We start from the raw sequence: 51778 nt of genomic DNA on the forward strand, positions 1-51778 counted from the left end.
TTTGATTGTTTCATTTTAATTTCCTCCTAATTTCATTGATTCATTTTTTTTAGCAGTAGGAGGAAATAGGGTCTTCCGAATCATCTCTAGACGCTTCTTTTCGGCGTATATATTTTGAAATCCAGTGAAGAATTGGGTTTCTTATTAACTGCCTTTTTACAAGAAGTGTCGTTTCAATAGACTGAATGTTAACATCAGTGGATTCATACAGCGAATGGAAGATCGTATATTCAACCTTCCAAACCCATAAAAACTTAACAACAAGTCCAAGAAATAACGTCATATATACAGTATAGTAATTTGTTATATCATTTGCTTCTAATAAAAATTCTAGCATTTTTTTTACACCTCAGATGATAAAATTATAATCGAATTTGAGTTAATAAGCAATTTACTTCACTTACAGTATCATTCCTATGTAGAAAGCATGAAAAAAAGAATTGTGTACATAGATTGTCAAAAAGTATATGAAATAAGAGTCTGTTCATATAATCGATCTTCATAGTTCATGCTAAAACAAAGGCCCTCAAAAATTTCCTACAAGAGACTTTAAAAAATAGATTGGAAAAATTGGTTGAAAGATGGATTTTCTTCATTTTTTATCTATAATGTAGAATAAAGGTAATCTGTGGATATTCTAAACAAAGATTTGCAAAAGACTTGGGAGGACAAAATGAACTATAGCTCCAACGATGACAGCTTAGCTTTACATACAGATTTATATCAAATAAATATGGCAGAAACATATTGGGAGGACGGTATTCAAGATCGTAAAGCTGTTTTTGAAATATACTTTCGCCATCTTCCATTTAAAAATGGATATGCTGTATTTGCAGGTTTAGAAAGAATTGTTCAATATATTCAAAACTTTTATTTTACTGAAAACGATATTGAGTATTTAAGAAAGGAAGTAGGCTTTCAAGAAGATTTTCTAGCTTACTTAAAAAATATTCGATTCACAGGCACCATTCGATCTGTGAAGGAAGGTGAATTGGTATTTGCTAATGAGCCTCTTATTCAAGTTGAAGCTCCTCTTGTTGAAGCGCAATTAATAGAGACAGCCTTATTAAATATTATTAATTATCAAACGTTAATAGCGACAAAAGCATCAAGGATAAAACAAGTAATTGGTCATGATGTTGGAATGGAATTTGGAAGCAGGAGGGCTCATGAGCTAGATGCAGCAATATGGGGAACTAGAGCTGCTTTTATTGGAGGTTTTTCTGCAACTTCCAATGTTAGAGCTGGAAAAGTATTTAATATTCCAGTCGCTGGAACACATGCACATTCCTTAATACAAGCATATCGTGATGAATATACAGCCTTTTGCAAATATGCTAAAAGACATCGAGACTGTGTTTTTTTAGTAGACACGTATGATACATTGAAATCAGGTGTTCCTAATGCTATTAAAGTAGCAAAAGAGTTAGGAAATAGGATCCATTTTAAGGGAATACGTTTAGATAGTGGCGATTTAGCTTATCTATCTAAGGAAGCTAGAATCATGTTGGATGACGCTGGTTTTCCTGAAACAAAAATAATTGCGTCAAATGATTTAGATGAATACACAATTATGAATTTAAAGTCACAAGGAGCTAAAATTGATGTTTGGGGTATTGGAACAAAATTAATTACAGCTTACGATCAAGCTGCTTTAGGGGCAGTATATAAGCTTGTTTCGATTGAAAATGAACACGGACAAATGATTGATACAATCAAAATTAGTGGAAATCCTGAAAAAGTAACAACACCAGGCTTAAAAAAAGTTTATCGAATCATTAATAGAGATAGCCAAAAAGCGGAAGGCGATTATATCGCATTAAAGGATGAAAAGCCGGCAGAAGAAGAACAATTAAAAATGTTTCATCCAATTCATACTTATTTGAGTAAAAATGTAACAAATTATGAGGCAATAAATCTTCACCATGATATTATTGTAAATGGAAAGATAAAGTATCAATTACCTAGTATTTGGGAAATTCAACATTATGCAAACGAAAGTTTACATGTTTTATGGGATGAATATAAACGTTTATTAAATCCTGCTGAATATCCTGTTGATTTAAGTCCATTATGTTGGGAAAATAAAATAAGAAACATGGAAAACGTAAAGCAACGAATAAAAAAACTTAATCATGATTAATTCATAGTTAGGGAGGGGTATACACATGAGTATACAGAAGAAAATTATGGAAGAGCTACATATTAATCCAAACATTGATCCTAAGGAAGAGATTAAAAAAAGAATCCAATTTTTAAAAGAGTATGTAAAGCTAACAAAAGCGAAAGGACTTGTTCTTGGCATTAGTGGAGGTCAGGATTCTTCATTAGCGGGACGCCTTTCACAGCTTGCTGTAGAAGAATTGAGAAGCGATGGATATGATGCTAAATTTATAGCAATACGCCTTCCGTATGGAGAGCAAAAGGATGAAGAAGATGCACAAAGAGCTTTGAATTTTATAAAAGCAGATACTGAATACACCTTTAATGTAAAAAATGCAGTAGATGCTGTTAAAGATGAATATGATGATATTGCAGATGGAGATCCGCTACGCGATTACCATAAAGGAAATGTAAAAGCAAGAATGCGAATGATTGCACAATATGCAGTTGGCGGGCAAGAAAATTTACTTGTCGTTGGTACGGATCATGCGGCTGAAGCTGTCACAGGATTTTTTACAAAATACGGAGATGGCGGGGCAGATATCTTGCCGCTAACAGGTTTAACAAAAAGACAAGGTAAAGCTTTATTAATAGAGCTTGATGCAGATGAAAGAATTTATTTAAAAGTTCCAACTGCAGATTTATTAGATCATAACCCAGGACAAGCAGATGAAACAGAGCTTGGTATTACATATGACGAACTTGATGACTATCTTGAAGGCAAAACAGTTTCAGACACAATTGCAGCTAAGATTGAAGCAAGATACATACAAACAGAACATAAAAGACAAGTACCAGCAACTATGTTTGATACGTGGTGGAAATAAGAAAAGCGGCGACTAAGAACGCCACGTCCTGTGGCAATGTCGGCACTAGTACGTCCTGTACGTCGGAAGCACCTAGATCAGTTCTGATGAAATGTATGAAAAAACAGGCATCCTTGTTTAGAGGGTGCCTGTAACCATTTTATAAGCTAAATTCACATCTTGTTCAGTAGGGGGATTAATATCCTTTAAGGGATATTCAAGATCTAAAGCTTCCCATTTGTAAATACCAAGTTTATGATAAGGAAGAATCTCAAATTTTTCAACATTATCAAGTGTCCGAATAAATGCCCCAAGTGCAAGCAAATCTTCCTTGTAATCAGTGATGGAGGGTACTAAAACATGCCTTATCCATACAGGCATGTGGTGTTCTGAAAGAAAGTGGGCAAAATCTAAAATGTGGTCATTCGTCATACCAGTTAACGATAAATGTTTTTTTCGATCAATATGCTTAATATCTAACAAAATTAAATCTGTCCATTTTAAAAGCTCTAATAATTGTTCTTGAAAAAGGGGTGAGGAGGAATAGCAGCCACCTGAAGAATCTATTGTAGTATGAACTCCTATTTTTTTACATTCTTTAAATAATTCAATTAAAAAAGGGATTTGTAAAAGTGGTTCTCCTCCACTTACTGTTACACCTCCGCCAGAAGATTCTATAAATGGAAGATAGGTTTGAATATCCTTCACAATGTCAGCAACATTCATTTCTTTCCCAGTCCCTATTTCCCATGTATCAGCATTATGGCAATACTTACAACGTAGTAGGCATCCTTGTGTAAATAATACATATCTTATTCCTGGACCATCAACCGTTCCAAACGTTTCAATTGAATGTACATATCCTTTCAATTTATGAGCCTCCCAATAGTGTAAAAGAACTCACATGAGACGTGTGAGTTCTTTCACAAGCATTTGTATTCAATATTAGTTGGTTTGCTTACATAGATTCATGAAATGTTCTGTTGATTACATCACTTTGTTGTTCTCTCGTTAATTTAATAAAATTTACAGCGTATCCAGATACTCGAATTGTTAATTGAGGATATTTTTCTGGATGCTCCATCGCGTCTAATAAAGTATCTCGATTAAATACATTCACATTTAAATGATGTCCATGTTTATTAGCATAACCGTCTAAAATTGATGAAAGGTTGCGAGTCTGTATATCTTCCTCTTTTCCTAATGCTTTCGGGACAATTGAAAACGTATTTGATATCCCATCAAGTGAGTAATCATAAGGAAGCTTTGCTACAGATGATAGCGAAGCAAGTGTCCCTTTTGTATCTCGTCCATGCATTGGATTTGCACCGGGTGCAAATGGTTCACCGGCACGTCTTCCATCTGGAGTATGCCCAGTCTTTTTCCCGTATACTACATTTGAAGTGATGGTTAAAACAGACATAGTATGAATAGATTGTCGATAAGTTGGATGCTTACGAAGTTTTTTCATAAATCGTTCCACAATATCGACTGCAAGCTGATCGACACGATCATCGTTATTTCCGTATTTAGGAAAGTCTCCCTCGCATTTAAAGTCAATTGCGAGTCCGTTTTCATCTCGAATGACATTAACATTGGCAAATTTGATTGCGCTTAATGAATCAGCAACAACGCTCAACCCAGCTATTCCAGTTGCCATTGTTCTCAATATTTCCGTATCATGAAGAGCCATTTCAATTCTCTCATAGCTATACTTATCATGCATAAAGTGAATGACGTTTAGTGTATTAATATATAGCCCTGCAAGCCATTCCATCATAAGATCAAATTTTTCCATAACCTCATCGTATTGAAGGACATCACTGATTACAGGGGCGTATTTTGGCCCAACTTGTATTTTAAGTTTTTCATCAATTCCACCATTAATAGCGTAAAGAAGTGCTTTTGCTAAATTAGCACGGGCTCCGAAAAATTGCATTTGTTTTCCTATTTCCATGGCTGATACACAGCAGGCAATACCATAATCATCACCAAATTTAGGCCGCATAATGTCATCGTTTTCATATTGGATCGAGCTAGTTTCTATGGACATTTTTGCACAATATTTTTTAAAATGATCTGGCAGGTTAACTGACCATAAAACGGTTAAATTTGGCTCAGGCGCTGGCCCTAAGTTGTCTAGTGTATGAAGAAAACGATAGGAGGTTTTCGTAACAAGAGAACGGCCATCAATCGCCATGCCACCGATCGATTCTGTTACCCAAGTTGGATCACCGCTAAAAAGCTCATTATAATCGGGTGTGCGAGCAAATTTTACTAATCTAAGTTTCATAACAAAATGATCCACTAACTCCTGTACCTGCTGCTCTGTTAGACGTCCGTTTTGCAAATCTCTTTCAATATAAATGTCAAGGAAGGTTGAAACACGCCCAAGACTCATCGCTGCACCATTTTGTTCCTTTATTGCTGCCAGATAAGCAAAATACAACCATTGAAAGGCCTCTTGAGCAGAAATAGCTGGTCTTGAAATATCGTAACCATATCGATTCGCTAACTGCTTTAATTCTTGAAGAGAACGAATTTGTTCTGATAGTTCTTCTCTCAAACGAATATTTTCTTCACTCATAACATTACTAGTTAATGCTTTATCTTTTTTCTTTTCCTGTATGAGAAAATCAACGCCGTATAATGCGACTCGGCGATAATCACCTATGATCCTTCCTCGTCCATATGCGTCAGGTAATCCTGTAATTATGCCAGCTTTTCTAGCCAATTTCATTTCATCAGTATAAGCGTCAAATACACCTTGATTGTGAGTTTTTCGATAATCTGTAAAAATTCTCTCTAATTCTTTACTTGCTTCAAATCCATATGATTCGCAAGCCTGAACGGCCATTCGAATTCCACCAAACGGCTGGAAGGAACGTTTAAAAGGTTCGTCTGTTTGAAGACCAACAATCTTTTCAGTATCTTTATTTAAGTAGCCTGGTCCATGAGAACAAATGGTTGAAACAATCGACGTATCCATGTCTAAAACTCCGCCATTTTCTCTTTCAAGCTTTGATAAGTTTAACACTTGATTCCATAGCTCTTTTGTAGCTTCCGTTGGACCTTGAAGGAAGGAATCATTCCCTTCATAAGGTGAAAAATTAAGCCGAATAAAATCTCTGACATTTACCTCATTATTCCATATTCCTTCTGTAAATCCTTTCCATTCTTCCATGAATAATCACCTCAAATTTGGATTTACTAAGTAATCATGATGTGTAATAACTATCTCAAATTAAGTATAACAGAGGTTTTATATATTATTTTACACAAATATGTTAAACTAGCGAAAATTCTGTGAATATTTTGTGAAATCTTAATTTAATAACAAAGAAAGCGTATAACATTTTTGGGGAGGGAATTAATAAAGGGAAATTTAGATGGAAAAATATTATCTAAATTATCACACTCTATTATATATTGATAAGTGCAAGATTACAGATTGTTTTACATCGTTTAATGAATTACGAAGGTGGAATGGCTCTATCGAATAACAAGCTAATTTAGAATCATTTTGAAATTGGTTAATATTGTTGTATGATAAGGTTTGGGTCCAGATGTATCATCATAAGATTATTACATAATTAAGCAGGTGAGGGAATGTCTTTAATCAGTAAAGAAAAAATATTATTGATTGGAAAAATGTTATTTCCAATTATATTATTAGTGCTTATTTCATTTGAATTAAAACATGTCATCATGAGCATAAATAAACCACTATTGCTTACATATATAAAAAGCTTAAGCCTTTGGAATTTTGTTATCATCATCCTTGGCGGCTTCTTTGCTATAGCTCCAATGTTTTTTTATGATAGAATCTTACTTAAATATTTGCAGCTAAAAATCCCTATGAGAAATCTTTGCCGCTATTCCTTAATATCAAATTCATTTTCTAATTTACTAGGGTTTGGAGGATTAATAGGAATTTCATTACGAAATTATTTTTATCAAACCTATGAGAATGATAAAAAAAGGCTTTTTAAAGGAATTGCAACTGTCTCATTATTTTATTTATCAGGAATTTCGTTTTTAGCTTTATTTATATTATTTGGAAATGTGCATATCCCTTTATTACAAAATCATAAATGGCTCTTTTTTGCGGTATGGATTGTTGGCCTTTATTTTCCAGTCTTACTCCTATATTTGTTTCTTAAAAAACCAAAAGGGAAAGATCTAACAATGTCAAAACAAGTTGGATTCTCTCTTTTTTTCGCCTCGCTATTTGAATGGCTTTTTATTTTTTTCTATCTATTAACTCTTACAAAAATATTATCCATAAACGTATCATTTATTGAATTTTTTCATATTTTTATTATTGCATGCTGTGCAGGAATTATTAGTATGATTCCTGGAGGGCTTGGCTCTTTTGATTTAGTCTTTATATGGGGATTTCATGAGATAGGGTCATCAGACGAAAAAATCCTGATCTTATTAATCTTGTATAGAATCGGTTACCTTATGATTCCATTCATCATCGGCTTTTTTTCATTTCTTCATCAATATTGGAGTAAGTGGAATGATAGCTGGAGCCATATTCCGAATATGGTCATTGAAAAAATAAGTCATTTAATCTTAACCATTCTTGTGTTTTTGTCTGGTCTTGTCCTACTAATATCAGCTGCACTACCTGGAATATTGGAAAGACTCAAATTTACAGAAGAAATTCTATCGATGCATGTGATGAATTTATCTCATCAAGTTTCAGTTGGAACAGGCTTTGTATTATTGGGACTTTCTAGAGGGATTGAGAACAAAGAAAAACGAGCTTACCATTTAACCATCATTATTCTTTTATTTGCAGCAATCTCTACCTTTTTAAAGGGGATGGACTATGAAGAAGCTCTTTTTATATTGATCGTTGCGTTTTTATTAAGATTAGCAAAAAATCGATTTTACAGAAAAAGCTTTGTCATTACATGGGGGAAGGCTTTGTTTGATACTTCGTTAATTTTAATAATTACCTCTGCCTATCTTATTATAGGTTATGTAAGCTTGCCTACTTCGAAGTTAAATGTTCCAACTGTGCTGCTGCCGTATATTATTTTAGATCCAGATGATTTGTTTTTTAGTGCGGCAATTGGACTAATAATTGCTTTTCTGATTTTTTTATTCGGATATATTTTAGGAAAGCCTAAATCCATTCCAACGATCCCTTCTGATGAACAAGAATTAGAAATCAAAGAATTTCTCAAAAAATATCGTGGCTCTTCTTTATCTCACTTGATCTTTTTACATGATAAGTCTATTTTCTGGAATCATCATAAAAATGTCCTGTGTACATACAAAACTTATGCTAATAAAATGGTTATTTTGGGTGATCCAATTGGTGAAGAACAAGAAATCTTCAATTCTATTGAAGAAATCTTAATTAAGGCAGACCAATATGGGTATACACCAATTTATTATCAAGTAAGTAAAGAAATGCTTCCTTTTTTACATGCAAATGGATTTGACTTTTTTAAGCTGGGGGAAGAAGCATACGTTTACTTAGAAGAATTTTCATTGAACGGAAAGAAAAAGAAAAACTCAAGAGCCATGAAAAATAAATTTGAACGCGAAGGCTATACGTTTTCAATATCTTCCCCACCACATTCATCTGAATTATTTTCTCGTTTGAAATTCATATCTACTGAATGGCTGCAGGGGAGAAGTGAAAAAGGTTTTTCTTTAGGCTTTTATAGTAAAGCTTATTTAAATCAAAGCCCGATCGCACTCGTAAAAGATGGAGCGGGTGATATTATTGCGTTTGCAAGTGTAATGCCAATGTATGATCAAGATCAGATGATCTCAGTAGACTTAATGAGGCGTTTGCCAAGTACACCATCAGGGACAATGGACTTTCTGTTTTTAAACTTGTTTGAGGCATCGAAAGAAAAAGGGTATAAATATTTTAATTTAGGAATGGCGCCACTGTCTAATGTAGGTACATCGAAATTCTCTTTTTTAAGTGAAAAAATTGCTGCCCAAATCTATTTACGAGGATATTCTTTTTATCATTTTCAAGGAATAAGACTTTTTAAAGAAAAATACGCTGATCACTGGGAGCCAAAATATTTAGCTTTTAGAAAAAAATCTTCTTTGCCATTTACGATGGCACAGGTTTCAATGATGATTTCGAAACGAAAGTAAATTTATTAATCATATAAAATAGAAACTAAGCTGGAAATTTACTATAGCTGATTAAAAAGTTCCGTTATCTTCCCGAATAGTAGTTAAATACTATTTCTAATTAAATAGATAGAGTGATTTTAGTAGTGATTGTGCAGCAAATAATCACTACTTTTTTATTAGGTCTAATGGCATAATCATCCAAATATTTATCATTTTTGTAACAATTTTTATAAGATTATTTTTATTTAATGATAATTTGATAAAATAAAACATGTATTTTAAATCATTTTGTCGAAAATTGTTTATAAATTAGAAATATATGGAATAAATAATAAAAAATTTGGATGTGTGATAATGAAAAAAATAATTACCACTATCATTATGATTAGTTCTTTTTTACTGTTACAAAAGCACTCATTTGCGGCAGACAGTTTGGATTTGAGTATTGCCAGCCAAGCTGCTATTTTGATGGATTCACAAACAGGAGCAGTTTTGTATGAAAAAAATGCAAACACAAAAATGTACCCTGCAAGCTTAACCAAAATTGCAACGGCCATTTATGCGATCGAACATGGAAATCTTAATGATCGTATAATTGTAAGTAAAAAAGCGACAGAAGTTGAGGGAACAAAGGTATATCTTAATGAAGGTGAAGAGGTTTCACTGGAGCATTTAATACAGGGGATGCTCATTAATTCAGGAAATGATGCTGCTGAAGCTATTGCGGAGCATTTAAATGGAAATGTCGATCAATTTTCTGCAGAATTAAATCGTTATTTAAAAAATGTAGTAAAAGTAAAAAACACCCACTTTACAAATCCTCATGGACTTTTTAATGAAGACCACTATACAACTGCCTATGATATGGCTTTGATTACAAACTATGCCCTCCAAAATGATACTTTCAGTAAAATATTTGGGACAAAGGAATTACTTTGGGATGGTCAAACATGGGATACCACCTTATATACACACCATCGTATGTTAAAAGGAGAAGTAGTCTATAAAGGAGTAACAGGTGGGAAGACGGGGTATGTTGATGAATCTAAGCAAACCTTAGCTACAACTGCTGAAAATGATCAAATTAAATTAACTTCTATCTTATTAAAGGCTGATACTAAGCAAAGTATTTACACAGATACCATTCAACTATTAGACTACGGTTTCCAGAACTTTAAAACGACTATGATTCCAAAAAATAAAATATATGAATTCAATAATAAGGAATTCATCACAAAAAAAGAGGAATGGGTTACAATTCCGTTGCAAAATGCAATAGAAGAGGTTACAACGGCTGGGTTGATGGAGATTAAAAACCAGGATGGAGAATTAATCCAATCTATCGAGCTTGATGAAAAAGAAAACAAACCGGCCGCTCAAATTGTTCAACATAAAAATGATTTGCCTTTGGATAAGAAAAGCATCGGCCTTCATTATTACATTCCCTTATTTTTCATACTTGCAGCTGTTATCTTCGCGAGAAATAAAAGATTAAGTGTGAAAAGATCCTCTCAAGAAGGGAAGTATACCTCCTGAGAGGAAAGTCGTTACCATTTTTTAAATAATGGAACTTGTTTTTTAGTGGAGTTTATCTTCAACTTTTTGACATACTTCTTCAGCTGAAAGGCCATGGGCTGCAACTACAGATGCAGTTGTATATGTATCTTGCATTCCCATTATATTTGAGTCCATACCTGAAATAACACAACAGGAACAGTCTTTTGCATCTGTGTCTTTTTGTAAATCAACAACTTCGTGACCTCTTTCTCTTAAAGCACTTGAGATGTCTGTAAGTGATTTTTCAACACCGATTTTTGCCAATTAGAACACCTCCTTCTATACCATATGATCTCAAACAAATTAAATTCTATTCCTTAGAATAAAACACGTGATCGGTAAGATAATAAAAAAGAGGTGCTGCAAATGTCAAAGATAAAAAATGACCGATCAAAGTCACAACTTGGTTCTCCAGAAGTAGAAGGGCAAGGTACAACGAATACGGAAACAAAAGGTGAGGAAATATCATCTTCACGCAAAAAACAAAAGAGATCATAGTAAAGAGGGAAGGCTTTTCGCTTTCCCTCCTTCATTAACCTTATTTATACATTTCAGAAATTTGCTTTTGTAGTTGAGTATCTTCTAAATATTCATCATATTTAAGTACCTTATCTACTAATCCAGCCGGTGTAATTTCAATGATTCTATTTGAAATGGTTTGAATAAACTGATGATCATGTGATGAAAAAATCATAGATCCTTTAAAATTTATAAGCCCATTATTTAATGAAGTAATAGATTCTAAATCAAGATGATTAGTTGGTTCATCTAACAGAAGTACATTTGCACCGCTTAACATCATTTTAGAAAGCATACAACGTACTTTTTCTCCTCCTGAAAGTACACTAGCTTTTTTAAGTACTTCCTCACCTGAAAAAAGCATTCTACCAAGAAATCCTCTTAAAAAACTTTCACTCTGGTCTTTTGGCGAAAATTGGCGTAACCAATCAACAAGATTCATATCGCTCTGTTCAAAATACATGGAGTTATCTTTTGGAAAGTAGCTTTGTGAGGTTGTAATTCCCCATTTAAAACTTCCGCTATCCGGCTCAAGTTCACCTGCAAGAATTTTAAATAAGGTAGTTTTTGCTAGTTCATTTGAACCAACAAGAGCAATTTTATCATCTTTATTCATAATAAAACTAATATTATCGAGAATCTTTTCACCATCAATTGTTTTCGAAATCCCTTCAACTCGCAGCAGGTCGTTTCCAATTTCTCGTTCAGGAGTAAAAGAAACATATGGATAGCGGCGAGAAGATGGCTTTATATCATCTAGCGTGATTTTATCCAATAGTTTTTTACGTGAAGTTGCCTGCTTAGATTTAGAAGCATTGGCACTAAATCTCGCAATAAAGTTTTGAAGCTCCTTAATTTTTTCTTCTTTTTTCTTATTCGCATCTTGTGACATCTTTAATGCTAGTTGACTTGATTCATACCAAAAATCATAATTTCCTACATAGATTTGAATTTTTCCAAAGTCAAGATCTGCGATATTTGTACATACCTTATTTAAAAAATGACGGTCATGGGAAACAACAATGACTGTGTTTTCAAATTGGATTAAAAATTCCTCTAACCATTGAATAGCTTTAAGGTCTAAATGGTTTGTTGGCTCATCAAGTAATAAAACATCAGGTTTACCAAATAACGCCTGAGCTAAAAGTACCTTCACCTTTTCTGAGCCTGTTAATTCAGACATCATTTTTGAGTGTAGATTCTCATCTATCCCTAATCCTTTTAAAAGAATGGCTGCCTCAGATTCTGCTTCCCAACCATTTAATTCCGCGAACTCTCCTTCTAATTCTGCTGCTTTCATGCCATCTTCATCCGTAAAATCGGCTTTCATATAAATGGCATCTTTTTCTTGCATAACCTCATACAGTCTTGTATGGCCCATGATAACTACTTTTAGCACTTCAAATTCTTCATACTCAAAATGATTTTGCTTTAATACAGCTAAGCGCTCTCCTGGCCCTAAATGAACACTACCAGTCTGTGATTCTAATTCACCAGATAATATTTTCAAAAAGGTTGATTTACCTGCGCCGTTTGCTCCGATAAGACCATAGCAATTACCAGGTGTAAATTTAATATTAACATCTTCAAATAGTTTTCTTTCACCAAATCGAAGACTTACATTGCTTACTGTTATCATTTATTTATATTCCTCCAATAAAAAGATCAATGAAATTATATCATTTAATGTAAGGAAGGGCGAATGGTTAAATGATTTAATTCAATTTCTTGAAAAAATCATGGGAATTAAAGAGGAAGAAACAGACTTTGAGCGAATATAATATGAAGAGAACGTTTTCAAATTGATTTATATTAGTCAAAAAAGATCATTTTCAAAAAGATTAATAATATTCATATTTTATTCATATTTATCATGTACAATAAAAATATTCAGAAACATAAAAGGGGTTATTAATATGACTAAAAAACACCTTGTTGAATTAGTAAATCGTCTGAAGCAATCAGGGATAAAAGCCAGCTTTACGAAGCCAAGATCAAAATTTATCGTTTCTTTACAGCAAAGCAGCAATCTAACTTCGACTACAAATTAGTTTGAATCTTGATAAAAACAAAAAGTTGACTTAAAGAATGAACATATCCATTAAATACTATGGAGTATGTAATACTGCCTGAAGATGAAGGAAACATCCTTCATCTTCAATAATTCATTTTTTTATTTTAGCTGTTTTCATATAGATTTTTGCTTTTAAACGTGCAGCCTGCATACACTTCGCTTTCCGTGGGCGAGCGTCAAGCCTCCTCGTCGCATACGCTCCTGCGGGGTCTCGCCTTTCTCGCATTCCCACAGGAGTCTACGTGTATGCAGGCTGCTCCAAAATGTTTCTCCCAATGTTTTTTATGTCAAAAGCAACAAACTTTGAGAAAACAGCCTTTATTTTAGTTCTATATACATATTATTATTGTATTGATATATCAAATTTTGAAAACGCTTAATAAATTGTCAAATTTCGTACAAACCTATCCTATTAACAAAATGATAAAACAGGTATATGATTAATTTATCACCAAATGTGAAGTCGTTCACATTGAAATGAAAGGAAAATGCTAAATGGAGATTCAACCTTTGGATCAAGCGGTAAATTATGCATTAAAAAAGAAAGCAATACTAGATGGATCTAAACTTCAATACTTGACAAGAGCGGCTTTATCAGGGGTATACATTGGATTTGGAATCATGATTTCATATCGTATTGCTGAACCTTTTTTTGAAGTACATTCACCAGCTACTTATCTAATGACTGGTTTATTCTTTGGGATTGCATTACTATTGATAATGTATGGCGGAGGAGAGCTATTTACTGGAAACACAATGGCTTTTACAATTAGTACACTAAAAGGTGCAACAACTTGGAAAGATACATTTCGAAATTGGATTGCTTGTTATTCTGGAAATTTTATTGGCGCAATATTCTTTGCTACGATGATCATGCTCACTGGATTATACGGTTCACCTGAGAAAACAAAGTGGTTAATGGAAAGTGCAAGCTTGAAAATGAATGCACCTACTTATCAAGTTTTCTTCAGAGCCATTTTATGTAACTGGTTAGTTTGTTTGGCAATTTGGATTCCTATGAATGTCAAAGGGGATGGATCTAAAATTGCATCTATGATGCTTCTAGTGTTTGGTTTTGTCGTATCAGGATATGAACATAGTATAGCGAATTTAGTGTTATTCTCATTAGCTTTAGTCGTACCACATCCAGAAACGATTTCTGTTACTCAAGCAATTGCAAATATCATTCCAGTAACATTTGGAAATATCATAGGTGGGGCCGTTTTTGTTGGTGTGATCAATGTATTTTTAGCTTCTAAACCAAAAACAAAACAAACTATAGAGGCTGTTGAAGCGGAAGAAGCTAAAGTGAATCAAATTTCAAAAGTTAAAGCATATTAGGCAAATACCTAGTATGCTTTTTTGATATTACTCCTATGATGAAATTACTTTCTATTGTTAAAAGTGGCAAATGACTAGTTTACTTAGTTTAGCTCTCAACCATTTTGTTTATGTTATAATATGTATGAAGCATTAACGGATTGTATAGGGAAATTATCAGTAAAAAAGTCCTTTGGTTTTACCTCAGGAGGTTGTTTTGTGAAGAAAAGCATATTAACAATGCAAGGGTTTTACTTATTTACATTTTTTGGAGTAGGAAGCTTGTATCCTTTATTAAGTGTTTATTTACAAAATAGTATTGGTTTAAATGGGTATCAAATTGGGATCATTATGTCAATCGGACCGATTATTTTTATCTTTTTCCAGCCAATTTGGGGCTTTATATCAGATAGTACAAATCGTCCCATTCTAATTTTACAATTTACAACGCTATTAGCTGGAGTTATTGCATTAGGCTATATTTTTTTTGAAGACTTCTATTTGCTTTTATTAGTAGCAATCTTTCTAGCTATATTCCAAAGTGCTATTATCCCTATTTCTGATAGTATTACTTTGAAATATACAAGCAGATTTCATTTAAACTATGGAAATATTCGATTGTTTGGCTCGCTCGGTTTTGGTATAGCCGTTTTTGTGATGGGGAAACTCTCGGAATTTAAACCTACTTTAATTTTTATCGCTTTTTTTCTATCATTGGCTCTTTCCTCTATTTTATCAAGTAATATGCCTAAAGAAAAATCGGGTAGAAAACTAAATATTCTTAAGGGATTAAAGGAAATCCTCACAATTAAAAGATTAATTCTATTTCTTATCATTTCTTTTTTAATTTTCGGGCCAAATTTAGCAAACAATACATTCTTTGGATTATTTGTTCAAAATAGTGGAGGAACGTATGCAGGTATAGGAATTGCCTTTTTAATAGCAGTATTGTCCGAAATTCCTTTTATGAAAGCCTCGAATAGATGGATACAAAAAATAGGTTTACTAAATATTACGTTATTGGCAGGGGGTGTCTCCCTCATTAGATGGTTATTTTATTATACAGAACCAAGCTTATGGTTAATTTATGGAACTGCCGCATTACAAGGGGTTTCAATCGGTCTATTTGTTCCAGCAGCCCTACAATATATTAGAGAAGTCACACCTGATCATCTAACAGCAACAGCCATAACTTTATATTCTGCTATTGGAAATGGACTTGGGTCATGGTTTAACACTTTTACAGGTGGATACATATATGAAAAAAGCAGTATATATATGGTTTATTTGTTTTTTACATTCTTGTCTTTAGTAGGAATCTTGTTAAATTACTGGCTAGTAAAAGAGGAAAAAGAACATTCCTTATTAGAAAAAGCAACCTTAAAAAGGTAATATTTAGTAGAAAACAGTTATTTTTAGGTAAAGTTGCATCTTTACCTAAATCTCCTTTTTTGTATCCTCCTGAAATAAGTTTTCTATTTTTAACTTATTTCTAAAAACTTCTTAAACTTCAAACTCTTTCTACTCCCAATTTCCCAATTCAAAAATAAATAAAACTTATATGGTGGAGGGTATTCAATGAATATGTTGAAAGCAAAAGCCTATTTGGAAAAATATTTTGGCTATACATCATTCAGAATCGGACAAGAACAAACGATTTCTCATATATGTAATACAGAAAATGTGGCCTGTATTATGCCAACGGGTGGAGGAAAATCAATTTGTTATCAAATCCCAGCTTTATTATTTGAGGGTACTACTGTTGTTATTTCTCCACTTATTTCTTTAATGAAGGATCAGGTGGATACTTTACTAGAAGCTGGAATTTCGGCCACATATATAAATAGTACGTTGTCTAATGCAGAGGTCAATGAAAGATTAACAAATTTAAAAGCTGGCAAATACAAGCTTCTTTATGTTGCCCCAGAAAGATTAGAAACTGCTACATTTATCGCTTTTTTAAAAGAAGTTTCCATTCCATTTATTGCGGTAGATGAAGCTCACTGCATTTCTCAGTGGGGTCATGATTTTCGCCCAAGCTATTTAAAAATTAACGAAATGATCAATCAATTAGAACAGAAGCCTATTGTTGCTGCACTTACAGCAACGGCAACTCCTCAAGTTCAAGAAGATATTTGTACGCTTTTACATATCCCAAGCCAAAATAAAGTTATTACTGGCTTTGAAAGGGAAAATTTATCTTTTTCTGTAGTGAAAGGACAGGGTCGAATAGAATACATCGATCGTTATGTGAATAAAAATATTCAGGAATCAGGAATTATCTATGCAGCGACAAGGAATGATGTCGAACAATTATATAGTAGATTGAAAAAAAATCAGTTTGCTGTTGCAAAATATCACGCAGGAATGAACCCTGAAGATCGTAAGGTAGAACAAGAAAAATTTCTTAAGGATGATGCAACGCTCATGATTGCAACTTCAGCATTTGGGATGGGAATTGATAAATCCAATATACGATATGTTCTTCATTTTCAGATTCCTAAAAACATGGAAAGTTACTATCAAGAAGCAGGAAGGGCAGGAAGAGATGGACTTCCTAGTGAGTGTATTGTTTTATACTCTCCACAGGATCTTCGAGTTCAGAGATTTTTAATCGAGCAAAACAATGTAGATCCTATTAAAAAAAGGCAAGATTTAGAAAAGCTTCAAGTAATGGTCAATTACTGTCATACAGAAGATTGTTTACAATCGTATATTCTACAATATTTTGAAAAATCTCCTTATAAAAGGTGTGAAAGATGTGGAAATTGTACTGATAGACGAGAGTCCATCGATGTGACCATAGACACACAAAAAGTATTATCTTGTATTATCCGCATGGGTGAAAAATTTGGTAAATCAATTGTTGCACAAGTATTGACAGGATCAAAGAGCAAAAAAGTTCTTCAATTTCGATTGAATCAACTCTCTACATATGGAATTATGATAGATAAGACTTCTAAAGATGTAAGTGACTTTATTGAGTTTCTTATATCTGAGCAATTTATTGAAGTATGTATGGGGTCTTATCCAATTTTAAAAGTTTCAAATAAAGGGAAAAACGTCTTAATTGGACTTCAAAATGTGATGAGAAAAGAACAAATTCAGATCAAAGAAATCATACAAGATGATGAGTTATTTCAACATTTACGTAATTTAAGAAAACAATTAGCTGATCATGAAAAAGTTCCTCCATTTGTTATTTTTTCTGATGAAACGCTGAAGGAAATGAGTGCAAAACTACCAGGTTCATTAGATGAATTCTCACATATTAAAGGAATTGGGGAGCATAAGTTAAATAAATACGGTGACTTATTCGTACGAGAAATCGCTAAGTTTTGTGAAATGCATCCTGAAAGAGAAAGAAAAATAGCCGAAGATGAAGTAAAGAAGAATAAAAGAGTGAAGACAAGAGGAAAGGAAATCAATGAAACATCACATTTCCTTACTTATAAACTTATAGAAAATGGATATACAATTGAAAAAGCTGCTCAAGAAAGAGAATTAAGTAACATGACCATTGAAAATCACTTAATTCGTTGTAGTCAGGAAGGTATGCAAATAGATTGGGGTAAATTTTTATCGAAAGAGAATCAAATGTTGATTAACAAAGCAATAGAAAAAGCAGGGACTGACCGTTTAAAGCCGATAAAAGAGTTATTACCAGAAGAAATTTCTTATTTTATGATAAAGGTCGCTTTATTGCAAAAAGAATAGAGATGAATAAAATGCAGCCCAATGTCGCATATTAAAAGAAAAGCGTAAGGAACAAAAGCGCAAGAGCCCTGTTTAGCCCCGACAAGCTTAAGGCGAATCACGCAGGAAATATTGATTTCTGGAGTGATTTGACTTATGACTCGAGGGGCTGGGCGCTGGCCGATTAAGAACGCCACGTCCTGTGGCAACATAGGCACTCGTACATCCTGTACATCGAAGCTGGACGTTGATTGATAACTTTCAAAGTTATCAACCATCAACAATTTTTATAATTTCATAAATGAATATAACGGGGGGCGATGGGTATTTTTTTCAATAAAAGAGCACAGGAAGATCTAGAAGAGCCACGGTTGATGAATATCGAGGTATATTCCTGTAATGATAATAATTGCAATGGCTGGATGCGTAAGGATTTTGCTTCTACTGATTTAAAATGTCCTTTCTGCGGACAAGATATGACCTCTGAATTTCGAGAATTGCCAGTGATATGATCCTACGAATTAGTAAAATGAATGATTCAAAAACAAGCGAAAATAGGAAAAGACAAAAGCGTATTCACCTTGATCAGCTCTGAAGAAAAATGTTCCTTTGGCTTCAAAAACGCTTTTTGCTTTTTGAGCTAAAGGGTTATTTTTCACAAGGGCTAGGTGCCGGCCGATTAAATACGCCACATGCTGTGGCACCATCGGCACTAGTACGTCCTGTACGTCGGAGCTGGTAGTCGATATGTTGCTTTCAAAGTTATCGACAACCAACTATTATAAATTTCCCTATACAACAAGAAAAAAGTGGTGAAAGATTCATCACTTTTTTCTTGTTCAAAATTTATTCTATTTATATGTTTGAGCCATGAAATGATCCTCGGATATTGTTACTCAAAATTTTTAAGGCTATCCTATCATTTATTACTTTCAACTAGCTACAGTTTCCATTACAATCATAGGTGAAACTTAATAAAAGGGGATGATTGAAACGCATGAATACTACTTTAAACATTTCCTTTATAAGCTTAGCAGCGATAATGATGTTATTATTCCTGATTGCTTTACTAAGAATGGGATATAATAGTGGATTTCTTTGGAAAAGGTCGAGTGATAAGAGTTTAAATGATATGAAAAACGCTCTAGATGAGTCGGCCATTGTCGCTTTTACAGATACAAAAGGAACAATCACATATGTGAATAAGAAGTTCATTGAAATATCAAAATACGATCAGAAAGAATTAATTGGACAAAATCATCGTATATTAAATTCTGGTACACATTCAAAAGATTTCTTCAATAATTTATGGGATACGATTAGAAAAGGAGAAACTTGGCGAGGTGAAATATGTAATAAAACGAAAGATGGCCAATATTACTGGGTTGATACAACGATTGTCCCTTTTCTTGATAAAAAAGGTAAACCATATCAATATGTATCGATTAGAACTGATATTTCAGACCGTAAAAAAACAGAATACCAATTAATAAAGGCGCTAAAGGAATTAAAAGATATTCAGTTTGCTCTAGATCAATCGTCCATTATTGCTTTCACAGATAAAAAAGGAATTATCACAAGTGTTAATGAAAAGTTTTGTGAAATTTCTGGATTTTCAAGAGAAGAATTAATTGGTGCAGATCATCGAATTGTTAATTCTGGCTATCATTCAAAGGATTTTTTCCGTGATTTGTGGAAAACAATCGGAAATGGAATAGTGTGGAAGGGTGAAATTTGCAATAAAGCTAAAAGTGGTCATTACTATTGGGTTGATACAACGATTGTTCCTTTTGTTAACAAAGATAAAAAGCCATATCAATACTTAGCTATTAGAAATGATATTACAGAAAAAAAGAAAACAGAGGAAGCTCTTCACAAGCAAGACAAGCTAGCTGTTATAGGACAACTATCAGCTGGTGTAGCACATGAAATCCGTAATCCATTAACATTAATAAAAGGATATGCGGAGTTTCTTCTCCTAGATGAAGAGAATCAAGAGAGGGAAGAATTTTTACATATAATTCTTGAAGAAATTGAACGAGTGAACCTTATTGTTGAGGAGTTTTTGGTATTAGCCAGACCAAAAGCAATCGAGTTGAAAGAAAAAAATATTATTCCAATCATTAAAAATGTACTTAGTTATCTTGAATTTGAAGCAAAAAAGAGAAAGGTTCGGCTAGTCTTTCATCACGAAGAAAGTATTATACAAATTGAGTGTGATGAAAATAGACTTAAGCAAGTTTTTATTAATTTTATTAAAAACGGGATGGAAGCCATGCCTAATGGAGGAGATCTAACAATTCATACCAATATTATTGATAACAATCTTCAAATTTCTATTCAAGATTCAGGTATTGGTATGTCAGCTGAAGTACTTTCTAAATTAGGAGAACCCTTTTATACAACAAAGAAAAATGGAAATGGGCTTGGACTTATGGTTAGCTTTAAGATTATTGAAAGTCACCATGGAAAGGTTTTTATAGAAAGTGAAATGAATAAAGGTACAACTTTTAATATTGTCTTACCAGTGAATATAGCTTAAACACGTTTAATGAAAAAAGTGAGGTGACCCGGAAAATCTGGGTCACCTATTATATTTTTATTGCAATTTTGAATTTTTCTTGTTTTTATCATGTTTCATCATCAATTTCTGAGTAGATAGAGAATGAGAATTCTTATTATTTTTTTGTTCAGCATAGCCGCCAAAAACATTGTAGATAAATGCTTTAAGATTCAATAACTCTCTAATGATTTTATAGGTAATTCCCTCTTGTTTTTCGATCCTTTCTTGAATGGATTTTTTACTTTCTTCATATGATTGTAAAGATTCTGAGAATTCATTATTAATATCATTTTGCTTCATAATTCTCTCAGAAAGATCATGATCAATGTGTTCTAACTCAATCATGTGCTGTAGATTGTTTTCAAGTGAATGCTCATGTTTTGAAAGTTGGTCAAACACGATTTGTTGATCCTGTTCATAGCTTTTAATCATTTGAAGGAGGTTCATGTTTCTTTCAACAAGTTTTTCAATTTGCTCTTTTAATGTGAGGATCTCTTTTTCTGCAGCTGATAGGTTCGATAATAGCAGAAATGTTTCTTTTTCCTTTTCCTTCATTTTGAGAGAAACGAAATCGAATGTTTTTTCATGTACATCCTTTGTTTCTTGTATGGTTTGGTTAAGTTCAATTAGAGATCCTTTTAATTGTTTGTTTTGTTCTGAATGTGATTCGATTATTTTTTTCAAATGATTATGATGGAATATTTGTTGATTTGATGTTGTGCTACTTTCAGAAACTATCTCAGTAATCCGTGGCTGCGAAGCTCCATTTGTTAATGAAACCATTATTTTACTCCTTCCCTAAATCATATTTCATTATTGGTATATCATATGGGGATATTTCAAATATGGTTGCAGCGGTGAGGTGATTTTAATTTCTGTTAAAATCACCTCGATGCTTAGGGCACAGTAGAATATGAAAAAACGCAGTGAAAGATAATCATAATAACCTATTTACTTACTTTCTTTGTTATTTAAATCAGAGTATATTATAAGTAACCAATAAATCCAATATGAAAGGTAGGTTATTTTTATGAGTGCTCAAATAAAATCTATACCCCGTCCCTTAGTACGATTGAATCAGTCGATTATCACTTTAAGTGTGTTGCTTACATGGGTCTTTGATCTCGAATGGATATTAGCCATTCCTATAGTAGCAGGATTGTTAGGACTTTTATTTAAATTTAATCCAATTATTCAAATGGGAAGGCTTTTATTAAAAAAGAAATCTTCTGAATACATTCAAGAAGATTGGGAGCAGCAGCAATTTAATCAAAAGATAGCTGTTTTTTGTTTATCTGCTGGCCTAATTAGCTTTCTATTCAACTGGAAAGTAGCTGGTTTTATTTTTACAGCAATGGTAGGTCTTACTTCGCTAATTGCGATTCTTGGTTTTTGTGTAGGGTGCTTTATTCGTTTTCAAATACAACAATATAAATTCCGTAGATCTCTAAAAAATTAATGAAAAAGAAAATGGATAGCGGGGATAGTTAGTGTCTCGTTCTCTAAAGTAGGCGGTAAATCACGTTGTAATCATGATTTACCGTCTATTTTTACATGTATATATTTCATACTTTAAAAATATAGAATGTGAGAAAGAAGGAAGTCTAAAAAAAATAGAAAATTAGGAGGCGATTTGTTCAATATGATTTCTAAAAAATTAACAATTAAAAATGAGGTGAAGGGAGGAAAATGTTTCTTATTTACATAAATGGGGGCAATCCCTTACTAAATTCAGATACAAGGGAGGTTATAGATTGAATATCCTGATCATCTAAATTAAAAGCGTTTTTTACTTTTTTTTCCAGATCGGATGAAACTTTACGTTTCCCTACTTCAACCAGGGCAATCAATGCAAAACTACAATTGACTAATTTTGCAAAATCTCTTTGGGTCATACTGTAGCTTTGTCTTAGAAATTTTATAATTTCTTTGTTCAAAACCTTCCACCTCCAAATCTTTGTAATATACACTTGAAAAGAAACAAATATAAGTTTAAACAATATATCTACTATAATTGTATTATTTACCTATCTATTTATCTTTCATATTAAAAAAAGAAAACAAAATATTCAACAAAAATTTTCTAAATCAATGATTAACCAATATCTTTCGAAGATAAGGATTGTCTCTATACATAATGGTATATTAATATATAAAAAACCACATTATGTATAATGTATCATTTCTTTCCTATTAGCTTCAGAATTCATATTTATAGAGGTTGTGCTACTATTATTATTCTTTATTTCTTAAGCTCATACTTGATTGGAAGTTTGATGACAGGTTTCATAGTAAGTAAAATGTATCGGAATGAAGATATTCGATATCAAGGAAGCGGCAATGTTGGAGCTAGAAACGCTGGTAGAATTTATGGGAAAATGGCATTTTTCATTACATTTATGGGAGATGCTTGTAAAGGCGCGCTTGTTGTTTGGCTTGCTTCCTATCTTCACTTATCTTCTGAACTGCAATTATTGTGTTTGTTATTTGCGGTAATCGGTCATATGAAACCAATTACTTTAATATTTAAAGGCGGTAAAGGCGTTTCCACTTTCATAGGAGGCGCACTACTATTTGAACCTTTCCTTTTTTTTGTGATTCTTATTGGTTTTCTTTTTACATACTTATTTTCCCGGAGTTTTACCATTGCTGGATTAATTTCGTTAATTATTACACCGATTTATATTTATTTAGATCATGCTCCTCAATTTGATTGGTTCGTATTTTTAGCAATCGTTTTTACAATCTTGCTTGCACACTCTACAAAATTTCGAAAAGAGGAATAAATACATATGAATAAAAATAGTAAGTATTTATATAAAATTGCTACATATGAGCATGAGTTAAAGCAAATCCATCAGCTAAACTATCAAACTTTTGTCGAAGAAATCCCTCAACATGAAGAAAATGACCAAAAAGAGCTGATCGATTCCTTTCATGATGATAATACATATTTAATTTGTTTAGATGAGGATACACTTGTTGGCATGATTGCCATTAGAGACAAAAGACCATTTTCTCTCGATAAAAAAATTGGAAAAGTAGAAGCTTCATTGCCAATTCAAGTAAATAAGTTATGTGAAATTAGATTGCTTTCTGTAAGAAAAGAGTATAGAAATGGGAGAGTATTTCTCGGATTAACACAATTTCTCACGAGATACTGTCTAGAGAAAGGTTACAATGTAACTGTGATATCTGGAACTGTAAGGCAATTAAAACTATATCGGCAGATGGGTTTTATTCCCTTCGCCCACCTTGTTGGAACGAAAGAAGCACAGTATCAACCAATGTATTTAACAAAAGAATCGTTTGAACAATCCGTTGCTGGAAGACAAATGCAGAGGATGATCAAATTTTTACCTGGACCTGTCCATATGAATGATGATATGTATCATGCACTTGCGCAAGAAACCATTTCACACAGGAATGATTTGTATCAACTTAAATGGGATATGGTGAAAAAACGTCTATGTAAAATGGTCAATGCAAAAGAATTACAAATATTGCTAGGATCAGGAACATTAGCAAATGATTGTATTGCTGCTCAGCTCTCGCTATTGCAAGAAAAGGGATTAATCTTATGCAATGGAGAATTTGGCAAGAGGCTGATTGATCATGCGAAACGTTGGAAACTAAGCTTTGAAATCATCGAAAAGAATTATGGTGAACCCTTTACTAATGAGGATTTTAAGAGAATGATCCAACCTGATACAAAATGGATATGGGGTGTCCACTGTGAAACATCTACAGGTATGGTAAACGACATAGAGCTGTTAAAAAGAATATGTGGAGATAAGCAAATAAAGCTTTGTTTAGATGGAATAAGCTCCATTGGTGCAATTCCAGTCAACCTTGAAGGTGTCACATTTGCTTCAGGTGTAAGCGGAAAGGCAATTGGTGGTTTTACAGGTCTTTCATTTGTATTCCATCACCATCCTATTATTCCTTCCGATCAACTCCCAAGGTATATGGATTTAGGCTTTTATATGAAGAAAGGGGGAATTCCTTTCTCACAATCTTCAAACTTGTTGGAAGCCCTTATTTTCGCCTTAGAGGAGGAAGATGAACACAGATATAAGAGAATAAATGAAATCCATCACTATATTAGGAACTTTCTTGAAAATCATGATTATTCAATCGTAACTTCTCTTGCCAATACAGCTCCTACAATTTTAACGATTGCAATTAAAGAACACATTCATTCATCCATGATTGGAGAAGTGGTGTGTTTACAAGGGTATCAATTGCATTATTCAAGTGAATATCTCAAAAAAAATAATTGGATTCAAGTATCATGTCTTGGCAAGCACCAACTAAATGACATTCAACGGATGCTTCATATTTTTCATCAAGTGCATCAATATGAAAGCAAATGGAGCTTGCTAGAAAATAAGCAATAAATTCGTACATATCATATAACTATTAATTAACTATTTGTTTACTTTGTTATATAATCTGACATATATTTCGAGTATCATCTATAAAATGAAAATAAATTCTTAAATATTGAAAAAAATTATTAAATTTAACCAACTAATCTTAAATGCTTTGTTTATAATAAACAATGACAATCATGATAGAACCCATTAATATAATATTTGATGACGTTAATTGTTATTTTTTATCACGAAAGAGATTTTTTATGGCGTACATCCAAGGTAATTTTTGAAGTGTGACATTAACTTCATTAAAGGGGAGATTGCTAGTGAAAATATTAATCAAAAATGCAGAAATAATTACTATGAATGAACATAACGAGATTTTCACTGGCGATATGCTGATCGAACATGATCGAATTACTGCAATTGGTCCGAATCTCGAAGATGCGAATATAGATAAAACGATTGATGCAAAAGGGAAAACGGTTATTCCAGGATTTATTCATACTCATATTCACCTATGTCAAACTTTATTTCGAGGGCAGGCAGATGATTTAGAATTACTTGACTGGCTAGCAAAGAAAATTTGGCCACTTGAAGCAGCACATGATGAAGAATCGATCTATTATTCTGCATTACTTGGAATAGGGGAACTAATTCAAAGTGGGACTACTTCTATTATTGATATGGAAACCGTTCACCATACTGAGTTTGCTTTCCAAGCGATGGCGAAAAGTGGGATAAGAGTCTTTTCAGGGAAAGTAATGATGGATAAAGGTGAAGGAGTACCTAAAAGACTTTTAGAAAATACTAATAATTCTTTACAGCAAAGTGTTGACTTATTAGAAAAATGGCATCAATACGACAATGGGCGTATTCAATATGCATTTTGTCCTCGATTTGTTGTTTCTTGTACAGAGGAACTTCTAACAGAGGTTCGTGATTTATCAAATAAATATCAAACAATGGTACATACCCATGCTTCTGAAAATTTAGGAGAAATTCAGTTGGTTGAACATGAAAGAGGCATGCGTAACATTGTGTACCTAGACCATATAGGTTTAGCTAATTCAAGGTTAATTCTTGCACACTGCGTTTGGTTAAATGAAGAAGAAAAACGCATTATTAAAGAACGTGGTGTAAAAGTTAGTCATTGCCCAGGATCTAATTTAAAACTGGCTTCTGGAGTAGCTGAAATCCCAGATTTATTAAATCGTGATGTTTTTGTAAGTTTAGGGGCTGATGGTGCTCCTTGTAACAACAATTTAGACATGTTTAATGAGATGAGATTAGCAGCTTTGATCCAAAAACCATCTCATGGCCCTACAGCTATGCATGCTCACGCTGTTTTTAAAATGGCAACAATTGGCGGAGCGAAAGCGATGGGGCTAGATCATGAAATTGGTAGTTTAGAGGTGGGGAAAAAAGCCGATATTGTCATTCTTAATTTGAATGATTTCCATGTATATCCTTCTTTTGATGTGGATCCTATATCAAGAATTGTTTACTCTGCAACAAGAGCTGATGTAGAAACGACTATTATTAACGGGAAAGTCGTGATGGAAAATCGTATCATAAAAACAATGGACAAAACTGAAGTTTTATTTGAAACGAATAAATCTATTAAAAGACTTTTAACTCGCATTAGATCCAATCATTCTATTTCATAAAATAAATTTTCGTGGACAACCGTCTGGAATGATGGCTTCATTAGGCGTAGCGTATGTACGTGAAGAAAGATACTAAACGAGGTGTGAATTTGATTGAGTTTGCCGCTCGATTAATTTCGAGCGGCAAAGATAGTTACTATAATATAAAAGATCGAATAAGGAGGGCTATTCGAAGTCTTAACGTTTCATCTGGTTCTTTTAGTGAAACTCCTAATAACTCTTCGCATTTTTCAAGACGATAAATGACTGTATTTCGATGGACATACAGCTGTTTTGCAGTATCCGCAATCTGACAATGATTTTCAAGGTATACTGTTAAAGTTTGGATCAAGCTTAGATTATCCTTATTCGTGGAATAAGCGATCCCTTTTAAAGAGCTCTCATAAAATTCTTTTAAGTTTTGCATTGGAATCATTTTCAGAAGCTCGGTAATATCTTTTGCTCGGTAACGTTGAATAAAATTTGTTTTTCCAGAACGATACCCAGTTTCTAGAGCATCGTATGAATGACGATAAGCAGTAGGTATAGCTGATATATTATCTGCGTAGCTTCCAATGCCAAATGATAAAGAAATATTCAAATAGGAATCCATTTCTTTTTGTACATCAAATAAGAGCTTTTTCAAACGTTGTTCAACCTGTTTTTCATATATATCAACAGAAAAGATAATGATATAAAGATCTCTTTTCGTAAAAATCGTATATTTGAACTTTTTATTTAATAATTTAGCATTTAAATGTTCATAAATAGTTTGCTTGTAGCTTTCAGATTGAGTTGTGTTATTAAATAGTGAGCGTCTTTCGCCTATTGGATTTTGATCAATTTGGCATGTGACAACTATATATTGATGATCTTTTTCAAGTCCGTAATCCTTTCCTCTTTTTAATATTTCTTCTTGAGGGATTTCTCCATCCAAAAATGCATTTAAATAATCACTTTTCATGTGAAGCATATGTTCGGATATGGCCTGCTGCTTTAAAAGCTCAAAAGAGATGACGTTGGCGACTTGTTCAATGTTCAGCAAAGTATAAGCATCGAAAGGAAATTCAAGTCCAAATATAACGAGGTAATTCTTTTTTACATACGTTTCGATTGGTAATAATTGAACAATGCTTTTCCTCAAACTCTCTGGATAATAGACGGAGAAATATACTGGATTAGAAGAATGAATAGGTCTATTTTCCTTTAAGATCTGTAAAATATGTTCAACTGATTCTTTCATATTCTTATTTCGAAAATGATGAGTTTGCACAGTTATATTATGAAGATGATCAATTAATAACACCGGTTTATTTAGTAATGATGAGAGAGATTCGATAATTTTAGAAAGTTGTTCCCCCTTATGGACTAGCTTTGTGAATTTCCGATGAGTATTGAGTGCATATTCTAATTCGTTTGTCTTTTTTTCAAGAATAACATTTAGTGATTCGTTAACAATTTCACCTAATGAATAGTCAAAAGGAAGCTCAATAATGGGGAAATTCTCCTCTTTAGATGCTAGAATCACATTTTCAGGAATTTCTTTTAGAAATCTTCTTGTTTTAATGGCTAAGCCTGAACATTCTTTTTTTGACATTTGTTTTACTAGCCTTACCATCTCGTCTGGGTTATCATGAAAATAATAGGCAGTAGTTAACAATAATTCATGAGGTTTTAAAAAATCTATGATATCGGGAGCATCCATCATGTTGACCGATTGAACCTTACGATCCAAACCTTCCTCACCTGATACTATTTTTGCTTCTTTAAAGATAGGGGTCTCTAATAGCTCTTTCATTTTCATGTATGTTTCCTCCTAAAAGCGCTAATCTATCAAATTATTCATATTTATGAATTTATTTGTTTATTTTAACCAACATTACTTATAATTATTATCTATAATACACAATGAAAATTCAAGTAGAAAACGTTATTATGTTATTAAATATAACATATGATGATGTTATTATTGACAGCAGGAAGGTGATGGAACATGTTATCGATTAAGGATATTAATGAAATGCCAAAAGAAGAGTTTGTTCAAAAAATAGGTTGGGTATTTGAAAATACACCGTGGATTTCTGAAATTGCATGGGATTGCAGGCCATTTCAATCTGTTCATGGACTACATAATGAAATGGTGCAAATTGTGAAGAAATCAAAAAAAAACCTCCAACTTGAGTTAATTAGAGCTCATCCAGATCTAGGTGCACGGATTAAAATGCATCCATCATCTGTCAATGAACAAAAGGGAGCTGGCTTAGATCAGCTTACTGAGGAAGAATATCGTCAGTTTCAGGATTTAAATCAGACATACGTAGATACCTTTGGCTTTCCATTTATTTTGGCGGTTAAAGGTCATAATAAGGAAACCATTTATGCAGCTATGAAAGATCGAATTGATCATTCGCAGGCAGAAGAATTTGAGACGGCATTGCAAGAAATCTATAAAATTTCATTATTTAGATTACAAGATGCAATTAATGAAGTGGAGTAAGATAGGCGCTGGCCGATTAAGTACGCCACGGCTTTATGTCTTCATCGGCACTAGTACGTCCAGTACGTCGGAGCTAGACAGTAATCTAACTTCAGATAAAAATTCTGGTGTTATAAAATTAAGGAAAAAGGAATGAGGTAAGTACATATGACAAAAGGCTTATCGACCCATGTGCTTGATTTAACTCACGGTATTCCAGCTGCAAATTTAAAAATTGAACTTTGGAAATTAAATCAATCCGGAAACGAAAAAGAGCATGTACAAACGGTATTAACAAATGAACAAGGTAGGGTTGAAACGAACTTGCTTTCTAAATTTGAATCTGGGACATATGAGCTATTATTTTATGTTGGTGATTATTTTAAAGAGAAAGGCATTCAGCTAAAAGAACCACTGTTTCTTAATCAAGTACCTTTACGTTTTGGAATATGTAAGGAAAGTGGACATTACCATGTTCCATTACTGATTTCTCCTTGGGGATATCAAACATATCGGGGCAGTTAAGAGAAAGACAAGCATTATTACATTAATAAATAAATAAAAAAGGACTGATTTCAATGAACAATTATGATTTACTCATTAAAAATGGATTAATCGTAAATGAAAATTCAATAACGAAAGCAGATCTTGCCATTGCAAATGGAAAAATCATAGAAGTATCCTTACCTATATCTACAGATAAAAAAGCTAATAAAGTGGTAGATGCTGATGGTCTTTACATTTTCCCAGGTTTAATTGATACACATGTGCATATAAATGAACCAGGACGGACGAACTGGGAAGGCTATGCTACTGGTACGAAAAGCTTAGCAGCAGGAGGAGTCACAACATTTTTCGATATGCCTTTAAATAGCAATCCCCCTACAATTACACCTTTAGACTTTGAAAAGAAAAAGCAACTAGCTGAAGAAAAAGCGATCATTAACTTTAAGTTGTGGGGAGGGTTAGTCCCAACAAACATCAATGAACTGTCTGCTTTAAAAGAATGTGGTGTCATTGGTTTTAAAGCCTTTATGTCAGCAAGTGGAATTGATGAATTTCAGTTTTCAAATGATGTTGCTTTGTTTAATGGCATGAAGGAAATCGCAAAACTAAACTCCCTTTTAGCAGTCCATGCTGAATCCAATGTTGTTACACAACAGTTAACGAAGGAATGTGTTGAAAAGGGGGATACGACAGCAAAGGCTTTTTCGAATGCTAGACCAATAGATTCTGAAATTGAAGCTGTGAATCGTATCCTTTCTTACGCGAAAATAATTGGCTGCAAGGTGCATATCGTCCATGCTAGCAGTAGTAAGGTCGTTCAAGTGATACAAGAATGGAAGAAAAAAGGTGTGGATGTATCAGTAGAAACATGCCCGCATTACTTGAGCTTATCAATTGACGATTTGGAACAAATTGGTGCAGTAGCTAAATGTGCTCCTCCATTAAGAGAAAAGCAAGAAATCGAATCTCTATGGGAATCTGTAGCAAATGGAGAGATAGATGTAATTGGATCAGATCATTCACCTTGCCCAACTGAGATGAAAAAAGGAAATTTATTCGAAGCTTGGGGAGGTATTTCAGGTGCTCAATCAACCTTAAATATACTGCTTGAAGAAGGATATTGGGAGAGAAATGTTCCCCTTACAACGATAGCTAAAATATCATCATCCAATCCTGCTAGAAGATTTGGCTTATTCCCTCAAAAAGGAATTATTTCGGTTGGGAGCGATGCTGATTTAACAATCGTGGATATAAATCAGTCTTTTACATTAAATAAAGAAGATTTATATTACAAACATCCTCATAGTCCATATATAGGGAAGAAGTTCCGTGGTAAAATCATGGAGACCTACGTGAACGGTGAATTGGTATTTCAACAAAAACAAGCTGAAGAGGCGAAATAAATACTACCCCCATAAAAACACACATGACAACGAACACTTTGTTAGCTGAAAGAATCAAAAAATAGATAGTACAGCTAACAAAGGAGGTTCAAAATGAGATTCGTTAAAACTGATATCGATCAATTATTAGAATCTACCATTGACTTAGCACAAGACAAGCATCATTTATCAATCGTTCATATTGAAATTGACCTGATCCTAGATGAAACACAAAATGCAAAATAAGGATCGATTATACGTATAAAAAGGGTTTGAGGAGCTGAATTTATTCGGCTTCTTTTTTATTTTAAAGTATCTTTTTCTACCTCCGTACCCAAATGGGTGATGACAACTCTTTGTTCAATGCTTAAAGGAATTTTCTTTCGTTTGTCGAAATAAGGAACTAAGAAAATGAAAGGAGAATGCACATTGAGTCAAGAACTGCTTCAAAAATTAATAAACAATACAAAAGAAATCCTTCCTCAATCATTGGAACTATTAAAAGATTATTTAACATTTCCTACAGTTTCAGCTCAAAAAAGGGCTATTCCTGAAACTGTCCAATTTTTATCACAAATAATCAAGGAGACTGGAGGGGAAGTAAAAATATTAGATGATTTAGGTGGAAATCCTGTTATATATGCTTATTTTTCAGCTGGATCAAAAGGAAATTCACAAAAAACGCTGCTGTTTTATAATCACTATGATGTACAACCACCTGAACCTTTTGAAGAATGGGAATCCGAACCTTTTCATCCAACCATTAAAGATGGAAAGTTATATGCAAGAGGAGCAGCAGATAATAAAGGTGATTTAATTGTACGGTTAACCGCTATTAAAGTGCTTCAAAATGTGATGGGCGGTCTTCCTTGTAATATAAAATTTATGATTGAAGGAGAGGAGGAAATTGGCAGTCCAAATTTAACTCCATATTTAAGTAAATATAAGGAGTTATTTTCAGCAGATGCGTGTATTTGGGAATTTGGGAATAAAGACGATCAAGAACGAGTTCAGATGGTTGCAGGAATTAAAGGTATGGCCTATATGGAGCTGACATGCGTTGGTGCAGATATCGATATGCATTCTTCTGTTGGAGCATATGTGGATAATGCTGCTTGGAGATTGGTTCATGCATTAGCGACCATGAGAAATGATCAACATGATATTTTAGTAGAAGGGTTTTTTGATGGGATAATTGATCCTACTGAAGCTGAAATAGAAGCTGTTCATATGCTTCCTTTTGATGAAGAGGCTATTCAAAGCCTATATGGTTTAAAAAGACCTCTTATAACCAAAGAAAAAGGGGAGGATCCTCGAGAAGCAATGGTGTTTAAACCAACGATGACCATTTGTGGCTTAGAGAGTGGTTATACTGGTGAAGGAGCGAAAACAGTGTTGCCGAAAAGGGCAAAAGCAAAGCTCGACTGCCGTCTTGTTCCAGGACAAGATCCAGAACATATTTTCAAATGTATTCAAACTCATTTAATAAAAAATGGATTTAATGATATTGATGTTGAGTTAATAAATGGACAAAAGGCCTATCGTTCTGATTACCATCATCCTTTTATTCACCACGTTTATCAATCAGCGAAAACAGCTTATCAAAAAGAGGTGGTTATCGCTCCAAATTCAGCTGGTACCGGACCAATGTTTGATTTTGGAGAATTGCTAGAGCTTCCTATTGTAAGTACAGGTGTTGGTTGGATAGGTTCAAAAGTACATGCACCAAATGAATCCATTAGACTGAAGGATTTCGAAGAAGGGATCTATTATATAGCATACATGTTAACCGGTTTCCCTGATTCATTAAATGATATGGACTAAAGATTCGTAAGAATGGAAAATTAGATGAATAGTTAATGAATTTTATTGAATAAAGGTTTTTTAAAGTTATTTATTCATTTCTGAAAATTTGAGTTATAATACGTTATAGACATATTAACTTCAATGAACAGTTTGAAATCACTTGTGGAAGAGAGGTTGTTCTTCGATTTCAAATGATGTATTCTTTATTTTTGCATAAATCTTTTCACAAGGTGATAGATCCAAACTGCATGGATTAATATTCGTAGAAAACTGTATATACTTTAATAAGGAGACTTTTTTATGGAATCAACTATTAATATTACCTTGAGTACGACAAAAAAAGAAAAACCTGCTTCAGATCAATTAGAGTTTGGGAAAATATTTACTGATCATATGTTTGTGATGGATTATCAAGAAGGAAAAGGTTGGATTAATCCGCAAATTATTCCATATCAACCAATTTCTTTAGATCCTTCATCTGTTGTTTTTCACTATGGACAAACTGTTTTTGAAGGAATGAAAGCTTATTTAACAAAAGAAGGTAAGGTCCTCTTATTTAGACCAGAAAGAAATTTTAGAAGATTAAACTTATCTAATGAGAGAATATGCATACCGCAAATTGATGAGGAGTTTGCATTAGAAGCGCTAAAAAAATTGGTTTCAATTGATAAAGATTGGATTCCAACTGCGCCAGGAACATCTCTATACATACGTCCTTTCGTTATTGCTACACAGCCATATCTTGGTGTTGCTGCATCTACTAGCTATAAATTCATGATCATCTTGTCGCCTGTTGGATCATACTATAAAGAAGGTATTCGCCCAGTTAAGATTTTCGTTGAAAATGAATTCGTACGTGCGGTTAAAGGTGGTACCGGAACAGCTAAAACTGGTGGGAACTATGCTGCAAGCTTAAAGGCGCAAGAAATTTCAGGAGAAAAAGGCTATTCGCAAGTTCTTTGGTTAGATGGAGTTGAAAAAAAATACATTGAAGAAGTTGGTGCTATGAACATCTTCTTTAAAGTAAATGGAGAAGTCATTACGCCGGCATTAAACGGAAGTATTTTAGAAGGAGTAACGAGAGATTCGATTATTCAGCTTCTTAAGCATTGGGGTGTCCCTGTAAGTGAAAGAAAAATTTCTATTGATGAGATATACGATGCTTACTCAAAAGGATTACTAGAAGAGGCATTTGGAGCAGGGACAGCTGCTGTTATTTCTCCAGTAGGTGAATTATTATGGAAAGATCAAAAAATTGTATTAAACAACGGAGAAACAGGTGAGCTTTCTCAAAAGCTATATAATACATTAACTGGTATTCAAACTGGTTTAGAGCAAGATATACTAGGCTGGACAGTAGAAGTAAAATAATTTTTTATCTAATAAAAAGGTGTTCCAAAGAATAAAATCTTCGGAACACTTTTTTATTTGTCTTTGATCATACTGAGGCTGGCTCTAGTACAAATTTTTCAACAACCTTTGCAACTCCATCATTCATGTTTGTGTCTGTGATAAAGTCGGCCTTTTCTTTAATGTCATCAGGTGCATTGCCCATTGCGACACCTAACCCGGCAAATTCTATCATCGCTAGATCATTGTAGCTATCTCCCATAGCGATTACTTCGTCTCTTTTGATCCCTAATCTTTGAATTAATAGATTTAAGCTAGTCCCTTTTGTTACTCCTACTTCCGTAAATTCTAGAAAGTATGGCTTTGAACGCATAACACTTAGCTCACCATCTAATTCTTGCTGCAATTTTTTTTCTACCTCAACTAAACGATCTGCTTCTTTTAGCATCAATACTTTTACAGCCGGCACATTTACAGTATCTTTAAAACTATCAACTTCTTTTATTGGCAGTCCCGTTATCTGCTGTTCAATCTGAGTAAAAGGATTGTTTTCTTCCGTAATAATTTCATCTTCAACATACGTATGAATCCATATTTGTTCTCTTTTACTAATGTCATATAGACGATGAATCGTTTTTGGAGATAAAGTACTGCTAAAAATTTCTTCCTTTGTTTTGAAATTTATTATCTTAGCCCCATTAAAAGATAAAATAAAGCTTCCGAAATCTTCTAAGCGAAGCTCTTTTGCTGCTTCTAGCATAGCATATGTAGGGCGTCCTGAAGCTAATACAACTTTTACTCCCATTTTTTGAGCATTCATTAAGGCTTGCTTCGTTCTTGTAGAAATCGTATGGTCATCCATTAGTAATGTGTCATCCATATCTAGCACAATCATCTTATAGGTCATAGATTTTTTTCCTCTCTTTGCATCGATCTTATATCTATTTTACTATAAATCAATTTTGATAGAAATAGAGGCTTTATGCAAAAAAAGAGCCCTTCGATCGACCAGAATCGAAAAAAGAAATTGTGGATATTTTATGTCTATTAAATAAATTTATAAAAAAAAATAAAAATATTATTAAAATATAATTGAATAATCAGAAAATTTTTGATATATTGAAAAAAAGAAAGGTGTTGATTATGTTGGAAAAATATTTGCTAAATTCTCCTCAGAAACAAGAAGAAAATATCATTGATTCTTTATTCGCTGAAATAGTGTTAGACGAAGCACTTAAGAATTTTCGCATTACACAAGTTTTAAAACAAATCGACCAATCTTTACAATCAAAAAACAAAGAAGAGTTCCTATCATTAACTGAAGAATTAAATCAACTTTCAAAGTCGTAGGTAGAATGTGGAATACATAATAATGCCACTATTCTAGATCAATCTTGTTTAATATTAGTTATATAAATCGTATAAAGAGGCTGACTTAAAAAAGGGAAGACATCCATTTTTGGAGTTTTACCCATAAATATAGGTTAGCCTTTTATTTTGCCTATATATTGGGTTTTTAATAGGTATTTGTAAAGCTAGAGATACTAATCCTTTTTTTACATTCGTTCATTATTGAATAATAAGTTGTCATCATACGAACCATTCTCTATAATTTCTATTGTTACATCGATACATAGAAAGGATGATAGGATATGCAATCGTTAAAAGGGAAAACAGCTCTCATCACTGGTGCTGGAAGAGGGATCGGTCGTGCAACAGCCATTGCATTCGCCAAGGAAGGCATTAATGTAGGTCTTATCGGATTAACAGAAGCAAACTTAGAAAAGGTGGCCAATGAACTCCAAGAATATGATGTAAAAATCTCAATCTCTAGTGCAGATGTTAAAGACTTAGCTTCAGTTGAGACTGCAATTGAAAAAATTAAAGGTGAGCTAGGGAATATTGATATCTTAATCAATAATGCAGGCATCGGGAAGTTTGGTAAATTCTTAGAATTAAGTCCTGAAGAATGGGAAAATATTATTCAAGTAAATGTAATGGGTGTGTACAATGTTACAAGGAGCATTCTTCCTGAAATGATCGAAAGAAATGCAGGGGACATAATAAATATATCTTCGACTGCAGGACAACGTGGAGCTGCTATCACTAGTGCATACAGTGCATCAAAATTTGCTATACTAGGATTAACTGAATCCTTAATGCAAGAAGTTAGAAAACACAATATTCGCGTTAGTGCTTTAACACCAAGTACCGTAGCAACAGATTTGGCTTTTCAAGAGAATCTTACGGATGGAAATCCGGAAAAAGTAATGCAGCCTGAAGATCTTGCAGAATTTATGGTAGCTCAGCTAAAGCTTAACCCACGAGTTTTTATCAAAACAGCTGGTTTATGGTCTACAAATCCATAGAATGATGTCATATCCAAAAGCTGACAGCTAAAATTTTCTTTTTAGACGTCAGCTTTTCCTTTTTTAAAAAGGCTGTTTTCTCAAAGTTTGTTGCTTTTGACATAAAAAACATTGGGAGAAACGTTTCGGAGCAGCCTGCATACACGTAGACTCCTGTGTGAATGCGAGAAAGGAGAGACCCCGCAGGAGCGTATGCGACGAAGAGGCTTGACGCTCGCCCGCGGAAAGCGAAGTGTATGCAGGCTGCGCGTTTAAAAGCAACAACCTATACGAAAACAGCCTTTAATAAACATGTAAGATTAAATTTTAAATAAAATGAAGAAATTTCTTTTTCTATTTCGTATAGTTCAATATAGAATGAATGTTACTACTGACATTGCTATCCTCTAATGATTTATAACATTCGAAGGGAGTTTCTTACTTGAATAGGTATCGAGATCTTGCAGTAAGTGTTAAAATAAAATATAAAAGAAAACGAGCGATTCTAATCGATGCTTCCGATCAACTCCAATATATTGGAGAAGGAAGAAGTGCTTATGTTTTTCGAATAAAATATACTAAGAAAGCATTAAAGGTTTTTTTTCCTCCTTTCACAAGGCTTGCTAAAATAGAAGCGGGTATTTATCAAATGTTAAAGGGAATAAATTATTTTCCAGCAGTATATGAATCCGGCGGCAATTATATAGTAATGGACGTTATTGAAGGGAAAACTTTATTTGAATGCTTATCCGAAGGAATTCCCATTCCTGAAAATCGAATTGCTGAAATTGATAACGCTTTAAAAATGGCAAAAGATCGTGGATTAAATCCATCAGATATTCATCTTCGAAATATTTTTCTTACTTCAAGTGGAGAGATAAAAGTAGTTGATGTTGCACGCTTTACACAAAAGAAAAAAGATACTCAATGGCAGGATTTAAAAAAAGCTTATTACAAGACTTATGTTAAACCTTATTTTCCGAAAAAAATACCCGTCCCTGTACTCAATACAATTGCGTTTATATATAAAAGAATTAAAGCGTGACAGGCAAATTTCTATTTTTGCCTGTCATGTATCCATTTCCTATTGATATGCTTCTAATGTAGAAAAAAATTCTTTAACAAATTGATAGAAGAGTCTTTCAGACGGAGCAAGCTCTCTATTTTTGGGTGTAATGATTCCTACGCTTCGCTTGATTTGCGGGTTTTCGATTGGGATTTTCACAGTAAAACGCGGGATTGTTTCATGAAAAGTGCTTTCCGGAAGTAGTGTTACCCCCATACCCGCAGATACAAGACCTTTAATCGCATCTAGATCTTCACCTTCAGATGAAACATTCGGTAAGAAGCCTTCTTGTTTACATGCATCAATTACAATTTTTTGAAGTATATATCCCTGCGGAAATAGCACAAACGTATCATTTTGAAGATCCTTTAATCGTATAACTTTCCTTTCGGCTAGTGGGTGTTTTGATGGTAATAAAGCAGAAATATTTTCTGTAAATAATATTTGTCCATTTATATTTATATTATTTAAAGGTACAGGTCCAAGAAACGCTAGATCAATTTCTCTATTTTCTACAGATTCGATTAAAAAATTATATGAGCCTTGCCGTAAATGAAAAGCTACATTAGGCTGCTGAGTTTTAAAAGCAGAAATAACGGTAGGAAGTAAATGATTTGCTAAACTAGTTGGGAATCCAATTTTGATTGTTCCTCTTTCAGGATTTAAATATTCATTGACTTGCTCTTTCGCATAATCAATTGCTTTTAAAGCTGATTTTGTGTGATTTAAAAATATTTTACCAATAGGGGTTAATTTTACATTTCTTCCTTCACGAACAAATAATTCGACGCCGAGCTCTGATTCAAGATTAGCGATTTGTCTACTAATGGCAGACTGAGCAACATGCAAATAATCTGCCGCAGCTGATACATGCTCTCTTTCAGCTACTTCAATAAAATATCTTAACTGCCTTAATTCCACAGTACATACTCCTATCTATATCAAAATGAGATTGTTTCTATCCAAATTATATATTGTTAATATAAATATTTAAAGCTATAATAAGTTCATCTGATCAAAAAATATTGTAAGAAAATCTGACAGGGGGGAATTATTAATGACGTACAATCAAATCCCAAAAGCACAAGGACTTTACCGCCCTGAATTTGAACGAGATGCCTGTGGAATAGGCTTATACGCTCATATTAAAGGACATGCAACACATGAAATCGTAACAAAAGCACTTCAAATGCTATGCCATTTGGATCATAGAGGCGGGCAAGGCAGTGACCCATTTACTGGAGATGGAGCAGGTATAATGGTACAAATACCTGATGCATTTTTCCGTAAAAAATGTACTGAAATGGACTTGCCTAATAAAGGCAGATACGGAGTTGGAATGATATTCTTCTCAAATGATGATAGCGAGAGAGAAGAAATTGAAGCATATTTTAACAAAATGATCGAACAAGAGGATCAATTATTACTTGGCTGGAGAACTGTGCCTGTAAATGTCGGAAAAATCGGAAAAATTGCACAAAAAAGCTGTCCAGTCATTCGTCAGGTCTTTGTCGGTGCTAACCAAAACATTACAGATGATTTAGCTTTTGAACGAAAGCTATTTGTTATACGTAAATTAGTAGAAAACTGGGTTCATGCTAAAAAAGCTCGTATGTATTTTGCAAGTCTTTCAAGCAGAACGATCGTTTATAAAGGATTATTAACTTCGGAGCAAGTGGAGTCCTTCTACGCAGACTTACAAGATCGTGATTTTGTTTCAGCTTTTGCTTTAGTGCATTCCCGCTTTAGCACGAACACGTTCCCGAGCTGGGAAAGAGCTCATCCAAATCGTTATATTATCCATAATGGTGAAATTAACACACTTAGAGGTAACTTAAATTGGATGAAAGCGCGCGAACAACAGTTTGTGACAGAAGCATTCGGTGACGATCTACAAAAACTGTATCCTATTTTAGATGAAAACGGCAGTGATTCTTCTGTATTTGACAATGCGTTTGAATTCTTCGTTTTAGCTGGACGTAAACCAGCTCATGCTGCCATGATGCTAATCCCAGAGCCGTGGTCAGAAAATCCATATTTATCTGAAGAGAAAAGAGCTTTTTACGAGTATCATAGTAGCTTAATGGAGCCATGGGACGGTCCAATGGCGATTTCCTTTACAAATGGAAAGCAAATTGGTGCTATTCTTGATCGTAATGGACTTCGACCAGCACGTTATTATGTAACAAAGGACGATTATATCATCTTCTCATCTGAAGTAGGAGTAATTGATGTTGATCAAGAAAATGTCCTTTACAAAGAGCGCTTAAGTCCTGGTAAAATGCTGCTAATCGATTTAGAAGAAGGACGCATTATTTCAGATGAAGAAATAAAATCAGAAATTTCAAAAGAAAAACCTTACAAACAATGGCTTGAAGAGCAAACGGTTAAAATTAATGTTGATGACTCCATAAAGGATGAAGAAACGATAACCGATTTATTGTCTCGCCAAAAAGCTTTTGGCTATACGTATGAAAATATACAAAAGTATTTAATTCCTGTTATTACAGAGGGGAAGGATCCTCTAGGATCAATGGGGACGGATTCACCACTTGCTGTTTTATCTGATCGCTCTCAATCTTTATTTAGCTATTTTAAACAATTGTTTGCACAAGTAACAAATCCTCCAATTGATGCACTACGTGAGCAAATTGTTACTTCAACCATATCGTGGTTAGGATCAGAAGGGAATTTACTTCAACCAAGTGAGGCCAATTGCCATCGTATCCAGCTTGAAACGCCGCTCTTATCAAATGCCGAATTAGCTCAATTAAAGGCGAATAAATTGGATAAGTTTTCAAGTGTAACGATTGATATGTTGTTTACTGGCGAACTAGAAAAAAGTTTAAGCGAGCTGTTTGCAAAGGCTGAAGAGGCGATCTTAAATGGCACTAATCTTCTCATTTTATCTGATCGTAAAATGAATGAAAAGCTTGCCCCAATTCCTGTGCTACTAGCAGCTAGTGGTTTAAATCAGTATTTAATTCGTAAAGGAATTCGTTCAAAGGCAAGTATTATCGTTGAATCTGGTGAAGCAAGAGAAGTACATCACTTTGCAGCGTTAATTGGATATGGAGTTGATGCTATTAATCCATACCTAGCTTTTGCTTCTTACAAGCAAGTCATTGAAGAAGGGAAATTATCCTATAGCTATGATGAGGTAGTGAATAAATACCTAAAAGCGATGACAAAAGGCGTTGTAAAAATCATGTCGAAAATGGGGATATCCACTGTTCAAAGCTACAGAGGAGCTCAAATTTTTGAAGCTGTTGGTATTAGTCAAAAAGTAATTGATCAATATTTTACAGGAACAGCTACTCAAATTGATGGTATAGATTTAGAAATCATTGCACAAGAAGCTTTAAGCCGTCATAAAGATGGATATGCTTTCTCTATTGATCAAACCTTAGATTCAGGTAGTGAATTCCAATGGAGAAAAGATGGAGAACATCATGCCTTTAATCCAACAACTATCCATACTTTACAATGGGCTTGCCGTAAAAATGATTATCAATTATTTAAAAAATATACAGATTCTGCAAATGAAGAACGAATTAGTTTCTTAAGAAATTTATTCTCATTTAACCAATCACAAAAGTCGATTTCAATTGATGAGGTTGAATCAATTGAATCCATTATTAAACGCTTTAAAACAGGTGCTATGTCCTTTGGATCTATTAGCCAAGAAGCACATGAAGCTTTAGCGATTGCGATGAATCGTCTAGGTGGAAAAAGCAATAGTGGTGAAGGTGGAGAACATCCGAATCGCTTTGCTATAGATGAAAATGGTGATAATCGTCGAAGTGCGATTAAACAAATAGCATCAGCACGTTTTGGAGTAAAAAGCCATTATTTAGTTAATGCAGATGAGCTTCAAATTAAGATTGCGCAAGGTGCGAAACCAGGTGAAGGCGGACAGCTTCCAGGTAAAAAGGTATATCCATGGGTAGCAGAGGTTCGTGGATCTACACCAGGTGTTGGTTTAATTTCTCCACCACCTCACCATGATATTTATTCCATTGAGGATTTAGCACAGCTTATTCATGATTTAAAAAATGCAAATAGAAATGCACGTATTAGTGTAAAGCTCGTTGCAAAAGCGGGTGTTGGAACCATTGCAGCAGGTGTTGCGAAAGGTGTAGCAGACGTAATTGTAATCAGTGGCTATGACGGTGGTACAGGAGCTTCGCCAAAAACAAGTATTACACATACTGGTTTGCCTTGGGAGCTTGGTTTAGCTGAAGCACATCAAACGTTAATGTTAAACGGCTTACGTGATCGAGTAGTTTTAGAAACAGATGGTAAGTTAATGACAGGAAAAGATGTTGTGTTAGCTGCATTACTAGGAGCTGAAGAGTATGGTTTTGCAACGGCGCCGCTTGTTGTACTTGGCTGTGTAATGATGAGAGCGTGTCACTTAGATACTTGCCCAGTCGGTGTTGCGACACAAAATCCTGAATTACGTTATAAATTTACTGGTGATCCAGATCATGTTGTTAATTTCATGACTTTTATTGCACAGGAAGTAAGAGAAATCATGGCTGAGCTTGGATTCAGAACAATGGAGGAAATGGTTGGCCGTACAGATGTATTAACAATTGGCGAACGTGCAAAATCGCATTGGAAGGCTAAGCATTTAGATTTATCAAAAATCCTTCATCAAGTTGAAGGTAACAGAACGTTTAAACAGCCACAAAATCATAAAATAGAAGAATCGCTTGATTACCGTGAAATTCTTCCTCAAGTGAAGGATGCAATTGAAGCGAAAGAAGCAGTTGATTTAAGCTTCTCTGTTAAAAATATTAATCGTGTAATCGGTACAATTGTAAGTAGTGAAATTTCTAAATTATATGGTGAAGAAGGCTTGCCAGCTGATACGATTAATCTTCGTTTTAACGGTTCTGCAGGTCAAAGCTTTGGCGCATTTGCTTCAAAAGGAATGTCTCTATACCTTACAGGAGATGCAAATGACTATGTAGGTAAAGGTTTATCTGGAGGAAAGCTAGTTGTATCTGCTCCTAAAAATGAAACACTAGTACCAAGTGATAATGTTATCATTGGAAATGTTGCCTTCTATGGAGCAACAAGTGGAGAAGCCTATATTAACGGGCGTGCGGGCGAACGATTTGCTGTACGTAACAGTGGAGTGAATGTAGTCGTTGAAGGAATTGGCGACCACGGCTGTGAATATATGACAGGTGGAAAAGTTATCGTTTTAGGTGAAGTTGGTAAAAACTTTGCAGCTGGGATGTCTGGCGGGATTGCTTATGTATACTCTAGTAACCCAGATCACTTTAAATCATTATGCAATAAAGAAATGATTGAATTTGAAGAACTCGAGCAGGAGCAAGAAATTGCTGAGGTAAAAGAAATGATTTTCAGTCATCTTGTGAATACAGATAGTTCAAAAGCATCATTTGTTTTGAATGATTGGGATGAAGCTGTAACCAAATTCGTTAAAGTTATTCCTAAGGATTACAAACGTATGATCAAAAGTATTGAAGAACAAAAAGAAGCTGGTTTACCAGAAGAAGAAGCGATTATGAGTGCATTTTATGCGAATGTAAGTCAAGGAGAGAAAAAATTATCAACTACTGAACAGGAAGTAGTTGCACAGTAAGGAGGGGGACAATAAATGGGAAAAGCAACTGGATTTATTGAATATCAACGTGAAGAAGCAGTGGAAAGAGATCCTAAAACTCGCTTAGATGATTGGAAAAAATATTCTACTCGCTTCTCAGATGAAGTATTGATGAGACAAGGTGCAAGATGTATGGATTGTGGAACTCCTTTCTGTCATATCGGAATGGAAATCAATGGATCAGCAGCGGGCTGTCCGATTAATAATTTAATTCCTGAATGGAATGACCTTGTTTATCGTGGAAGATGGAAAGAGGCATTAGACCGTCTTTTAAAAACAAATAATTTCCCTGAGTTCACAGGAAGTGTTTGTCCTGCACCTTGTGAAGGATCCTGTACTGTCGCTATTTCTGATCCAGCAGTAGCTATTAAAAATATTGAACGTGCGATTATTGATAAAGGATTTGAAAATGGTTGGATTCAGCCAAGAATTCCATCAAAACGCACGGGTAAAAAAATTGCGATTATTGGATCTGGTCCCGCTGGTTTAGCGAGCGCGGACCAGCTTAATCAAGCTGGTCACACAGTTACAGTATATGAACGTTCTGATCGTCCTGGTGGATTACTTACTTATGGAATCCCTAATATGAAGCTAGATAAAGGAGACGTTGAACGCCGCGTTAACTTATTAAAAGCTGAAGGGATCGAATTCATCACCAATACAGAGGTTGGGAAGGATATTACGGATCAAGAACTAAGAGCAGAATTTGACGCAGTTATTTTATGTACGGGATCACAAAAGCAGCGTGATTTACAGATCGAAGGTCGTGAAGCAAAAGGTGTTTACCTTGCGATGGACTATTTAACAACAACAACAAAAAGCTTATTAGATTCAAATTTTGAGGATGGAAAGTTTATAAATGCAGAAGGCAAGGACGTTATTGTTATAGGTGGAGGAGATACCGGAGCTGACTGTGTGGCAACTGCACTTAGACAAAAATGCAATAGTGTCGTTCAATTTGGTAAGCATCCAATTCTTCCAGCTCAGCGTACGGATGATAATATGTGGCCTGCATTTCCACATGTGTTTACGATGGAGTATGCATATGAAGAAGCAGAAGCAAAATTTGGTCAAGATCCACGTCAATATTCTATTAAAACAACTAAGTTTGTAAAAGATGAAAATGGTAACCTTAAAGAACTTCATACCATTCAAATGGAGAAGGTTAGAAATGACCATGGCCAGTTTGTTTTTAACGAACTTCCTGGAACTGAAAAGGTTTGGCCAGCACAATTAGTTTTCATTGCCATTGGTTTTGAAGGTCCTGAACAGCCATTATTACAACAATTTGGTGTTCAAACAGATAGTCGTACGAGAGTAGATGCAAAATACGGCGAGTATAAAACAAACATTGAAGGTGTGTTCGCCGCTGGAGATGTTAGAAGAGGGCAAAGCTTAATCGTTTGGGCAATCAATGAAGGCCGTGAAGTAGCGCGTGAGGTTGACCGTTACTTAATGGGAAGCTCAAATTTGCCATAAACTTTCATATCATGTTAAAAAACAAAACACCGTTATTTACTGAACGGTGTTTTGTTTTGACTAAATAAGCCAAACAATTTCATAACAAAAAACGAAAAAGTGAATATACTATCTATAATTTAAATTGGAAAAAACACTCTCTTAAAATTTTAGCAATGGTCACTTTCTTACTTAATCTATAGACAAAAAATGATTGAAGAATTAAAATATACTATTAAAAATAGTTTTTTTCAAAGGAAGTGTTTTTATCAAATAAGATCATCTTTTTGTTAAAGGAAGTGACCATCTATGAGAGATGTTAAACTAACAGAGCTATTTCAACACCATATTGCACAAAAGTACGTTACTCGATCAGGCCTAGTTCACGCTATAGCTGTTGCCTATCATGCTTTTCATTTTGCCGTTGAACGGAATGTCGATGTAGATGTGGCTGCAAAAGCTGGATTTTTACATGATATTGGGCATTATACTTGGTATAAGGATGGAAAATGGGATTATGAGCTATATCGGCAAAATGATATACATGCGATAAAAGGAGCCGAGCGGGCTCATAAGCTGCTCATTCGATTAGGTGAAAATCCGATTAAAGCAAAAGAAATTGCTTTAGCGATACTATTTCATACGGATTCGTTTCTGCCTGGTGGTGAAGTCATTCGGACACCAATACAAGCGATCATTAAGCTTGCAGATGAAAAGGATGAAGAGCCAGGAGGTCTGCATCATTATCGTACGATCGATCATGAAAGAGCTCTATATAGTTTGAAACAACTTGATGATCAAATTGACTCATACTTACTACAATTAGAAAATAAAATTGAACAATAATTATGGAAACATGCTATAGTAACAATGAAGTATTGAACACATGGAGGAGCTTTAATAATGACTTTAAATGAAATTTTGCAAAAACATATTCCTAATGGTGAAGAGCTAGCTGCTGCTTTAAAAAGTCAAGATGAAAATGGATATGTCACATTAAAAACAAAAGAATCATTCGATACAGTTATGATTGCACTAGAAGAAAATGATTTTTACGTTTATGATGATCAATTCCTAGATGGAGAATATCGCATTTATATTGAATTATAAAAAATTTCTTTTCTTGAAAGGAGAAAGGATAGATGTATGTATTCTATCCTTGCTTTTTTAACTATGAAAATCAAGTAAAGCTTAAAACTGGCTTTATTTTCCTCTTTCATTTTGAGCATTTTCTTCATTTAAAGAATTCGTTTTTAATTAATTCCCATTTAATTTAACATTTCAAAATGGTGTTATTAGTTTACTCTTAAGAATATGACTTGAAGGAAATTTCTAACTATTTATCGAAATATTTTGATAGATTATTATTTGTTGCAAAGGAGTAAAAAATGACGGTAAATTATAATGCGTATATGGATCAAGATTTAACGATTGAGTCTACAAAAAAAGGAAAGTTATCAGATTTAATATTTTCTGTAAAAGATGTATTTAGTATCAAAGGATATACTTGTAGTGCAGGAAACCCTGACTGGTTAAGGACTCATTCTTCAGATCATATGTATGCTTCCTCGATTGTACGATTATTAGAGAATGGTGCAACGTTAAAAGGGACAACAATTACAGATGAAATAATGTATAGTTTGAACGGTGTAAATTTTCATTATGGGACACCTATCAATCCAAAAGATCCAGAACGAATTCCCGGAGGCTCTTCCAGTGGATCTGGTGTAGCTGTTTCTGCAGAAATCGTTGACTTTGCTTTAGGGACAGATACAGGTGGGTCTGTTCGTATTCCTTCTTCTTATTGCGGCATATATGGTATTCGCCCTACACATGGCTTTGTGCCTATTGATGGGGTTGTTCCATTAGCCCAAAGCTTTGATACGGTAGGGTGGATGGCCCGTGACCCAAAGCTATTACTTGAAGTTGGAGAAGTCCTGCTTCCGTTACATAACCTAGTTCAAAAAGATTTTAGTCGTTTAATCATTGCTGAGGATGCGTGGAATTTGGCTGAATCGGAAACTAAGGAAGCTTTACTGCCTTTTATTGAAAAAGTAAAAAATCTTTTTCAAACAACAGAAGAGGTAACGTTATCTACTCATGGACTTCAAGAATGGCAAACGACATTTAGAATGATACAAGGTCTAGAAATTTGGAAAACTCATGGTGAATGGATCAATGAGGTAAATCCTACATTTGGTCAAGATATTGGAGAAAGATTTCAATGGGCAAGTACATTAACAGATGAAGAGGTAGCCCCTTATTTACAAAAAAGAGAACAAATTTGCAATAAAATGTATGATTTAGTACAAGAGGATACTTTAATAATCATTCCTACTGCACCGGGAGCAGCTCCGCTTCTTAACATGTCCGGAGAAGAAAGTGAACGAAAAAGAGCGCAAACGATGCAGCTATCTTGTATTGCTGGACTATCTGGTTTGCCTCAGGTAACTATACCTGTTGCTGAAATTAATGGAGCGCCTATTGGGTTATCATTTATCGCTGCTTCTAAACAAGATCTTCGATTATTAAAATGGGTGAACAACTATAAGGAATTGTGGAAGTAAATATTAAAAAAAATCGATTCGGGCATCTTCGGTTGAATAGAAGATGCCCATCATTTTCTTTTGAGCACTAATTGATTAAACTATTTTCCCCCTCATTTCTTAATTTTTATTTATGGTATTTTATGGATATAGTTATGTAAATATTCATTCAAAAATGGTTGCTTTATTTTGTTGAAGCTCATTTGCACTTATTCTCTTATAAAAATTTGGCAGCATAATTCAGTGCTAACATGCGAAAATTAGTATTGGAAGGGTGAAAAGCTATTCTTCTCAAAAGGAAGTGATGACATTGAATAATTGGGTTGCTAATCTTTTATCGGGAAGAAGACCATCTATATTACAATTATTTGGTAGAAGAAGACGTAATAGAGGAATGTTTTGGTGGTCTTTATTAGGTATAGGTGTAAGTGCAGCTGCATATAGAATGAGAAGAACTCAATCTAGAGCTCAGATCATGAATGCTGTTCAAAGTATGTTAAGAAATAAGAATACTAAGACAAAACCCTTCCGTACACCACATGAAGCAGCAATCACTGAATTTTCAAATGAAATATCACCTAATAAGAAACCATATTCAAATCATTAACACTTGAAAAGTGCCTTATTATTAGGCACTTTTTTTACATTGAAATGAAATCATTTATTAAATATGAACCTTGACACAACAAAACAGTTTGACTAAACTTAACTTACTAGTTTAGTTATAAACTGATGATTATTAGTGAAAATAGGTGAATTATAATGGGAAATAAGACAGATAACTTTTTTTCTAAGCAGCAATTACGTTTAAATTTAATGCTCTGGTTTCGTTTATCAAGATTTTATAATCAAAGTATTCGCGAATCAAATATTCATTTAAAAGAATGGAATTTAACTGGATCACAATTTGATATTTTAGCCCAAATTGGTACAAATGAACGTCTATCCCAACAAGAGCTTGCTGATAAACTCTTTGTAACTAAAGGGAATATTACCCAGTTGATAAGTAAAATGGAGAAAAATGGTCTTGTAAAGCGTGAACAGGAGTGGAAGACCAAATATCTTTCTCTTACAGATAAAGGGTTGACTCTTTATCATCAAGTAGTTCCATTACAAGAGCAGTTTCAAGCAGCACAATTTGAAAGCTTAAATCAACAAGAGAAAAAAGTGCTCCTCGAACTGTTGAGAAAAATTCAAAGGAACTCACCACGTTCTAAAGAATAATGTAACGTTCAAAGGGAAAGCTTCCAAATTATTTCAATCATCCATTTCCTTTTGTTTTCGATAGTGAATGGGAGATACTCCAACTATTTTTTTAAACATCCTTGAGAAAAGTAATTGATCTTTATAGCCGACAGATATTCCAACTTGTCTAATGGAGAGGTCATGTACTTGAAGCAGCTCACATGCTTTCTTCATCCTAATCCTAAGCAAATACTCCTGAGGAGAATAGCCAATCGTTTTTTTTTATATGTGGCCAGGACCATATGGTGAATGGGGCTCCAAAAAAAACTTACTTGCAAGCTTAGACCAAAGCTTAACAAGAATGGGGTTAGAATATGTTGATATTTTTTATTCTCATCGACCAGACCCTGAAACACCATTAGAAGAAACGATGGCTGCACTCGATCAAGCTGTTCGACAAGGAAAAGCGCTTTATGTAGGTATATCCAATTATCAACCAGCAGAAGCAAAAAAAGCGATTCAGATTTTAAAACAATTAGGGACACCTTGTTTAATTCATCAACCATCCTATTCAATGCTTGAACGCTGGGTAGAGGATGAGCTTCAAGGCTTATTAGAGGATGAAGGAGTCGGTTCAATTGCCTATAAACCTTTAGCTGGAGGGTTATTAACAAAAAAATATTTAAAAGGTATTCCAGAAAATTCACGTGCAGCAAGTTCTAGTGTATTTTTAAAGCCTGATGATATTACGGAGACTTTGATAAGCAAAGTCAAAGATCTAAACGAGCTAGCGAATGAACGAGGGCAAACCTTAGCACAAATGGCACTTGCTTGGGTATTGCGAGAAGGAAAAGTGACCTCCGCTTTAATTGGAGCCAGTCGACCTGAGCAAGTTGATGAAAATGTCCAAGCACTTCAAAATCTTTCTTTCACAAAAGAGGAGCTTTCGAAAATTGATCTTCTTTTAGAAGGGCTATGAACCAATCAATAAATTGAAAAATGTTAATTGTATTTGTTTATGTGCAGGATTTAACTTAACTTCATCGAATAATACGTTTATGATGGTTCATGAATGGAAATAGATAGACATGTGATGAACCATCATTAACACTATTCAAGGAGGGATAACATGCCAATTATATCAGTGCTTGGACAGGAACCATTTGAAGTTGAGAAAGGAACAAAGCTTGTTCTTGCTTTAGAAGATCACGGTGTTGATATTCTCCATCGCTGTGGAGGCAAAGCACGATGTACGACATGCCGAGTTGAAGTATTAGAAGGTGAATTTGAAGATTTATCAAGTATTGAGAAAAAAGCCTTTTCTGATAAAGGATTAATTGATGATCAGCTGCGCTTGTCCTGTCAAATTAGAGTGAATGGTGATCTGACTATTCGTCCAGTGATGACGGCATCAAACTCTGGATTAGACGCAGGCCCTAGACCTGAAGATTAAAAAGATTTTTATTTACATAGAACCATGAATCTCTTCGTATAATGAACATTATCAACGAGTATTGATAATGTTTTTTTTATGTAACAAAATAACAGCATGTCATTTTATTTATTGATTCAATACTTGACACCTTATCAGTTTAGTTATAAACTAATAATACAGTAAGTTTATAACTAAACTAAAAACACATAAAACTTTGTGAGGTGAATAAAAATGGAGATTAAAGGATTTCATCATGTGTCAGCTATAACAGCAAAAGCACAAGAAAATTTTCAATTTTATACAAAAATATTAGGTTTAAGATTAGTAAAAAAATCGGTGAATCAAGATAATACTTCAGTTTACCATTTGTTTTATGGTGATGAGATTGGGAGTCCAGGAACAGAATTAACTTTTTTTGAAATTCCTATGACAGCACCAAACCATGAAGGTGTGAATAGTATTTCTTCAATTTCTCTACGTGTAGCAAGTAATATTGCTTTAGCATTCTGGCAAGAAAGGTTTGAAGAATTTCATATTGAGCATGAGGAGATACAAGAAAGAGCTGGCCGTCTGACACTAGCATTCAAAGATTTTGAGGGACAAAGATTAATGTTGGTGTCCGATGAACATAATGTAGGTGTAAAAGGTGGAGTACCTTGGAACAAAAGTGCGATCCCGCAAGAATTCGCTATCCTGGGGTTAGGACCTGTCAAATTAACAGTCAGATACTCTGAACCTACAGTTGGGGTATTAACAGAAATAATGGGATTTAAATATAAAGGACAATATCCATCATTCATCATAGATCAACCTGATATTGCTGTATACGAAACCGGAGAAGGGGGTTCAGGTACTGAAATTCATATTGAAGAGCGAAAAGATTTGCCGCAAGAAAGATTGGGACGTGGGGGAGCGCATCATGTCGCATTTCGGGTAGAAAATGAAAATGAACTGCGGGCTTGGATTGAGAAAATTAGTGATAATAAATTACCAAATTCAGGGTTTGTTGATCGTTATTATTTTCGCTCGCTTTATTTTAGAGAACCAAATGGAATTCTTTTTGAATTCGCAACGGACGGACCAGGCTTTGCTACGGATGAAGATATTAATCATTTAGGTGAAAAGCTTGCATTGCCGCCCTTTTTAGAAGGAAAACGGGAACAAATAGAAGCAAAATTAAAACCGTTATCATTGGAAAATAACAGTTAAGTCATTTAAAAATATAAAAACGTATGCATGAAGAACAGTATAATGTTTTATATGTTGTAACTTGATTGATGTATCCTATGGCTTTAGTGTCTAAATAGAAGCCGATTATAAGCGATCACGGTCTTAAATATTCATCAAATTCCTTCATTCTGTAATCAGAGCTAGACAAAAAAGATTCATAAAAATAGGCTCTGTTAAATTTTATTGTTGATATTTGAGACTTGTCCGAAATACTTGTATAATGGGTATAAGAACAAATATTCGGTAGGTTGAAGGCATGAGTAAAGCGTTCCGTAACTTGTTAAAGCATATTGACGCATTGCCACATACGAGAAAAGAACAAGTGTATCAATGGGTTAAACGCTATGTTGAGCCTTCTTCCTCTATCGGTGGTCGTTTAATCAACGAAATGAGAGAAACCCGTTTTAAGGAGCTATCAACAGCTAGTATAAAACCATAACAAATCGTAACAGTTGGTTTGTTGTGGAGGGTTGATTGCTCTCAAGCTTAAGTGAGTGTAGTC

General features: G+C 34.0%; 46 protein-coding genes and 2 pseudogenes (1 of these 48 running past the window's edge). 35 read left to right on the top strand and 13 right to left on the bottom strand.

The annotated features are described in order from the left end of the window. Together yidC and FDO66_RS15555 are read right to left on the bottom strand one after the other, a co-directional pair. Nucleotides 1–14: the beginning of a membrane protein insertase YidC gene (gene yidC, locus FDO66_RS15550; RefSeq protein WP_141433576.1), read on the bottom strand. The gene continues 772 nt to the left of window position 1, outside the view; 14 of the gene's 786 nt are visible here — the first part of the coding sequence; the start codon lies at nucleotides 12–14; the stop codon falls past the left edge of the window. Nucleotides 15–49: 35 nt separating this feature from the next. Further along, a complete protein-coding gene (locus FDO66_RS15555; RefSeq protein ID WP_141433577.1) occupies nucleotides 50–337 on the bottom strand; it encodes a hypothetical protein in 288 nt (95 codons plus the stop codon). 336 nt (nucleotides 338–673) lie between these two features. Here FDO66_RS15555 and FDO66_RS15560 point away from each other — a divergent pair, with 336 nt between their 5' ends. Further along, complete coding sequence (locus FDO66_RS15560) at nucleotides 674–2143, top strand: nicotinate phosphoribosyltransferase (RefSeq protein WP_141433578.1); 1470 nt, start codon at nucleotides 674–676, stop codon at nucleotides 2141–2143. Between the two features lie 25 nt (nucleotides 2144–2168). After that, nucleotides 2169–2990, top strand: a complete 822-nt coding sequence (gene nadE / locus FDO66_RS15565) for an ammonia-dependent NAD(+) synthetase (RefSeq protein WP_141433579.1) — start codon at nucleotides 2169–2171, stop codon at nucleotides 2988–2990. Between the two features lie 117 nt (nucleotides 2991–3107). Here nadE and pflA read toward each other — a convergent pair whose 3' ends face one another. After that, nucleotides 3108–3839: a pyruvate formate-lyase-activating protein gene (gene pflA, locus FDO66_RS15570; protein ID WP_141433580.1), complete on the bottom strand. Its 732-nt coding sequence runs from the start codon at nucleotides 3837–3839 to the stop codon at nucleotides 3108–3110. An 88-nt stretch (nucleotides 3840–3927) separates the two neighbouring features. Beyond that, on the bottom strand, nucleotides 3928–6153 hold the full coding sequence (pflB, locus tag FDO66_RS15575; protein ID WP_141433581.1) for a formate C-acetyltransferase: 2226 nt from the start codon (nucleotides 6151–6153) through the stop codon (nucleotides 3928–3930). 425 nt (nucleotides 6154–6578) lie between these two features. Between pflB and mprF the strand changes: the two genes are divergently transcribed. Together mprF and FDO66_RS15585 are read left to right on the top strand one after the other, a co-directional pair. Then, the gene (gene mprF / locus FDO66_RS15580; protein WP_141433582.1) at nucleotides 6579–9107 is read left to right on the top strand and encodes a bifunctional lysylphosphatidylglycerol flippase/synthetase MprF; all 2529 of its coding nucleotides are present in this window, start codon (nucleotides 6579–6581) and stop codon (nucleotides 9105–9107) included. A 336-nt stretch (nucleotides 9108–9443) separates the two neighbouring features. Further along, nucleotides 9444–10625: a D-alanyl-D-alanine carboxypeptidase family protein gene (locus FDO66_RS15585; protein WP_141433583.1), complete on the top strand. Its 1182-nt coding sequence runs from the start codon at nucleotides 9444–9446 to the stop codon at nucleotides 10623–10625. Between the two features lie 42 nt (nucleotides 10626–10667). Here FDO66_RS15585 and FDO66_RS15590 read toward each other — a convergent pair whose 3' ends face one another. Further along, nucleotides 10668–10910, bottom strand: coding sequence for a YkuS family protein (locus FDO66_RS15590; protein ID WP_141433584.1), 243 nt, complete (start codon nucleotides 10908–10910; stop codon nucleotides 10668–10670). Nucleotides 10911–11012: 102 nt separating this feature from the next. Between FDO66_RS15590 and FDO66_RS15595 the strand changes: the two genes are divergently transcribed. Next, complete coding sequence (locus FDO66_RS15595; RefSeq protein ID WP_141433585.1) at nucleotides 11013–11144, top strand: YuzL family protein; 132 nt, start codon at nucleotides 11013–11015, stop codon at nucleotides 11142–11144. Nucleotides 11145–11184: 40 nt separating this feature from the next. Here FDO66_RS15595 and FDO66_RS15600 read toward each other — a convergent pair whose 3' ends face one another. Further along, entirely contained in the window at nucleotides 11185–12804 is a 1620-nt protein-coding gene (locus FDO66_RS15600) for an ABC-F family ATP-binding cassette domain-containing protein (protein WP_141433586.1), read from the bottom strand. A gap of 277 nt (nucleotides 12805–13081) precedes the next feature. Here FDO66_RS15600 and FDO66_RS21310 point away from each other — a divergent pair, with 277 nt between their 5' ends. From FDO66_RS21310 to FDO66_RS15620, 5 genes are all read left to right on the top strand, one after another. After that, complete coding sequence (locus FDO66_RS21310) at nucleotides 13082–13216, top strand: hypothetical protein (protein ID WP_258535750.1); 135 nt, start codon at nucleotides 13082–13084, stop codon at nucleotides 13214–13216. 518 nt (nucleotides 13217–13734) lie between these two features. After that, nucleotides 13735–14580 (top strand): formate/nitrite transporter family protein, encoded by an 846-nt coding sequence (locus FDO66_RS15605; RefSeq protein ID WP_141433587.1) that lies wholly within the window; start codon nucleotides 13735–13737, stop codon nucleotides 14578–14580. Between the two features lie 219 nt (nucleotides 14581–14799). Next, nucleotides 14800–15951, top strand: coding sequence for an MFS transporter (locus FDO66_RS15610; protein ID WP_181444607.1), 1152 nt, complete (start codon nucleotides 14800–14802; stop codon nucleotides 15949–15951). 186 nt (nucleotides 15952–16137) lie between these two features. Next, nucleotides 16138–18276 (top strand): DNA helicase RecQ, encoded by a 2139-nt coding sequence (gene recQ, locus FDO66_RS15615; RefSeq protein WP_141433589.1) that lies wholly within the window; start codon nucleotides 16138–16140, stop codon nucleotides 18274–18276. 299 nt (nucleotides 18277–18575) lie between these two features. Next, a complete protein-coding gene (locus FDO66_RS15620; protein ID WP_258535751.1) occupies nucleotides 18576–18767 on the top strand; it encodes a cold-shock protein in 192 nt (63 codons plus the stop codon). Between the two features lie 9 nt (nucleotides 18768–18776). Here FDO66_RS15620 and FDO66_RS21120 read toward each other — a convergent pair whose 3' ends face one another. Beyond that, nucleotides 18777–19031 carry a hypothetical protein gene (locus tag FDO66_RS21120; RefSeq protein WP_220095180.1) on the bottom strand — a complete coding sequence of 85 codons (255 nt, stop codon included), beginning with the start codon at nucleotides 19029–19031 and terminating at the stop codon, nucleotides 18777–18779. 221 nt (nucleotides 19032–19252) lie between these two features. On the opposite strand from FDO66_RS21120, the gene FDO66_RS15625 reads away from it, so the two are divergent. Beyond that, nucleotides 19253–20797: a PAS domain-containing sensor histidine kinase gene (locus tag FDO66_RS15625; protein ID WP_141433590.1), complete on the top strand. Its 1545-nt coding sequence runs from the start codon at nucleotides 19253–19255 to the stop codon at nucleotides 20795–20797. A 57-nt stretch (nucleotides 20798–20854) separates the two neighbouring features. Here FDO66_RS15625 and FDO66_RS15630 read toward each other — a convergent pair whose 3' ends face one another. Further along, nucleotides 20855–21601: a hypothetical protein gene (locus FDO66_RS15630; protein ID WP_141433591.1), complete on the bottom strand. Its 747-nt coding sequence runs from the start codon at nucleotides 21599–21601 to the stop codon at nucleotides 20855–20857. A gap of 247 nt (nucleotides 21602–21848) precedes the next feature. On the opposite strand from FDO66_RS15630, the gene FDO66_RS15635 reads away from it, so the two are divergent. Then, nucleotides 21849–22277: a DUF4395 domain-containing protein gene (locus tag FDO66_RS15635; RefSeq protein ID WP_141433592.1), complete on the top strand. Its 429-nt coding sequence runs from the start codon at nucleotides 21849–21851 to the stop codon at nucleotides 22275–22277. A 241-nt stretch (nucleotides 22278–22518) separates the two neighbouring features. Here FDO66_RS15635 and FDO66_RS15640 read toward each other — a convergent pair whose 3' ends face one another. Further along, the gene (locus tag FDO66_RS15640) at nucleotides 22519–22755 is read right to left on the bottom strand and encodes a helix-turn-helix transcriptional regulator (RefSeq protein ID WP_141433593.1); all 237 of its coding nucleotides are present in this window, start codon (nucleotides 22753–22755) and stop codon (nucleotides 22519–22521) included. A 237-nt stretch (nucleotides 22756–22992) separates the two neighbouring features. On the opposite strand from FDO66_RS15640, the gene FDO66_RS15645 reads away from it, so the two are divergent. The 3 genes from FDO66_RS15645 (at nucleotide 22993) to FDO66_RS15655 (ending at nucleotide 26867) form a co-directional block, all read left to right on the top strand. Continuing rightward, nucleotides 22993–23604, top strand: coding sequence for a glycerol-3-phosphate acyltransferase (locus FDO66_RS15645; protein WP_141433594.1), 612 nt, complete (start codon nucleotides 22993–22995; stop codon nucleotides 23602–23604). A 6-nt stretch (nucleotides 23605–23610) separates the two neighbouring features. Beyond that, entirely contained in the window at nucleotides 23611–25218 is a 1608-nt protein-coding gene (locus FDO66_RS15650; RefSeq protein WP_141433595.1) for an aminotransferase class V-fold PLP-dependent enzyme, read from the top strand. Between the two features lie 305 nt (nucleotides 25219–25523). Continuing rightward, nucleotides 25524–26867, top strand: coding sequence for a 5'-deoxyadenosine deaminase (locus tag FDO66_RS15655; protein ID WP_181444606.1), 1344 nt, complete (start codon nucleotides 25524–25526; stop codon nucleotides 26865–26867). Between the two features lie 136 nt (nucleotides 26868–27003). Here the strand turns inward: FDO66_RS15655 and FDO66_RS15660 are convergent, their stop codons facing one another. Further along, nucleotides 27004–28650 (bottom strand): PucR family transcriptional regulator, encoded by a 1647-nt coding sequence (locus FDO66_RS15660; RefSeq protein ID WP_141433596.1) that lies wholly within the window; start codon nucleotides 28648–28650, stop codon nucleotides 27004–27006. Between the two features lie 189 nt (nucleotides 28651–28839). Here FDO66_RS15660 and uraD point away from each other — a divergent pair, with 189 nt between their 5' ends. The 6 genes from uraD to FDO66_RS15685 all read left to right on the top strand — a co-directional run bounded on the left by uraD (nucleotide 28840) and on the right by FDO66_RS15685 (nucleotide 34388). Next, nucleotides 28840–29343, top strand: coding sequence for a 2-oxo-4-hydroxy-4-carboxy-5-ureidoimidazoline decarboxylase (uraD, locus tag FDO66_RS15665; protein WP_141433597.1), 504 nt, complete (start codon nucleotides 28840–28842; stop codon nucleotides 29341–29343). 147 nt (nucleotides 29344–29490) lie between these two features. Further along, a complete protein-coding gene (gene uraH, locus FDO66_RS15670) occupies nucleotides 29491–29847 on the top strand; it encodes a hydroxyisourate hydrolase (protein ID WP_141433598.1) in 357 nt (118 codons plus the stop codon). Between the two features lie 53 nt (nucleotides 29848–29900). Further along, nucleotides 29901–31232: an allantoinase gene (locus FDO66_RS15675; protein WP_141433599.1), complete on the top strand. Its 1332-nt coding sequence runs from the start codon at nucleotides 29901–29903 to the stop codon at nucleotides 31230–31232. A 93-nt stretch (nucleotides 31233–31325) separates the two neighbouring features. Further along, nucleotides 31326–31457: a hypothetical protein gene (locus FDO66_RS21315; RefSeq protein ID WP_258535752.1), complete on the top strand. Its 132-nt coding sequence runs from the start codon at nucleotides 31326–31328 to the stop codon at nucleotides 31455–31457. A gap of 183 nt (nucleotides 31458–31640) precedes the next feature. Next, nucleotides 31641–33035, top strand: coding sequence for a M20/M25/M40 family metallo-hydrolase (locus tag FDO66_RS15680; protein WP_141433600.1), 1395 nt, complete (start codon nucleotides 31641–31643; stop codon nucleotides 33033–33035). A gap of 282 nt (nucleotides 33036–33317) precedes the next feature. Next, the gene (locus tag FDO66_RS15685; protein ID WP_141433601.1) at nucleotides 33318–34388 is read left to right on the top strand and encodes a branched-chain amino acid aminotransferase; all 1071 of its coding nucleotides are present in this window, start codon (nucleotides 33318–33320) and stop codon (nucleotides 34386–34388) included. Between the two features lie 67 nt (nucleotides 34389–34455). On the opposite strand, the gene FDO66_RS15690 is transcribed toward FDO66_RS15685, so the two are convergent. After that, the gene (locus FDO66_RS15690; protein WP_141433602.1) at nucleotides 34456–35274 is read right to left on the bottom strand and encodes a Cof-type HAD-IIB family hydrolase; all 819 of its coding nucleotides are present in this window, start codon (nucleotides 35272–35274) and stop codon (nucleotides 34456–34458) included. Nucleotides 35275–35459: 185 nt separating this feature from the next. Here FDO66_RS15690 and FDO66_RS15695 point away from each other — a divergent pair, with 185 nt between their 5' ends. The 3 genes from FDO66_RS15695 to FDO66_RS15705 all read left to right on the top strand — a co-directional run bounded on the left by FDO66_RS15695 (nucleotide 35460) and on the right by FDO66_RS15705 (nucleotide 37760). Beyond that, nucleotides 35460–35717: an IDEAL domain-containing protein gene (locus tag FDO66_RS15695; RefSeq protein ID WP_258535753.1), complete on the top strand. Its 258-nt coding sequence runs from the start codon at nucleotides 35460–35462 to the stop codon at nucleotides 35715–35717. A 302-nt stretch (nucleotides 35718–36019) separates the two neighbouring features. Then, the gene (locus FDO66_RS15700) at nucleotides 36020–36736 is read left to right on the top strand and encodes a 3-ketoacyl-ACP reductase (protein WP_141433603.1); all 717 of its coding nucleotides are present in this window, start codon (nucleotides 36020–36022) and stop codon (nucleotides 36734–36736) included. A gap of 421 nt (nucleotides 36737–37157) precedes the next feature. Continuing rightward, the gene (locus FDO66_RS15705) at nucleotides 37158–37760 is read left to right on the top strand and encodes a protein kinase family protein (protein WP_141433604.1); all 603 of its coding nucleotides are present in this window, start codon (nucleotides 37158–37160) and stop codon (nucleotides 37758–37760) included. 39 nt (nucleotides 37761–37799) lie between these two features. Here the strand turns inward: FDO66_RS15705 and gltC are convergent, their stop codons facing one another. After that, the gene (gltC, locus tag FDO66_RS15710; protein ID WP_141433605.1) at nucleotides 37800–38702 is read right to left on the bottom strand and encodes a glutamate biosynthesis transcriptional regulator GltC; all 903 of its coding nucleotides are present in this window, start codon (nucleotides 38700–38702) and stop codon (nucleotides 37800–37802) included. 136 nt (nucleotides 38703–38838) lie between these two features. Between gltC and gltB the strand changes: the two genes are divergently transcribed. From gltB to FDO66_RS15745, 7 genes are all read left to right on the top strand, one after another. Further along, nucleotides 38839–43401: a glutamate synthase large subunit gene (gltB, locus tag FDO66_RS15715; RefSeq protein ID WP_141433606.1), complete on the top strand. Its 4563-nt coding sequence runs from the start codon at nucleotides 38839–38841 to the stop codon at nucleotides 43399–43401. A gap of 15 nt (nucleotides 43402–43416) precedes the next feature. Further along, nucleotides 43417–44901, top strand: a complete 1485-nt coding sequence (gene gltD / locus FDO66_RS15720; RefSeq protein WP_141433607.1) for a glutamate synthase small subunit — start codon at nucleotides 43417–43419, stop codon at nucleotides 44899–44901. A gap of 288 nt (nucleotides 44902–45189) precedes the next feature. Further along, on the top strand, nucleotides 45190–45726 hold the full coding sequence (locus FDO66_RS15725; RefSeq protein ID WP_141433608.1) for an HD domain-containing protein: 537 nt from the start codon (nucleotides 45190–45192) through the stop codon (nucleotides 45724–45726). A gap of 57 nt (nucleotides 45727–45783) precedes the next feature. Continuing rightward, nucleotides 45784–45990 carry a hypothetical protein gene (locus tag FDO66_RS15730; protein ID WP_141433609.1) on the top strand — a complete coding sequence of 69 codons (207 nt, stop codon included), beginning with the start codon at nucleotides 45784–45786 and terminating at the stop codon, nucleotides 45988–45990. 278 nt (nucleotides 45991–46268) lie between these two features. Next, nucleotides 46269–47447 carry an amidase gene (locus tag FDO66_RS15735; protein WP_141433610.1) on the top strand — a complete coding sequence of 393 codons (1179 nt, stop codon included), beginning with the start codon at nucleotides 46269–46271 and terminating at the stop codon, nucleotides 47445–47447. A 289-nt stretch (nucleotides 47448–47736) separates the two neighbouring features. Then, entirely contained in the window at nucleotides 47737–48033 is a 297-nt protein-coding gene (locus FDO66_RS15740) for a hypothetical protein (RefSeq protein WP_141433611.1), read from the top strand. Nucleotides 48034–48188: 155 nt separating this feature from the next. Next, nucleotides 48189–48650: a MarR family winged helix-turn-helix transcriptional regulator gene (locus FDO66_RS15745; RefSeq protein WP_141433612.1), complete on the top strand. Its 462-nt coding sequence runs from the start codon at nucleotides 48189–48191 to the stop codon at nucleotides 48648–48650. A gap of 33 nt (nucleotides 48651–48683) precedes the next feature. Here the strand turns inward: FDO66_RS15745 and FDO66_RS15750 are convergent, their stop codons facing one another. Next, nucleotides 48684–48884 (bottom strand): helix-turn-helix transcriptional regulator, encoded by a 201-nt coding sequence (locus FDO66_RS15750; protein WP_258535754.1) that lies wholly within the window; start codon nucleotides 48882–48884, stop codon nucleotides 48684–48686. A 7-nt stretch (nucleotides 48885–48891) separates the two neighbouring features. On the opposite strand from FDO66_RS15750, the pseudogene FDO66_RS15755 reads away from it, so the two are divergent. The 4 genes and pseudogenes from FDO66_RS15755 to FDO66_RS15770 all read left to right on the top strand — a co-directional run. Then, a pseudogene (locus FDO66_RS15755) lies at nucleotides 48892–49590 on the top strand (aldo/keto reductase); the annotation flags it as partial. Nucleotides 49591–49740: 150 nt separating this feature from the next. After that, a complete protein-coding gene (locus tag FDO66_RS15760; protein ID WP_141433615.1) occupies nucleotides 49741–50064 on the top strand; it encodes a 2Fe-2S iron-sulfur cluster-binding protein in 324 nt (107 codons plus the stop codon). Nucleotides 50065–50277: 213 nt separating this feature from the next. Beyond that, complete coding sequence (locus tag FDO66_RS15765) at nucleotides 50278–51255, top strand: ring-cleaving dioxygenase (protein WP_141433616.1); 978 nt, start codon at nucleotides 50278–50280, stop codon at nucleotides 51253–51255. A gap of 277 nt (nucleotides 51256–51532) precedes the next feature. Next, nucleotides 51533–51688, top strand: a pseudogene (locus FDO66_RS15770) (IS1595 family transposase); the annotation flags it as partial. Nucleotides 51689–51778: the final 90 nt, after the last annotated feature.

The sequence above is a fragment of the Bacillus sp. 03113 genome, from assembly GCF_006546985.1.
Taxonomy (GTDB): domain Bacteria; phylum Bacillota; class Bacilli; order Bacillales; family Cytobacillaceae; genus VATK01.

What these genes read in the sequence shown, in the direction of transcription:
- FDO66_RS15555 (WP_141433577.1), bottom strand. Translation starts at nt 337, where the DNA reads ATGCTAGAATTTTTATTAGAAGCAAATGATATAACAAATTACTATACT.
- FDO66_RS15560 (WP_141433578.1), top strand. Translation starts at nt 674, where the DNA reads ATGAACTATAGCTCCAACGATGACAGCTTAGCTTTACATACAGATTTA.
- nadE (WP_141433579.1), top strand. Translation starts at nt 2,169, where the DNA reads ATGAGTATACAGAAGAAAATTATGGAAGAGCTACATATTAATCCAAAC.
- pflB (WP_141433581.1), bottom strand. Translation starts at nt 6,153, where the DNA reads ATGGAAGAATGGAAAGGATTTACAGAAGGAATATGGAATAATGAGGTA.
- mprF (WP_141433582.1), top strand. Translation starts at nt 6,579, where the DNA reads ATGTCTTTAATCAGTAAAGAAAAAATATTATTGATTGGAAAAATGTTA.
- FDO66_RS15585 (WP_141433583.1), top strand. Translation starts at nt 9,444, where the DNA reads ATGAAAAAAATAATTACCACTATCATTATGATTAGTTCTTTTTTACTG.
- FDO66_RS15595 (WP_141433585.1), top strand. Translation starts at nt 11,013, where the DNA reads ATGTCAAAGATAAAAAATGACCGATCAAAGTCACAACTTGGTTCTCCA.
- FDO66_RS15600 (WP_141433586.1), bottom strand. Translation starts at nt 12,804, where the DNA reads ATGATAACAGTAAGCAATGTAAGTCTTCGATTTGGTGAAAGAAAACTA.
- FDO66_RS21310 (WP_258535750.1), top strand. Translation starts at nt 13,082, where the DNA reads ATGACTAAAAAACACCTTGTTGAATTAGTAAATCGTCTGAAGCAATCA.
- FDO66_RS15605 (WP_141433587.1), top strand. Translation starts at nt 13,735, where the DNA reads ATGGAGATTCAACCTTTGGATCAAGCGGTAAATTATGCATTAAAAAAG.
- FDO66_RS15610 (WP_181444607.1), top strand. Translation starts at nt 14,800, where the DNA reads ATGCAAGGGTTTTACTTATTTACATTTTTTGGAGTAGGAAGCTTGTAT.
- recQ (WP_141433589.1), top strand. Translation starts at nt 16,138, where the DNA reads ATGAATATGTTGAAAGCAAAAGCCTATTTGGAAAAATATTTTGGCTAT.
- FDO66_RS15620 (WP_258535751.1), top strand. Translation starts at nt 18,576, where the DNA reads ATGGGTATTTTTTTCAATAAAAGAGCACAGGAAGATCTAGAAGAGCCA.
- FDO66_RS15625 (WP_141433590.1), top strand. Translation starts at nt 19,253, where the DNA reads ATGAATACTACTTTAAACATTTCCTTTATAAGCTTAGCAGCGATAATG.
- FDO66_RS15630 (WP_141433591.1), bottom strand. Translation starts at nt 21,601, where the DNA reads ATGGTTTCATTAACAAATGGAGCTTCGCAGCCACGGATTACTGAGATA.
- FDO66_RS15635 (WP_141433592.1), top strand. Translation starts at nt 21,849, where the DNA reads ATGAGTGCTCAAATAAAATCTATACCCCGTCCCTTAGTACGATTGAAT.
- FDO66_RS15645 (WP_141433594.1), top strand. Translation starts at nt 22,993, where the DNA reads ATGTATCATTTCTTTCCTATTAGCTTCAGAATTCATATTTATAGAGGT.
- FDO66_RS15650 (WP_141433595.1), top strand. Translation starts at nt 23,611, where the DNA reads ATGAATAAAAATAGTAAGTATTTATATAAAATTGCTACATATGAGCAT.
- FDO66_RS15660 (WP_141433596.1), bottom strand. Translation starts at nt 28,650, where the DNA reads ATGAAAATGAAAGAGCTATTAGAGACCCCTATCTTTAAAGAAGCAAAA.
- uraD (WP_141433597.1), top strand. Translation starts at nt 28,840, where the DNA reads ATGTTATCGATTAAGGATATTAATGAAATGCCAAAAGAAGAGTTTGTT.
- uraH (WP_141433598.1), top strand. Translation starts at nt 29,491, where the DNA reads ATGACAAAAGGCTTATCGACCCATGTGCTTGATTTAACTCACGGTATT.
- FDO66_RS15675 (WP_141433599.1), top strand. Translation starts at nt 29,901, where the DNA reads ATGAACAATTATGATTTACTCATTAAAAATGGATTAATCGTAAATGAA.
- FDO66_RS21315 (WP_258535752.1), top strand. Translation starts at nt 31,326, where the DNA reads ATGAGATTCGTTAAAACTGATATCGATCAATTATTAGAATCTACCATT.
- FDO66_RS15685 (WP_141433601.1), top strand. Translation starts at nt 33,318, where the DNA reads ATGGAATCAACTATTAATATTACCTTGAGTACGACAAAAAAAGAAAAA.
- FDO66_RS15690 (WP_141433602.1), bottom strand. Translation starts at nt 35,274, where the DNA reads ATGACCTATAAGATGATTGTGCTAGATATGGATGACACATTACTAATG.
- FDO66_RS15700 (WP_141433603.1), top strand. Translation starts at nt 36,020, where the DNA reads ATGCAATCGTTAAAAGGGAAAACAGCTCTCATCACTGGTGCTGGAAGA.
- gltB (WP_141433606.1), top strand. Translation starts at nt 38,839, where the DNA reads ATGACGTACAATCAAATCCCAAAAGCACAAGGACTTTACCGCCCTGAA.
- gltD (WP_141433607.1), top strand. Translation starts at nt 43,417, where the DNA reads ATGGGAAAAGCAACTGGATTTATTGAATATCAACGTGAAGAAGCAGTG.
- FDO66_RS15725 (WP_141433608.1), top strand. Translation starts at nt 45,190, where the DNA reads ATGAGAGATGTTAAACTAACAGAGCTATTTCAACACCATATTGCACAA.
- FDO66_RS15730 (WP_141433609.1), top strand. Translation starts at nt 45,784, where the DNA reads ATGACTTTAAATGAAATTTTGCAAAAACATATTCCTAATGGTGAAGAG.
- FDO66_RS15735 (WP_141433610.1), top strand. Translation starts at nt 46,269, where the DNA reads ATGACGGTAAATTATAATGCGTATATGGATCAAGATTTAACGATTGAG.
- FDO66_RS15745 (WP_141433612.1), top strand. Translation starts at nt 48,189, where the DNA reads ATGGGAAATAAGACAGATAACTTTTTTTCTAAGCAGCAATTACGTTTA.
- FDO66_RS15760 (WP_141433615.1), top strand. Translation starts at nt 49,741, where the DNA reads ATGCCAATTATATCAGTGCTTGGACAGGAACCATTTGAAGTTGAGAAA.
- FDO66_RS15765 (WP_141433616.1), top strand. Translation starts at nt 50,278, where the DNA reads ATGGAGATTAAAGGATTTCATCATGTGTCAGCTATAACAGCAAAAGCA.